This is a genomic window from Anabaenopsis sp. NIES-4685 (genome assembly GCF_059725405.1).
Genome location: NZ_AP043602.1, coordinates 115,343 through 172,819, shown reverse-complemented (window position 1 = coordinate 172,819; position 57,477 = coordinate 115,343). Strand labels below are relative to the sequence as shown.

The 57,477-nt window shown below is 41.1% G+C and carries 58 protein-coding genes, 7 pseudogenes and 1 riboswitch (2 of these 66 only partly in view); of the genes and pseudogenes, 43 read left to right on the top strand and 22 right to left on the bottom strand.

Annotated features, from left to right (window positions below):
• The 9 genes and pseudogenes from AC6IZ0_RS00795 to AC6IZ0_RS00755 form a co-directional block, all read left to right on the top strand.
• Positions 1-230 carry the 3' portion of a DUF362 domain-containing protein gene (locus AC6IZ0_RS00795; protein WP_497724705.1) on the top strand. 124 nt of this gene lie to the left of the window's left edge, so the window shows 230 of its 354 coding nt (coding positions 125-354); the start codon falls outside the window, past its left edge; the stop codon is at positions 228-230.
• Positions 227-1,423, top strand: coding sequence for a cysteine desulfurase NifS (gene nifS / locus AC6IZ0_RS00790; protein ID WP_280801493.1), 1,197 nt, complete (start codon positions 227-229; stop codon positions 1,421-1,423). The genes AC6IZ0_RS00795 and nifS overlap by 4 nt, the downstream gene beginning before the upstream one ends.
• A 92-nt stretch (positions 1,424-1,515) precedes the next feature.
• Positions 1,516-2,418: a Fe-S cluster assembly protein NifU gene (gene nifU, locus AC6IZ0_RS00785; protein ID WP_271731347.1), complete on the top strand. Its 903-nt coding sequence runs from the start codon at positions 1,516-1,518 to the stop codon at positions 2,416-2,418.
• Positions 2,419-2,609: 191 nt separating this feature from the next.
• Entirely contained in the window at positions 2,610-2,966 is a 357-nt protein-coding gene (locus AC6IZ0_RS00780) for a group I truncated hemoglobin (RefSeq protein ID WP_271731348.1), read from the top strand.
• A gap of 148 nt (positions 2,967-3,114) precedes the next feature.
• Positions 3,115-3,288: a hypothetical protein gene (locus tag AC6IZ0_RS00775; protein WP_200987981.1), complete on the top strand. Its 174-nt coding sequence runs from the start codon at positions 3,115-3,117 to the stop codon at positions 3,286-3,288.
• A pseudogene (locus AC6IZ0_RS00770) lies at positions 3,258-3,691 on the top strand (AAA family ATPase); the annotation flags it as partial. The gene AC6IZ0_RS00775 and the pseudogene AC6IZ0_RS00770, both read left to right, overlap by 31 nt.
• Positions 3,692-4,038: 347 nt before the next feature.
• Complete coding sequence (locus tag AC6IZ0_RS00765; RefSeq protein WP_497724702.1) at positions 4,039-5,793, top strand: N-6 DNA methylase; 1,755 nt, start codon at positions 4,039-4,041, stop codon at positions 5,791-5,793.
• A 93-nt stretch (positions 5,794-5,886) separates the two neighbouring features.
• Entirely contained in the window at positions 5,887-7,227 is a 1,341-nt protein-coding gene (locus tag AC6IZ0_RS00760) for a type ISP restriction/modification enzyme (RefSeq protein WP_497724700.1), read from the top strand.
• 43 nt (positions 7,228-7,270) lie between these two features.
• The gene (locus tag AC6IZ0_RS00755) at positions 7,271-7,933 is read left to right on the top strand and encodes a hypothetical protein (RefSeq protein ID WP_497724698.1); all 663 of its coding nucleotides are present in this window, start codon (positions 7,271-7,273) and stop codon (positions 7,931-7,933) included.
• A gap of 299 nt (positions 7,934-8,232) precedes the next feature.
• Here AC6IZ0_RS00755 and AC6IZ0_RS00750 read toward each other — a convergent pair whose 3' ends face one another.
• Entirely contained in the window at positions 8,233-9,642 is a 1,410-nt protein-coding gene (locus tag AC6IZ0_RS00750; protein ID WP_497724697.1) for an integrase, read from the bottom strand.
• A gap of 110 nt (positions 9,643-9,752) precedes the next feature.
• Between AC6IZ0_RS00750 and AC6IZ0_RS00745 the strand changes: the two are divergent.
• Both AC6IZ0_RS00745 and nifD read left to right on the top strand, forming a co-directional pair.
• Positions 9,753-10,214, top strand: a pseudogene (locus AC6IZ0_RS00745) (NifH family ATP-binding protein); the annotation flags it as partial.
• A 126-nt stretch (positions 10,215-10,340) separates the two neighbouring features.
• On the top strand, positions 10,341-11,723 hold the full coding sequence (nifD, locus tag AC6IZ0_RS00740) for a nitrogenase molybdenum-iron protein alpha chain (RefSeq protein ID WP_497724696.1): 1,383 nt from the start codon (positions 10,341-10,343) through the stop codon (positions 11,721-11,723).
• A gap of 477 nt (positions 11,724-12,200) precedes the next feature.
• Here the strand turns inward: nifD and AC6IZ0_RS00735 are convergent.
• Positions 12,201-13,621, bottom strand: a pseudogene (locus AC6IZ0_RS00735) (site-specific integrase).
• A 109-nt stretch (positions 13,622-13,730) separates the two neighbouring features.
• Between AC6IZ0_RS00735 and AC6IZ0_RS00730 the strand changes: the two are divergent.
• The 12 genes and pseudogenes from AC6IZ0_RS00730 to AC6IZ0_RS00675 form a co-directional block, all read left to right on the top strand.
• Positions 13,731-13,889 (top strand): annotated as a pseudogene (locus tag AC6IZ0_RS00730) (nitrogenase molybdenum-iron protein alpha chain); the annotation flags it as partial.
• A 204-nt stretch (positions 13,890-14,093) separates the two neighbouring features.
• Positions 14,094-15,629: a nitrogenase molybdenum-iron protein subunit beta gene (nifK, locus tag AC6IZ0_RS00725; protein ID WP_497724695.1), complete on the top strand. Its 1,536-nt coding sequence runs from the start codon at positions 14,094-14,096 to the stop codon at positions 15,627-15,629.
• A gap of 137 nt (positions 15,630-15,766) precedes the next feature.
• Complete coding sequence (locus AC6IZ0_RS00720; RefSeq protein ID WP_497724693.1) at positions 15,767-16,096, top strand: Mo-dependent nitrogenase C-terminal domain-containing protein; 330 nt, start codon at positions 15,767-15,769, stop codon at positions 16,094-16,096.
• Positions 16,097-16,270: 174 nt separating this feature from the next.
• Positions 16,271-17,649, top strand: a pseudogene (nifE, locus tag AC6IZ0_RS00715) (nitrogenase iron-molybdenum cofactor biosynthesis protein NifE).
• Between the two features lie 136 nt (positions 17,650-17,785).
• Complete coding sequence (gene nifN / locus AC6IZ0_RS00710) at positions 17,786-19,114, top strand: nitrogenase iron-molybdenum cofactor biosynthesis protein NifN (protein WP_497724692.1); 1,329 nt, start codon at positions 17,786-17,788, stop codon at positions 19,112-19,114.
• Between the two features lie 70 nt (positions 19,115-19,184).
• Positions 19,185-19,574, top strand: a complete 390-nt coding sequence (gene nifX, locus AC6IZ0_RS00705) for a nitrogen fixation protein NifX (protein ID WP_497724690.1) — start codon at positions 19,185-19,187, stop codon at positions 19,572-19,574.
• 20 nt (positions 19,575-19,594) lie between these two features.
• Positions 19,595-20,071 (top strand): NifX-associated nitrogen fixation protein, encoded by a 477-nt coding sequence (locus AC6IZ0_RS00700; protein WP_271731989.1) that lies wholly within the window; start codon positions 19,595-19,597, stop codon positions 20,069-20,071.
• Between the two features lie 142 nt (positions 20,072-20,213).
• Positions 20,214-20,423 (top strand): CCE_0567 family metalloprotein, encoded by a 210-nt coding sequence (locus tag AC6IZ0_RS00695; RefSeq protein WP_271731988.1) that lies wholly within the window; start codon positions 20,214-20,216, stop codon positions 20,421-20,423.
• Positions 20,420-20,737 carry a nitrogenase-stabilizing/protective protein NifW gene (nifW, locus tag AC6IZ0_RS00690; protein ID WP_271731987.1) on the top strand — a complete coding sequence of 106 codons (318 nt, stop codon included), beginning with the start codon at positions 20,420-20,422 and terminating at the stop codon, positions 20,735-20,737. Before AC6IZ0_RS00695 ends, nifW begins: the two co-directional genes overlap by 4 nt.
• A 10-nt stretch (positions 20,738-20,747) precedes the next feature.
• Positions 20,748-21,548 carry a HesA/MoeB/ThiF family protein gene (locus AC6IZ0_RS00685; protein ID WP_271731986.1) on the top strand — a complete coding sequence of 267 codons (801 nt, stop codon included), beginning with the start codon at positions 20,748-20,750 and terminating at the stop codon, positions 21,546-21,548.
• A 52-nt stretch (positions 21,549-21,600) separates the two neighbouring features.
• Positions 21,601-21,972 carry a HesB/IscA family protein gene (locus tag AC6IZ0_RS00680; protein WP_271731985.1) on the top strand — a complete coding sequence of 124 codons (372 nt, stop codon included), beginning with the start codon at positions 21,601-21,603 and terminating at the stop codon, positions 21,970-21,972.
• Positions 21,973-22,089: 117 nt separating this feature from the next.
• The gene (locus tag AC6IZ0_RS00675) at positions 22,090-22,389 is read left to right on the top strand and encodes a 2Fe-2S iron-sulfur cluster-binding protein (protein ID WP_200987994.1); all 300 of its coding nucleotides are present in this window, start codon (positions 22,090-22,092) and stop codon (positions 22,387-22,389) included.
• 178 nt (positions 22,390-22,567) lie between these two features.
• Here AC6IZ0_RS00675 and AC6IZ0_RS00670 read toward each other — a convergent pair whose 3' ends face one another.
• Positions 22,568-22,996, bottom strand: coding sequence for a DUF1636 family protein (locus AC6IZ0_RS00670; RefSeq protein WP_271731982.1), 429 nt, complete (start codon positions 22,994-22,996; stop codon positions 22,568-22,570).
• Between the two features lie 22 nt (positions 22,997-23,018).
• Positions 23,019-23,214, bottom strand: a riboswitch (cobalamin riboswitch).
• Positions 23,215-23,688: 474 nt separating this feature from the next.
• Between AC6IZ0_RS00670 and AC6IZ0_RS00665 the strand changes: the two genes are divergently transcribed.
• From AC6IZ0_RS00665 to AC6IZ0_RS00645, 5 genes are all read left to right on the top strand, one after another.
• Positions 23,689-24,153 carry an ankyrin repeat domain-containing protein gene (locus AC6IZ0_RS00665; protein WP_271731980.1) on the top strand — a complete coding sequence of 155 codons (465 nt, stop codon included), beginning with the start codon at positions 23,689-23,691 and terminating at the stop codon, positions 24,151-24,153.
• 107 nt (positions 24,154-24,260) lie between these two features.
• A complete protein-coding gene (locus AC6IZ0_RS00660; RefSeq protein ID WP_497724687.1) occupies positions 24,261-24,473 on the top strand; it encodes a hypothetical protein in 213 nt (70 codons plus the stop codon).
• 132 nt (positions 24,474-24,605) lie between these two features.
• A complete protein-coding gene (locus AC6IZ0_RS00655; RefSeq protein WP_497724685.1) occupies positions 24,606-24,923 on the top strand; it encodes a hypothetical protein in 318 nt (105 codons plus the stop codon).
• A 294-nt stretch (positions 24,924-25,217) separates the two neighbouring features.
• The gene (locus AC6IZ0_RS00650; protein WP_280793087.1) at positions 25,218-25,352 is read left to right on the top strand and encodes a nitroreductase family protein; all 135 of its coding nucleotides are present in this window, start codon (positions 25,218-25,220) and stop codon (positions 25,350-25,352) included.
• Between the two features lie 18 nt (positions 25,353-25,370).
• Positions 25,371-25,745, top strand: a complete 375-nt coding sequence (locus AC6IZ0_RS00645; protein WP_271731978.1) for a hypothetical protein — start codon at positions 25,371-25,373, stop codon at positions 25,743-25,745.
• On the opposite strand, the gene AC6IZ0_RS00640 is transcribed toward AC6IZ0_RS00645, so the two are convergent.
• On the bottom strand, positions 25,746-26,207 hold the full coding sequence (locus AC6IZ0_RS00640; RefSeq protein ID WP_271731976.1) for a hydrogenase maturation protease: 462 nt from the start codon (positions 26,205-26,207) through the stop codon (positions 25,746-25,748).
• Positions 26,208-26,294: 87 nt separating this feature from the next.
• The gene (locus tag AC6IZ0_RS00635) at positions 26,295-26,717 is read right to left on the bottom strand and encodes a hypothetical protein (RefSeq protein WP_271731972.1); all 423 of its coding nucleotides are present in this window, start codon (positions 26,715-26,717) and stop codon (positions 26,295-26,297) included.
• A 153-nt stretch (positions 26,718-26,870) separates the two neighbouring features.
• Between AC6IZ0_RS00635 and AC6IZ0_RS00630 the strand changes: the two genes are divergently transcribed.
• Complete coding sequence (locus AC6IZ0_RS00630; protein ID WP_497724683.1) at positions 26,871-27,704, top strand: Uma2 family endonuclease; 834 nt, start codon at positions 26,871-26,873, stop codon at positions 27,702-27,704.
• Between the two features lie 66 nt (positions 27,705-27,770).
• Here the strand turns inward: AC6IZ0_RS00630 and AC6IZ0_RS00625 are convergent.
• A pseudogene (locus AC6IZ0_RS00625) lies at positions 27,771-29,365 on the bottom strand (nickel-dependent hydrogenase large subunit).
• Positions 29,366-29,413: 48 nt separating this feature from the next.
• Entirely contained in the window at positions 29,414-30,376 is a 963-nt protein-coding gene (locus AC6IZ0_RS00620; RefSeq protein ID WP_280801502.1) for an NADH-quinone oxidoreductase subunit B family protein, read from the bottom strand.
• A 625-nt stretch (positions 30,377-31,001) separates the two neighbouring features.
• On the opposite strand from AC6IZ0_RS00620, the gene AC6IZ0_RS00615 reads away from it, so the two are divergent.
• From AC6IZ0_RS00615 to hypB, 12 genes are all read left to right on the top strand, one after another.
• Positions 31,002-31,979, top strand: a complete 978-nt coding sequence (locus tag AC6IZ0_RS00615; RefSeq protein ID WP_271731964.1) for a tetratricopeptide repeat protein — start codon at positions 31,002-31,004, stop codon at positions 31,977-31,979.
• A 34-nt stretch (positions 31,980-32,013) separates the two neighbouring features.
• Positions 32,014-32,253: an asr0689 family protein gene (locus AC6IZ0_RS00610; protein ID WP_271731962.1), complete on the top strand. Its 240-nt coding sequence runs from the start codon at positions 32,014-32,016 to the stop codon at positions 32,251-32,253.
• 8 nt (positions 32,254-32,261) lie between these two features.
• Entirely contained in the window at positions 32,262-32,483 is a 222-nt protein-coding gene (locus AC6IZ0_RS00605; RefSeq protein WP_271731960.1) for a hypothetical protein, read from the top strand.
• A gap of 201 nt (positions 32,484-32,684) precedes the next feature.
• Complete coding sequence (locus tag AC6IZ0_RS00600; protein ID WP_497724681.1) at positions 32,685-33,521, top strand: NifU family protein; 837 nt, start codon at positions 32,685-32,687, stop codon at positions 33,519-33,521.
• A gap of 135 nt (positions 33,522-33,656) precedes the next feature.
• A complete protein-coding gene (locus AC6IZ0_RS00595) occupies positions 33,657-34,832 on the top strand; it encodes an NHL repeat-containing protein (RefSeq protein WP_497724680.1) in 1,176 nt (391 codons plus the stop codon).
• Between the two features lie 44 nt (positions 34,833-34,876).
• Positions 34,877-37,255 (top strand): carbamoyltransferase HypF, encoded by a 2,379-nt coding sequence (hypF, locus tag AC6IZ0_RS00590; protein ID WP_497726119.1) that lies wholly within the window; start codon positions 34,877-34,879, stop codon positions 37,253-37,255.
• A gap of 74 nt (positions 37,256-37,329) precedes the next feature.
• The gene (locus tag AC6IZ0_RS00585) at positions 37,330-37,581 is read left to right on the top strand and encodes a HypC/HybG/HupF family hydrogenase formation chaperone (RefSeq protein WP_271731954.1); all 252 of its coding nucleotides are present in this window, start codon (positions 37,330-37,332) and stop codon (positions 37,579-37,581) included.
• A gap of 46 nt (positions 37,582-37,627) precedes the next feature.
• Positions 37,628-38,767, top strand: a complete 1,140-nt coding sequence (gene hypD, locus AC6IZ0_RS00580) for a hydrogenase formation protein HypD (RefSeq protein ID WP_497724678.1) — start codon at positions 37,628-37,630, stop codon at positions 38,765-38,767.
• 94 nt (positions 38,768-38,861) lie between these two features.
• Entirely contained in the window at positions 38,862-39,077 is a 216-nt protein-coding gene (locus AC6IZ0_RS00575) for a tautomerase family protein (protein WP_497724677.1), read from the top strand.
• A 72-nt stretch (positions 39,078-39,149) separates the two neighbouring features.
• A complete protein-coding gene (gene hypE, locus AC6IZ0_RS00570; protein ID WP_497724676.1) occupies positions 39,150-40,247 on the top strand; it encodes a hydrogenase expression/formation protein HypE in 1,098 nt (365 codons plus the stop codon).
• Between the two features lie 42 nt (positions 40,248-40,289).
• Positions 40,290-40,631 (top strand): hydrogenase maturation nickel metallochaperone HypA, encoded by a 342-nt coding sequence (gene hypA, locus AC6IZ0_RS00565; RefSeq protein WP_271760892.1) that lies wholly within the window; start codon positions 40,290-40,292, stop codon positions 40,629-40,631.
• Complete coding sequence (hypB, locus tag AC6IZ0_RS00560; RefSeq protein ID WP_497724675.1) at positions 40,622-41,464, top strand: hydrogenase nickel incorporation protein HypB; 843 nt, start codon at positions 40,622-40,624, stop codon at positions 41,462-41,464. The genes hypA and hypB overlap by 10 nt, the downstream gene beginning before the upstream one ends.
• Before the next feature lie 51 nt (positions 41,465-41,515).
• Here the strand turns inward: hypB and AC6IZ0_RS00555 are convergent, their stop codons facing one another.
• From AC6IZ0_RS00555 to AC6IZ0_RS00530, 6 genes and pseudogenes are all read right to left on the bottom strand, one after another.
• A complete protein-coding gene (locus AC6IZ0_RS00555) occupies positions 41,516-41,887 on the bottom strand; it encodes a hypothetical protein (RefSeq protein ID WP_200988012.1) in 372 nt (123 codons plus the stop codon).
• Positions 41,880-42,883: pseudogene (locus AC6IZ0_RS00550) on the bottom strand (LLM class flavin-dependent oxidoreductase). The gene AC6IZ0_RS00555 and the pseudogene AC6IZ0_RS00550 overlap by 8 nt, the downstream one beginning before the upstream one ends.
• Positions 42,884-42,895: 12 nt before the next feature.
• Positions 42,896-43,234: a hypothetical protein gene (locus AC6IZ0_RS00545; protein WP_200988014.1), complete on the bottom strand. Its 339-nt coding sequence runs from the start codon at positions 43,232-43,234 to the stop codon at positions 42,896-42,898.
• A 151-nt stretch (positions 43,235-43,385) separates the two neighbouring features.
• Entirely contained in the window at positions 43,386-43,613 is a 228-nt protein-coding gene (locus AC6IZ0_RS00540) for a DUF5615 family PIN-like protein (RefSeq protein WP_497724674.1), read from the bottom strand.
• 106 nt (positions 43,614-43,719) lie between these two features.
• A complete protein-coding gene (locus tag AC6IZ0_RS00535) occupies positions 43,720-43,944 on the bottom strand; it encodes a DUF433 domain-containing protein (protein WP_497724672.1) in 225 nt (74 codons plus the stop codon).
• Positions 43,945-44,173: 229 nt separating this feature from the next.
• Positions 44,174-44,812: a histidine phosphatase family protein gene (locus AC6IZ0_RS00530; RefSeq protein WP_200988015.1), complete on the bottom strand. Its 639-nt coding sequence runs from the start codon at positions 44,810-44,812 to the stop codon at positions 44,174-44,176.
• 556 nt (positions 44,813-45,368) lie between these two features.
• Here AC6IZ0_RS00530 and AC6IZ0_RS00525 point away from each other — a divergent pair.
• Positions 45,369-48,380 (top strand): type ISP restriction/modification enzyme, encoded by a 3,012-nt coding sequence (locus AC6IZ0_RS00525; protein WP_497724671.1) that lies wholly within the window; start codon positions 45,369-45,371, stop codon positions 48,378-48,380.
• A gap of 717 nt (positions 48,381-49,097) precedes the next feature.
• Here the strand turns inward: AC6IZ0_RS00525 and AC6IZ0_RS00520 are convergent.
• Genes AC6IZ0_RS00520 through AC6IZ0_RS00510 form a run of 3 tightly spaced genes read right to left on the bottom strand, consistent with a single transcriptional unit; the run spans position 49,098 to position 50,168 of the window.
• The gene (locus AC6IZ0_RS00520) at positions 49,098-49,409 is read right to left on the bottom strand and encodes a hypothetical protein (RefSeq protein WP_271730783.1); all 312 of its coding nucleotides are present in this window, start codon (positions 49,407-49,409) and stop codon (positions 49,098-49,100) included.
• Between the two features lie 31 nt (positions 49,410-49,440).
• Complete coding sequence (locus tag AC6IZ0_RS00515) at positions 49,441-49,701, bottom strand: hypothetical protein (RefSeq protein WP_200988027.1); 261 nt, start codon at positions 49,699-49,701, stop codon at positions 49,441-49,443.
• 41 nt (positions 49,702-49,742) lie between these two features.
• A complete protein-coding gene (locus tag AC6IZ0_RS00510) occupies positions 49,743-50,168 on the bottom strand; it encodes a hypothetical protein (RefSeq protein WP_497724669.1) in 426 nt (141 codons plus the stop codon).
• Positions 50,169-51,097: 929 nt separating this feature from the next.
• Here AC6IZ0_RS00510 and cysK point away from each other — a divergent pair.
• Positions 51,098-52,057, top strand: coding sequence for a cysteine synthase A (cysK, locus tag AC6IZ0_RS00505; protein ID WP_497724667.1), 960 nt, complete (start codon positions 51,098-51,100; stop codon positions 52,055-52,057).
• A 210-nt stretch (positions 52,058-52,267) separates the two neighbouring features.
• On the opposite strand, the gene AC6IZ0_RS00500 is transcribed toward cysK, so the two are convergent.
• The 6 genes from AC6IZ0_RS00500 to coxB all read right to left on the bottom strand — a co-directional run.
• Complete coding sequence (locus AC6IZ0_RS00500; protein ID WP_497726118.1) at positions 52,268-52,720, bottom strand: ArsC/Spx/MgsR family protein; 453 nt, start codon at positions 52,718-52,720, stop codon at positions 52,268-52,270.
• A gap of 38 nt (positions 52,721-52,758) precedes the next feature.
• On the bottom strand, positions 52,759-53,370 hold the full coding sequence (locus tag AC6IZ0_RS00495) for a cysteine dioxygenase family protein (RefSeq protein WP_497726117.1): 612 nt from the start codon (positions 53,368-53,370) through the stop codon (positions 52,759-52,761).
• Between the two features lie 198 nt (positions 53,371-53,568).
• Positions 53,569-54,051 (bottom strand): hypothetical protein, encoded by a 483-nt coding sequence (locus AC6IZ0_RS00490; RefSeq protein ID WP_497724665.1) that lies wholly within the window; start codon positions 54,049-54,051, stop codon positions 53,569-53,571.
• A 155-nt stretch (positions 54,052-54,206) separates the two neighbouring features.
• Positions 54,207-54,797, bottom strand: a complete 591-nt coding sequence (locus tag AC6IZ0_RS00485) for a cytochrome c oxidase subunit 3 (RefSeq protein ID WP_271730788.1) — start codon at positions 54,795-54,797, stop codon at positions 54,207-54,209.
• Positions 54,798-55,017: 220 nt separating this feature from the next.
• Entirely contained in the window at positions 55,018-56,679 is a 1,662-nt protein-coding gene (ctaD, locus tag AC6IZ0_RS00480; protein WP_497724663.1) for a cytochrome c oxidase subunit I, read from the bottom strand.
• A gap of 39 nt (positions 56,680-56,718) precedes the next feature.
• Positions 56,719-57,477: the 3' portion of a cytochrome c oxidase subunit II gene (gene coxB / locus AC6IZ0_RS00475; protein WP_497724661.1), read on the bottom strand. 198 nt of this gene lie beyond the right edge of the window; 759 of the gene's 957 nt are visible here — the last part of the coding sequence; the start codon falls outside the window, past its right edge; it ends in the stop codon at positions 56,719-56,721.

The following is a 57,477-nucleotide window of genomic DNA, read 5'->3' as shown; positions in this document are numbered from 1 at the left end:
CCGGTAGTATTTACTCTGTCCCTCAGTGTCAAGCTATTTGTCCTACTTCTAATGGTTGTGTAAAACAACCCCACGATTATTGGGAAAGCTGGTTTGCTAATTACAATCGCTCTTTAGCAAAATTAACCAAAAAACAAGATTATTGGGAGCGTTGGTTTAATTATTACTCCCAAAAATTCTCCGAGCAATTATCTCGACATCAGAGCGAAGTAGTAGGTGTATCAGGATGAGCATCATTTATCTAGACAATAATGCTACAACAAAAGTAGACCCGGAAGTTTTAGAGGTGATGTTGCCTTATCTACGGGACTACTACGGTAATCCTTCTAGTATGCACACCTTTGGTGGACAACTGGGCAAAGCTGTGAAAACAGCACGCCAACAACTAGCCGCCCTGATTGGTGCTGATGAGTCGGAAATTGTCTACACTAGTTGTGGTACAGAGGGAGATAACGCCGCCATTCGGGCTGCATTGTTAGCACAACCCCAAAAGCGACATATCATTACTACCCAGGTTGAACACCCAGCAGTTTTGAATGTCTGCAAACAACTGGAAACTCAAGGTTATACTGTTACCTATCTTTCGGTAAATCCTCAGGGACAGTTAGATTTAGATGAGTTAGAAGCTTCTCTGACTGGGAACACCGCCTTGGTAACAATTATGTATGCCAATAATGAAACAGGTACGGTGTTTCCTATTGAGCAAATTGGGTTAAGAGTGAAACAGTCTGGCGCTATCTTTCATGTGGATGCGGTGCAAGCTGTGGGCAAAATTCCCATGAACATGAAGACTAGTACCATAGATATGTTAACTCTGTCTGGTCACAAGATCCATGCTCCTAAGGGAATTGGGGCTTTGTATGTCCGGCGCGGTGTGCGGTTCCGTCCTTTGCTGATTGGTGGACACCAAGAACGTGGCCGTCGGGCGGGAACAGAAAACGTTCCGGGTATTATTGCTTTAGGTAAGGCCGCAGAGTTAGAATTATTACATTTAGAAGAGGCTACCGCCAGAGAAAGAAAATTGCGCGATCGCTTAGAGCAAACCTTACTGGCCAAAATTCCTGACTGTGAAGTCAATGGCGACGTAACGCAGAGATTACCTAACACCACTAATATTGGTTTCAAATATATTGAAGGTGAAGCAATTCTGCTCTCCCTCAACAAGCATGGTATCTGTGCTTCCTCTGGTTCTGCTTGTACTTCTGGGTCTTTAGAACCTTCCCACGTTTTGCGGGCAATGGGTTTACCCTATACTACTTTACATGGCTCTATTCGTTTTAGTCTGTCTCGCTACACTACAGAGTCTGAAATTGACAGGGTTATAGAGGTAATGCCTGATATTGTCCAACGTTTACGGGCTATGTCCCCTTTCCAGAATGATAATGCCGGTTGGCTGCAAGAACAAGCACTCATTCATAGCTAGGGACTGCTGGGTATGGGGTATGTAGAATTTTTTCTCATCCCTGGTTCCTAGTCCCTCATCTAAAATCCAAAATCTCAAATCCAAAATTGACCATGTGGGACTACACAGATAAAGTATTAGACTTGTTTTACAATCCCAAAAATCAGGGAGCTATTGAAGAAACCAGCGAACCTGGTGTTAAGGTGGCCACCGGTGAGGTTGGGAGTATTGCTTGTGGTGATGCTCTGCGACTACACCTCAAAGTTGAGGTCGAATCTGATAAAATATTAGATGCTCGCTTTCAAACCTTTGGCTGTACTAGTGCGATCGCATCTTCGAGTGCTTTAACTGAAATGGTCAAGGGTTTAACCCTCGATGAAGCTTTGAAAATCTCTAATAAAGAGATTGCAGATTACCTCGGTGGCTTACCAGAAGCCAAGATGCACTGTTCTGTCATGGGACAAGAAGCTTTAGAAGCGGCTATTTATAATTATCGAGGTATAGCCCTCCCTACCCATGATGACGATGAAGAAGGTGCATTGATTTGTAGCTGCTTTGGTATTACTGAAGCCAAAATTCGCCGTGTGATTGTAGAAAATCATCTTACGGAAGCCGAACAAGTAACAAATTATGTAAAAGCTGGTGGCGGATGCGGTTCCTGTTTAGCGAATATTGATGATATTATAAGAGATGTAAAGGAAGAAGCCGCTTTAACCGCTGACAGTAAGCATAAAGTCGCAGTTGCTAACTCTCCCCAGCCATCATCAAAACCTTTAACCAATGTGCAAAGAATTGCACTCATTCAAAAAGTTCTCGATGAAGAGGTTAGACCCGTACTGATTGCTGATGGTGGAGATGTGGAACTCTACGACGTAGAAGGCAATAAAGTCAAGGTACTACTCCAAGGCGCTTGTGGTTCTTGTTCTAGCAGCACAGCTACTCTCAAGATTGCTATTGAAGCTAGGTTAAAAGAACGTGTGAGCCAAAACTTGGTAGTAGAAGCGGTGGAACCATAAATTTGAGACTTACACACAGCGGAAATACAACCTGTTAACCATTGAATATTCGGCAAGTAGGAGTTGAAGCAGATAGATATCGCCACATCAATTCATTCCTACTGAACAAGGAAAGCAACAGCACATAGGTGAAAGTATTTCACACCTCATTGCCGATAGCATTATCCAACTCACACCGAAAGGAGCAGGACATGAGTACATTGTACGACAAAATTGGTGGACAGCCAACAATTGAGAAAGTAGTTGATGCCTTTCACAACAGCATTATGGCAGACAACAGCCTCAAAGGCTTCTTCGCTAAAACCGATATGGCGAAACAACGCGCTCATCAAATTGCTTTCTTCTCTCAAATTCTCGAAGGTCCAAAGCAATACTCTGGCCGTGCTATGGACAAAACCCACTCAGGGATGAAGCTCAGTGAGCAACACTTTGAAGCTGTGAGCAAGCACCTGACTGCAGCCATGACCGCTAGTGGAGTGTCAGCAGAAGACGCTAGCGCTGCAATGGCTAAAGTCTCTAGCCTCAAAGCCGCTATTTTGAACAAGTAAGAAATCTGCATTGATTGGCGTATCACTCCTTCACATCCTACTTGTTTTCTCTACCTATTCTAATGTGTGTAATTTCTCTGTCATTTGTCCAGTCTCCACTGGACAAATGACACGGGAAACTTAAACAAAAACTTAACCCCGAACTATTATGACACCAAAACCCTTCAATTATGCTGTGGAGCGATCGCCCCCGCGACGTTCTACAACACGCGCTCACTGCTGTAGCTCAACAGGCGTGAACGTCAACACACAGATCCACACTAACCAACAAATTGCAGGAGAAAAATCATCATGTCAGTTGACGAAAACATTAGACAGATAGCTTTCTACGGTAAAGGTGGTATCGGTAAATCTACCACTTCTCAAAACACCCTGGCGGCTATGGCAGAAATGGGTCAGCGCATCCTCATCGTTGGTTGTGACCCCAAAGCTGACTCCACCCGTTTGATGCTCCACAGTAAAGCTCAAACCACCGTTCTTCACTTGGTTGCTGAACGTGGTGCAGTTGAAGACTTGGAACTTGAAGAAGTAATGTTAACCGGTTTCCGTGGCGTTCGCTGCGTGGAATCTGGCGGTCAGAACCCGGTGTAGGTTGTGCAGGTCGTGGTATTATCACCGCCATCAACTTCTTAGAAGAAAACGGCGCTTACCAAGACGTTGATTTCGTATCTTACGACGTATTGGGTGACGTTGTATGTGGTGGTTTTGCTATGCCTATCCGTGAAGATTAAGCCCTGATTTCTAGGGTTTCTCCTATTATTTGGAATCAGATGATGATTTAATCTTGCCCTAACTTTGCCCTAATTTCACCGCAGTAAATTTTCTAAAAGAGGTGTTTTGTCGGCTTTTTCTTGGCTTTTTATTGATATTTTTACCCTATTTATTTCTTAGTGTCAAGAGGTATACATAAATTTTGATAAACGGATTACAGACTTTTAAAAAATAATACTTTTGTTTGAGAAGTTTACCACTTTTACAAATACAGTCATTACACTAAAGATTTACAGTATAGTATTTTGACAATCTGGATTTTTTATCTGGATTTTTTAATCATTTAAATATCAGGGTTTATATGCTTACTCTTAATCTCAAGACAACTCACAAACCTGTTAAGCAGTATTATCAAGAATTAGAACAGTTTAAAAAATTGGGCGTTGTCCACGAAACCGCCGTTAAAGCTGCTTTTCAAAAGTTACTCGAATCCTGCGGTCAACAGTTCCAATGGACTCTCATCCAAGAATATGGACTAAAAAGAGAAAAAAAACAACAGCTACGAATAGATGGAGCTTTAGTAGATGACTATAATTTACCCCGTGCTTACTGGGAAGCTAAAGACACGAAAGACGACCTAAAAAAAGAAGTACAGAAAAAATTCGCTAAGGGTTACCCCAAAGATAATATTATTTTTCAGCAACCAGATCGAGCCATTCTCTACCAAGATGGTAAATGTATTCTAGATGAAGACATCACCAAACCCCAAAATTTAGTCGATGTAGTCCGACATTTATTTGAATATCGCCCCCCAGCTATTGAACAATGGGATAAAGCAGTCGAAGAGTTTGGTGTGCGGGTGAAGGAACACGCAACGGCTTTACTAGAATTAATTCGGGAACAAAAAAAGAAGAATAAAAAGTTTATTGATGCTTTTGGTGATTTCTTCCAACTTTGTCGCCAGTCAATTAACCCAAACTTGTCAGAAGCAGCGGTAGAAGAAATGTTAATTCAACATTTATTAACCGAGCGAATTTTTAGAAGTGTCTTTAACAATCCTGACTTTACCCAACGTAATATTATTGCAGCAGAAATTGAAAAAGTAATTAATGCATTAACTTCTAGGTCTTTTAGTAGGAGTCATTTTTTAAGTAGTTTAGATAGATTTTACGGTGCAATTGAAGAAACCGCCGCCACCATTGATGATTTTTCTCGTAAGCAAGACTTTCTCAATAAAATTTATGAGCGATTTTTTCAAGGTTTTTCCGTCAAAGTTGCAGATACCCACGGGATTGTATATACTCCCCAACCCATTGTAAATTTTATGGTCAGGAGTGTAGAAGAGATTTTACAAAAAGAGTTTAATCAGTCCTTAGTTGACCCAGGTGTACATATCCTTGACCCCTTTGTGGGGACTGGTAACTTTATCATCCGGGTAATGCGGGAAATTGTCGAGATCCAAAAGTCCGCTTTACCTCACAAATATGACCATGAGTTACATTGTAATGAGGTGATGTTATTACCTTATTATATTGCCTCCCTCAATATTGAACATGAATATTTTGAGCAGGTGGGAGAATATAAACCTTTTCCAGGAATATGTTTAGTTGATACCTTTGAAGACCAAAATATTACACAGTTAGATTTATTTAGCCCGGAAAATATGCAACGGGTAAAAAGACAAAGACAATCAGATATATTTGTGATTATTGGGAATCCTCCTTATAATGTCGGTCAGATGAATGAAAATGATAATAATAAAAATAGGAAATATACTAATAAAGATAAAACTGGTGTAGATGACCGGGTAGCTGCAACCTACGCCAAAGCCTCAAAGGCGACAAATAAAAATAAACTTTCAGATACCTATGTCAAAGCCATTCGCTGGGCGAGTGATAGAATTGGGGAGGAGGGGATTATTGCTTTTGTCACTAATAACGGTTTTATTGATGCGCTATCTTTTGATGGGATGCGTGAATTTATCGAAAGAGAATTTACTAACATCTATATTTTTGATTTAGGCGGTAATATCAGAAAGCGGACAGATAAACCTGTTTATAATGTCTTTGGTATTCAGGTAGGTGTGAGTGTGAATATCTTTGTGAAGAAAAAGTGATTGCTGACAAACTAGAATTTGAGATGGTGATGAAACTGCCTCAAAAATGCTTGCTCAGATTGCTAAGAAAACCGGATTATAACCAAAGGATTTATGAAAAAAGCCAAAATATACTACGCCGCAATAGATGACACCTGGACAAAAGAACAAAAGTTAGCCTATTTAGAAAAACTTGAGCATACTGGTAATGTAGAATGGCAAGAAATTACACCAGATAAAAATTATAATTGGTTAACCAGTGAGTTAAAACTAGATTATCATGAATTTTTACCTATAGGTAATAAAGAGACAAAATCTACATCTGTAAATACTTCAGCCATTTTTTCACTTTACAGCTTAGGTATTAATACAAATAGGGATAATTGGGTTTATAGTTATCAAGTTGAGGATTTAATTAAAAATATCAATGTTTTAATTGAAACTTATAACGAACAGGTTTTTAAGTGGAAAACCAGCAAGAAATCTGAACAAAATATTGACTCTTTTGTTTTATATGATGACGAAAAAATCAAATGGAGTAGTAAATTAAAACAATTATTAAATGCTGGTGTTTCTACAGAATTTAATTTAGCCAACATCAGAATAGCTCTGTATAGGCCATTTACTTCACAGTATGTTTATTTTGATCAAGTTTTAATTCATAGACGTGGGAAGTTCCCTGTAATATTCCCCAATCCTGAAACTGAGGCAGAAAATCGGGTGATTTGTCTTACTGGTTCTGGGTCTGAAAAGCCGTTTATGATATTTATATGTAACCAGATTTGCGATTTACATCTTGTTGGTGGGGGATGTGGTACTCAATGTTTCCCCTTTTACACCTACAAGGAAGACGGAACAAACCGCCAAGAAAACATCACAGACTGGGCATTGTCAACATATCGCCACCATTACCAAGATACCACAATTACAAAATGGGACATCTTCTACTACATCTATGCAGTCCTCCATCATCCCCACTACCGGGAACGCTACGCAGCCAACCTCAAAAAAGAACTTCCCCGCATTCCCTACGCTCCTGACTTTCACCCCTTTGTCACCGCAGGAAAACGACTCGCAGAAATTCATATCAACTACGAAAAACAGCCCCAATATCGCCTCAAACATCTAGAAAATAAAGACTTACCCATAGATTGGCTTGTGGAGAAAATGCGCCTATCCAAAGATAAAACCCAAATCAAATATAATGATTTTCTCACCCTAACCGGTATACCCCCAGAAGTGTTTAACTACCGTCTGGGTAACCGTTCCGCCCTGGATTGGATTATAGACCAATATCAAGTTAAGACAGATAAACTGAGCGGAATTACCAATGATCCCAACCGCCTTGATGATGAGCAGTATATAGTCAGGTTAGTTAAACAAGTCATTACCGTTAGTTTAGAAACTGTGAAGATTGTAGAAGAATTACCAGATTTAGCTTTACCAAATGATTAAGCATAGTGTTACACTGAAGTTTAGATACTAAGAATACTTGATTATGTCACTTTTAAAGCTACTACAATCACTAGTTACCGGTAGTCATAATCCTGAACTGGAAGCTGCAAGACAACAGCATGATAGTTTACCCCAAAGCGAATACTTTCGGGGGGCGAGAGTTTCAAAAGAGCAATTGGAAAGAGACAAACAAATAAGTTCTCAGAGGGGTTATGAGCTAGGCCAGATTTTGGCAGTGGCCATTAGAGAATACTACCCTCCTGCGGAACAAAAAAAAGTTGCTGATAGCCTCTTGAAAGCCTTAGCACAGCTGGCGACAAAAGCCAGGATATTTCCTGACATGGACTATGAAAATATTTGGTATACAGATTATTATGATCTAATTGAGTTAGCGAAAGACATGGGTTTAGGAGATCCAACCTTACCTCACTGGCCCGAAGAGTCAAACCGCTTCAATCGCTATTTAGAACTGACATCCTCGGATATCGTGCAAATATTTCTAGCTTTTTCGGAAGAGGCTTTACTTGATGAATATAAATTTGGCGCAGATGTAGATAGGTGGGTGCAATATTTGTTAAGGGAAACATTGAAATCTAGATATAGGTTAGCCCGTCAAAGACAAAAACAGGAGGAAGCTTTGCGTTTCTCCCCGGGAATTTTGAAGACAAAGGAGCAGAATAGAGATGGTTATACTTTAAATGAGTAAACCATATTCCTCTGAGATTTAATACCTTGATTGCAGCATAGGGATACAATAACTCTCCCTCTGTCGGTCTGTGCGCCTGTGGGTGCAAAAATCTCCCCCAACTAGAAAACTTAATTAAAAGGTGTGCTGGGCGACAACACACCCTAAAATTTACAGTGCATTTTATCTGAGTGAGGTACAGATGGGCGGGCAGGATGCCCACCCCACAAGATTTATGATATTAAGGTGTGTACTTTATTTACTTGAAAATTGCTGTATTTTAAATTTATTTTCTCCAACCATTTAATTAACCACACCTCTTAAACCTCAACATTCAACCGTAAACGCAAGCGATCATTTTCAAATCTCAACCGTTCATTTTCCTGTTGCAACTGAAAAATCATATCTTGCAACTCTTCCATCTGCGACTTTTTATTAATAGCTTGTGCAATAGCCACCTTGCGATTTTCTAAACTAAACCACCTTTGATAAATAGATGTGTGCATATTTACGGAATGACCCAAATTATCAGCAGCAGCTTTAATAGGAATCCCCATTAAATGGGCGCGAATCGCCCAAGCGTGGCGTAAATCATAAGGTTGAAAAGGGATACCCACAAATCTAAACCACCTGTCCGTACCATGACGAGCCGAGTTAATTTGTTTATTAGTAACTTTACCGTGAATTTTGGCTTTTAATAATTCAATAGCCTCTGTGTCAGTCTTTAAATTAAAGGTTTCTACCCAGTGGGGATATAATGGTAAAGCTTCCCTTTCACCGGTTTTACACTCTTGATTTACTCGCCAAGTATTGACGATATTATCTGAAGATAACCACCAATCTAAATCAGGATTAACAAAAATTTCCCTAGGTCTTAATCCATAGGTGGCTAACATTCCGTATACCCAGCGCCATAGTTTCCAATTATTCCTATCTTCCCTAGTGAGTAATTTACTAGGGCGGTTGATTGAGTAGGTTTCAAATTTAAGATATTCTTGCTCTATATCTACATCCCTGGGTATATCACGCTGACGTTGAGCAGTAGGTTTTATTTTTAAATTACTCAGTTCTGGGACTTCTAAACCAGAAGATTTACACAGCACCCGAATAACTTTAATTAGCTCATTTTTCACACTATCTGAAGAATTACAAAGTTTTACAGCTGTAATAAAGTTAATATCTATTGCTAATTTTTCTTTGGGTAGGTGTTTTTGAGCAATATAAAAATAGCTACTAAATGTATTTTCACTTTTCAGGTTACGTTTTCTAGTTTGAAAATAATTGACCTCGAAATCTGCAATTAAATCACCAATAGTTTTGTTTGTAACTTTATTGCGAGTTTTACCTAAGTATTTTTCAGTCCATTGAAACTGTTTTCTGGCTATTAACTTTCCTAGCTCATAGGCTTCTTCTTCTGCAGTCCGTAAGCCATCAAAATTAAAGGGAATACCCAAAGAAATATCATATTGCTTTGTTCCTATACCGTTTTTGTCAAAATCTCCTGGTTTAATGGGTAGGGTGCTTCTCAGTTGTAGTGACTTACCAGATTTTCTGACGGAAACATTCACCCTAGCAGCTTTGAGTCTATTATTTACAGCTTTTAATTCCGTTTCTAGTTTTGCTATCAGGTGATTTTCTTGATTTGTAACTGCTTGCATTCTACCTATATATCCCCCATCGCTGCTGGCTGTTTGGTGAAAATCGGCAAATGCTTCCTGTGTTCTGTTCATACCCTAGATTTACCCTGATAAAAAAACTGTTCATCATTGACAATGATGACAGCAAACATTGTTAAAAATGAACATTTACAGCTTATAAGGATAATATTACCGCTCTTGATCGTGAAGGTAAAGCACAAGAAATCTACATCGTTACCTCCGGTGAAATGATGGCGATGTATGCTGCTAACAACATCGCTCGTGGTGTTCTTAAATATGCTCACACCGGCGGTGTGCGCTTAGGTGGTTTGATTTGTAACAGCCGTAAGGTTGACCGCGAAATCGAATTGATTGAAACTCTGGTTGCACGTTTGAACACCCAGATGATTCACTTCGTACCCCGCGACAACATCGTTCAACACGCTGAATTGCGTCGGATGACAGTTAACGAGTATGCACCTGACAGCAATCAAGCTAATGAATACCGTGAATTAGCTAGAAAGATCATCAACAACAAAAACCTCACCATCCCCACTCCTATCGAGATGGATGAATTAGAAGCACTGTTGATCGAGTTCGGTATTCTCGAAAGCGACGAAGAAGCAGAAAAACTGTTAGCAGCAGAGAAGGCAGCAGCTAAGTAATAACACACAGGGAAAAAGGAAAAGGTAAGAATTATCTCTGACCTTTTACCTTTGACCTTCCCCCCTATCCTTTAGGGGAATTCCATCTACCTTATCCCCAGATCCTTACTAACTTGAGAGGCTAAAATGACACCTCCAGAAAACAACAAGATTGTCGAAGAAAGAAAAGAACTTATTAAAGAAGTTCTAGAAGCTTACCCTGATAAAGCTAAGAAAAAACGCGAAAAGCACTTAAACGTATTTGAAGAAGGTAAGAGCGATTGCGGCGTTAAGTCTAACATCAAATCTCTTCCTGGTGTAATGACCGCCCGTGGTTGTGCTTATGCAGGTTCTAAGGGTGTGGTTTGGGGTCCTATTAAGGACATGATCCACATCAGCCACGGTCCTGTAGGTTGCGGTTACTGGTCTTGGTCTGGTCGTCGTAACTACTACATTGGTACTACAGGTGTTGATACCTTTGGTACTATGCACTTTACCTCTGACTTCCAAGAACGGGATATCGTTTTCGGTGGTGACAAAAAACTACTGAAATTAATCCAAGAGTTGGAAGAATTATTCCCTCTAAACCGTGGTGTTTCTATTCAGTCTGAATGTCCCATCGGTCTAATTGGGGATGACATCGAAGCTGTAGCTAAGAAAGCAGCAAAAGAGATTGATAAGCCTGTTGTTCCTGTACGTTGCGAAGGTTTCCGCGGTGTTTCCCAGTCCTTGGGTCACCACATCGCTAACGACATGATTCGTGACTGGGTATTCCCCAGAGCCGACAAAGCTAAGGCTGACGGTACACTTAACTTTGAATCTACCCCCTATGACGTAGCCATTATCGGTGACTACAACATCGGTGGTGATGCTTGGACTAGCCGGATCTTACTAGAAGAAATCGGCTTGCGTGTAGTTGCTCAATGGTCTGGTGATGGCACCATCAACGAAATGTTGATGACTCCCAACGTCAAGATGAACCTCATCCACTGTTACCGCTCGATGAACTACATCAGCCGTCACATGGAAGAGAAATATGGTATTCCCTGGTTAGAATACAACTTCTTTGGTCCTACCAAGATTGCTGAGTCCTTACGGGAAATTGCCTCTAAGTTTGACTCCAAGATCCAAGAAAACGCTGAGAAGGTGATCGCTAAGTATCAGCCTACCATGGATGCGATCGTTAACAAGTATCGCCCCCGTTTGGAAGGTAAGACTGTCGCCATGATGGTTGGTGGTCTGCGTCCTCGCCACGTTGTCCCAGCTTTCCAAGACTTGGGTATGAAAATGATTGGTACTGGTTATGAGTTCGCTCATAACGACGACTACAAACGTACCACTCACTACATCGAAAATGGCACCATCGTTTACGACGACGTAACTGCTTACGAGTTTGAAGAGTTTGTTAAGGCTCTTAAACCAGACTTAATTGCTTCCGGTGTGAAAGAGAAGTACGTCTTCCAAAAGATGGGTCTACCTTTCCGTCAAATGCACTCTTGGGATTACTCCGAACCTGGTCACGCTGCTTGAAAGCTGCGTTAAATTAGGGTGATGCAATTATGGATTTAATATAAGTTAATTTTTAGCCTAAATTCAATTAATTATGTTCTACAATAACATTGATTATTGCTGACAGTCAATATTCAATATCTTAATTTATATGTATTCGGGTAATTGTTAAATTTTCCTGATTGGTAAATTTGTCAAATGATAAACATTTTTTCATGTATTTATTTTAGACTAAAATTTTGATTTGATTGGCTAAAAGTGCGATCGCATCAACAGACAATAGATATACAGTAAAACACCCTACGAAATTACCTAAATAGTTTACAGTCATCTCATCCCAGATAAACACAAAAGCGGGTTTTTATGTCAATGATAACACTCAAAGATGTACAACAGGTAAAAACAGCCTTGAGTTAAGCTGGATTAGATGTAGATTTAAAGTTACATATACATTACATACAGGCGATCGCCATACCAGCTTGCGATCGCTTTTGTAAGTCATCGAGTATTGATTATTTGATCAACCAACCTTAACCCTGCATTTTCCGACCTTAAGCTTTCATTCTCTAACCTCAATCTTTCATTCTCCTCCCGCATTAACTCAACCTCATTCCTCCTACTCAAAGCCTGATTAATCGCCAACTTTCGCATATCCAGAGAGAACCAACGCTGATAAGTTTGTGTATGAACTTGCACACTATGACCTAAATTATCCGCAGCGGCTTTAATTGGTATCCCTAAAATATGCGCCCGAATCGCCCAAGCGTGACGTAAATCATAGGGCTTAAAATCTAACCCAATTTTCCGAAACCACCAACTAACTCGTTGAGTTAATGCCGTTATTTCCGCATGACTATTCTGATTTTTCTTACTAATCGCAGTTGCCAACATCTCTAAATACAGAGGATTTCTCAAATCAAATTCCCAAATCCATTCTTGATGTAATGGTAATGCTTGTCTTTCCCCAGTCTTACAATCTTTATGAACTTTCCAAGTAAAATCTATATTTTCTGGACATAACCACCAATCGATATCAGGATTAATAAATAATTCCCGTGGGCGCAACCCAAACACCGCCAACATACCATAAGTCCACCGCCAAAGCTGCCAGCTATTTTTGACATTTTCATTAACTTGATTACCTCTGTGATTTAAGTAATCTTCAAACTTAATAATTCCCGCCAGTATTTCAGCATCCGTGGGTATATTCCGGGAATTATTCTCCGGGATTTTAGAATATGGAGATAAATCTATTTCAATTTTAAAAGTTTGGCAAAATGCAGATATAGCTCTGGTAGCATTATATCTTGCCCATTCCTTATCTATTTTTGTAATTGCACTAATTAAATTTTCAGGTGTTGCTAAATCCTCTAAATTAGTAAACCGCTTGGTTCGGGAAAAATAATAAAAAAAAGTATGTTCACTTTTGGTAGTGCGTTTGTGAGTTTTAAAATACTCCTCCTCAAACTGTGCTAATAACTCACCTATAGTTTTAAATTCTTGTTTAATCGCCTCATTACCTAAATATTTATCATTCCATGTAAAGGTTTTTCTAGCGATTAACTTACCTAATTCATAAGCTTCTTCCTCAGCCGTTTTCAGTCCATCCAAGTTAGCCGGAATATTCAAGCTGAGATTATATTGTTTTTTTCCAGTCCCTCTTGTGTCCTGATCCCCAGGTTTAATTGGTAAGGTCGCCCGCAATTGCAGACTTCCATTTGATTCTCTCACCGTTACCTTCGCCTTTGCAGATTTCAAGCGCAGATTTACTTGTTCTAACTCTACTAATACTTTTGTTCTCATGTGTTCTCTTTGCTGTTGTGCTTGCAGACTGGAGCCGAGAAACTGCCGTCAGTAGATGGAAATGGTTCTAAGTCTGTAAAAGCTTCTTGATACTTGTCTTTACCCTGATGATGCATTGCTATGGTTTAGCCTATATTTAGCCTAAAAATAAATGTGTTATCAGCAAACAATGTTTATCACTACCATTGCTTACCACAAACATTAAGACATTTAGAGCTATTAAACCATAAAAAGAAATACTCCGGTCCTTATCACGGTTATGATGGCTTCGCTATCTTCGCTCGCGATATGGATTTGGCACTCAATAGCCCAACCTGGGGACTAATTGGCGCTCCCTGGAGCAAAAAGGCTGACGCTAAAGCTAAAGCCAAAGCTACCGCCTAAATCAGTGGAAAAAGGATAAATAGGGATGGCCTGGGGTCTTAGCCCCAGGGGAGGAGTTGGGAATTCAAAGTTCAAAATTCAAAAGTTAAAAGTTAATTTTGATTTTTGCATTCTGAATTTTGAGTGACATTCCCACCCCCATCCTTAAATTCCGGTCAAATTTCCCAATTACTAACGAATCATGTAAGCTTGGAGAACCAGCAAATGCCTCAGAATCCAGATAAAATTCAAGACCACGTTGAGTTATTTCACCAACCAGAGTACAAGCAACTCTTCCAAAACAAGAAGGAATTTGAAAACGGTCACAGCCCCGAAGAAATCGAACGGGTTGCAGAATTGAACAAGGGTTGGGAATATCGCGAAAAGAACTTTGCTCGTGAAGCATTAACCATCAACCCTGCTAAAGGTTGCCAACCTTTAGGTGCAATTTTTGCTGCTGTGGGTTTTGAAGGCACTTTACCCTTTGTACAAGGTTCTCAAGGTTGCGTTGCATACTTCCGTACCCACTTAACCCGTCACTACAAAGAACCATTCTCTGGTGTGTCTTCTTCCATGACTGAAGACGCAGCGGTATTCGGTGGTATGCAGAACATGATTGATGGGTTGGCTAACTCTTACCAACTCTACAAGCCCAAGATGATTGCTGTTTGCACCACCTGTATGGCTGAGGTTATTGGTGATGACTTACAAGCTTTCATCAACAACGCTAAGGATGCTGGTTCAGTTCCTAAGAATTTCCCAGTCCCTTACGCTCACACACCTAGCTTTGTTGGTTCCCACATCACTGGTTACGACAACATGATGAAGGGTATTCTTTCTAACCTCACCGCAGGTCAGAAGAAAGCTACCAGCAATGGCAAAATCAACTTTATCCCAGGTTTTGACACCTACGTAGGCAACAACCGTGAAATCAAGCGTATTGCAGGTTTATTCGGTTTTGACTACACCATTCTAGCTGATAACAGTGACTACCTGGATTCACCCAACACAGGTGAATTCGATATGTATCCCGGTGGTACTAAGTTGGAAGATGTCGCAGACTCCATCAACGCTAAGGCTACAGTGTTTCTGCAAGCGCACTCCACAGTTAAGACCCGTGAGTACATTGAAAAAGAATGGAAGCAAGAAGTTGTAGTTTCCCGTCCTTGGGGTATTAAGGCTACTGACGAGTTCTTGATGAAACTCAGTGAATTGAGCGGTAAGCCCATTCCCCAAGAGTTGGAAATCGAACGCGGTCGCGCAGTTGATGCCATGACCGACTCCCACGCTTGGTTACACGGTAAGCGCTTCGCTATCTACGGTGAGCCAGACTTGGTATACAGCGTAGTTGGTTTCATGTTAGAAATGGGTGCTGAACCTGTGCATATCTTGGTTCACAACTCCAATGACGTGTTTGAAAAAGAACTTCAAGCTCTACTAGATTCTAGTCCTTTTGGTCAAGGCGCAACCATCTGGGGTGGTAAAGACCTATGGCATATGCGTTCTTTACTGTTCACTGAACCTGTAGACTTGCTGATTGGTAACTCCTATGGTAAGTACCTGTGGCGTGATTGTAAGGTTCCCCTGGTAAGAATTGGTTATCCTATCATGGACCGCCACCACTTACACCGCTACAGCACTATCGGTTATCAAGGTGTGATCAACTTGCTCAACTGGATTGTCAATACAATCTTTGAAGAAATCGATCGCAACACCAATATTCCTTCTAAAACAGATATTTCTTACGACTTGATTCGCTAAGAATTGCAGAGTGCTAATCAAAGGTAAGGAAGGGGAGTAAGGGCTAGGGGCAAAAAGGGTGATACTCATCCCCAGCGCCCCTAGAGCCACTACTTACCTTTTTCTGGCAAATTACATCTTTACTGGAGGTATCTATTATGGAAACTATACATCATACTCACTCTGATCATCATTACCATCCACCTAACTATCAAAAGTCTGGTTGGTTTCAGAAAATCTTCAATCCTCTGCGTGGTTTAATAGATGGGATTGAAGTGAGAAATTATCATCTTGCTCATATAATCTGCCAGGTCATTCCTTGCTGTTGTCCCTTTGAGCGTAATGTTAATTTATTCGGGCGGACTTTGCATATTCCGGCTTTGTGTAAACTCAATCCTGTATATGATGAGTTGGTGGCTATGCGTTTTCGGGCTTTATCTTTTCTGGCTGATGAACGTGGGGAAGATGTCACCAAGTATATTTGTTAGGCAGTGATATTGATTTTTTAATGCTCTTGCAAAAGTACATTTTATGATAAGTAGTCCACAGATGAACACAGATTATTATTAATGGTTTATCCGGTGTGAATGTGGTCGGGAGAGGAGTTTTGCAAGCAGTCTATTAGTTACTATTTAACACGTCGATCTAGCAAGAGAAGAGACATGAAAATTACCCAAGGCAAAATTAATGAGCTGCTGAGTGAGTCGGGATGTGAACACAATCAGCACAAACAGGGTGAGAAGAAAAATAAGTCTTGTACCCAACAAGCCCAGCCCGGTGCGGCTCAAGGAGGTTGCGCTTTTGATGGTGCAATGATTGCTTTGGTGCCAATCACTGATGCGGCTCATTTGGTCCATGGGCCTATTGCCTGTGCTGGTAATTCTTGGGGTAGTCGTGGTAGTCTTTCCTCTGGTCCCCAACTCTACAAGATGGGTTTTACTACCGATTTGAGTGAGAATGATGTGATTTTCGGGGGTGAAAAGAAGCTCTATCAGGCGATTCTGCAACTTAAAGAACGCTACAATCCCCCAGCCATTTTTGTCTACGCTACTTGTGTCACTGCTTTGATTGGCGATGATATAGATGCTGTTTGCAAGGCGGCGGCTGAGAAAACTGGTACCCCTGTGATTCCTGTGATTGCTCCGGGGTTCATTGGTAGTAAGAACCTGGGTAACCGCTTTGGTGGTGAGGCTTTGCTGGAATATGTAGTTGGTACGGCAGAACCGGAAACAACTACACCTTATGATATTAACTTGATCGGTGAGTATAATATTGCCGGGGAAATGTGGGGAGTCACACCACTGCTGGAAAAGTTAGGCATTCGTGTTTTATCTAAAATAACGGGTGATGCTCGCTATGACGAGGTTCGTTACGCCCACCGGGCCAAGCTCAATGTGATGATCTGTTCCCGTGCGTTGCTGAATATGGCTAGAAAGATGGAGGAACGTTACAACATTCCTTACATTGAAGAGTCTTTCTATGGCATTGATGATATGAATCGCTGTCTGCGAAATATTGCGGCGCAATTGGGCGATGCTGATTTGCAGGAGCGCACGGAAAAGTTAATTGCCCAAGAAACTGAGCTCTTGATTTGGCTTTGGCTCCCTATCGCGCTCGACTTCAAGGTAAGCGGGTTGTATTATATACCGGTGGTGTCAAGAGTTGGTCGATTATCTCCGCAGCTAAGGACTTGGGTATAGAAGTCGTTGCTACTAGTACTAGAAAAAGTACTGAGGAAGATAAAGCCCGGATCAAGAGGTTGATTGGTAATGATGGCATCATGATGGAGAAGGGTAACGCTAAGGAATTGTTAAAGCTGGTGAAGGACACCGGCGCTGATATGTTGATCGCCGGGGGTCGTAATCAATACACGGCGTTAAAAGCTCGGATTCCCTTCCTGGATATCAACCAAGAACGCCACCATCCCTATGCTGGTTATGTGGGTATGGTGGAAATGGCACGGGAATTATATGAGGCTCTGTATAGCCCTATTTGGGAACAAATACGTAAACCCGCCCCTTGGGAAGAGTCTGAGGGATGAGGGGCGAAGGATTGTCATCTCATAACCAACGACTAGCAGTTTCAGATCCCAGACTTGTTTCATCAACTCCAGACTCTTGAGCATCTACACCAGAACTCCGGGATCTCCAATAGACCAACGAATAAGTATAAATGCCATGGCGATTGTTAATCTTCCTCATAAACCACTTACAGTTAATCCCCTGAAACAAAGCCAAGCTTTAGGTGCATCTTTAGCTTTTTTGGGCTTGAAGGGGATGATTCCTTTATTTCACGGTTCCCAAGGTTGTACTGCCTTCGCTAAAGTTGTGCTTGTACGGCATTTTCGGGAAGCTATTCCCCTAGCCACTACAGCCATGACCGAAGTTACTACTATCTTGGGTGGTGAGGAGAATGTGGAACAAGCAATTCTCACTTTGGTGGAGAAGGTCAATCCGGAAATTATTGGTTTATGTAGTACAGGACTGACGGAAACTAGAGGAGATGAGCTAGAGCGGTTTCTCAAGGAAATCCGCGATCGCCATCAGTCCCTAAATTATCTGCCCATTGTATATGCTACTACCCCAGACTTTAAGGGGGCGTTGCAAGATGGATTTGGGGCGGCTGTGGAAAGTATAGTCAGGGAAATCCCCCAAGCTGGTGGTATCAGAACTGAACAAGTTACTATTTTGGCAGGTTCTGCGTTTACACCGGGGGATATACAGGAAATTAAAGAGATGGTAACAGCCTTTGGTTTAGTGCCAATCTTTGTTCCTGACCTGGGGGCTTCTCTTGATGGTCATTTAGAAGATGGTTATACTGCTATTACAGCTAGTGGTACTACCTTAAAACAACTACGAGATGTAGGTAGTTCAGCCTTTACCATCGCTTTGGGCGAGAGTATGCGACCGGCGGCTAAAATCCTGGAGGAGCGGTTTAATATCCCCTACGAGGTGTTTGGTGAACTGACTGGATTGGAACCGGTAGATGAGTTCCTGCAAGCATTATCTATTCTCAGTAGCAATCCCGTACCGGAAAAATACCGCCGTCAACGTCGCCAGCTGCAAGATGCGATGTTAGATAGTCATTTTTACTTTAGTGCCAAGCGAGTGTCTTTGGCGTTAGAACCGGATTTGTTATGGTCAATGGTTAACTTTCTGCAATCCATGGGAAGTCAAATTCATGGGGCGGTGACTACGACGCGATCGCCGCTGTTGGAAAAACTCCCGGTAAAAAGTGTCACCATCGGCGATTTAGATGATTTTGAGCAATTAGCCCTGGGTTCTGATTTATTGATTGGAAATTCTAATCTAGGTGCGATCGCGAAACGTCTCTCAGTTCCTCTCTATCGTCTAGGTATTCCCATTTACGACCGCTTGGGTAATGGATACTTTACTAAAGTGGGCTACCGAGGCACTATAGAGCTGTTATTTGGCATTGGTAATCTATTTTTAGAGGCTGAAGAAGAGAGAGTTAAACACTTATGGAACTTAGGGAATGGGGATTAAGAATCAATTACTTCTCAATCCCCCATACCCTACACGCAATACCCGATCCTTAATTCACAAAAAAAAGAGAATGAAAATTGCCTTTACCACCAGTGACCGAGTTCACATTAATGCTCACTTCGGATGGGTTAGAGAAATTGATGTTTATGAAATCTCTGACGAGGGATATCAATTTCTGGAAACTCTAAAATTTGAGGGTGATCTCAAAGAAGATGGTAACGAGGATAAAATCACCCCTAAACTTGATGCTTTAGTGGATTGTACCATCGTTTATGTTGCTGCCATTGGTGGTAGTGCCGCAGCCCGTTTAATTAAGAAAGGCGTTACCCCAGTCAAAGCCAAATCAGAAGCAGAAGAAATTAGTGAAGTTCTCACAAAACTAGTAAAAACCCTCAAAGGTAATCCTCCCCCTTGGTTGCGTAAAGCATTGAGACAAACCACTCCTAATTTTGCAGATTAACTTGAAGTTTAAGCCACGGTATGAGTACAAATAATAGTGTGAACGGAAGCAGCGATACAGTAGTCTTCAACTCGCCTTTTCTCAAGACATTAGTCCAGCAAATCCGTGGACAAGACACTTATGGGGTTTATCGTAACTGGTCAGATGAATTAATACTCAAACCCTTTGTAGTTACCAAACAGAAGAAACGGGAAATTTCCCTAGAGGGTGAAGTTGATCCGATTACTCAAGCTCGGATTATGGCATTTTTCCGCGCTGTAGCGGCTGGTGTAGAACAGGAAACAGGCTTAATTTCTCAGGTAGTGCTTGACTTAAGTCATGAAGGATTTGGCTGGGCGCTGGTTTTTTCTGGTCGTCTTTTGCTAACTAAAAAAACCTTGCGTGATGCGCACAGATTTGGTTTTGACTCCCTAGAAAAATTAGCCCAGGAGGGAGAAGCCTATGTGCAGAAAGGTATTGAATTAGGTAAAAGATTCGCCGAGGTAGGTAACCTTTAAAACAGCTTTGGAGATCCCGGACTTCTGGTGTAGATGCTCAAGAGTCTGGAGTTTATGAAAGAAGTCCGGGATCTGAAACTGCTAAATAGATACAAAGGTGTTTATGGGGATTTTTCTGCGGTGTTGATCATAAGGAGTACTAGTGAGCGAAACAAGTATTACAGAACTGAAAAACCAAATTAAGCGCCTGAATAGTAAAGCTGGTCAAATGAAGATGGACCTGCATGATTTAGCTGAAGGTTTGCCCACAGATTACAAAACACTTATGGATGTGGCGGCTGCGACTTATAAAATCTATCAACAGCTAGATGAGCTTAAGCAACAACTCAAAATTCTGGAGAATTCTCAATGAGTGGAACTATGAATGAATTCAAAAAGCTGGTAGATGCGGAGGAATTTTTTAATTTTTTTAATTTGCCCTACGACCAAGAAATTGTCAATGTAAATCGGTTACATATTTTGAAGAAATTTTCGCAATATATGGCGGAAGTTGATGATCATGCTCCTGATTTGAGTACAGAAGAAAGACTTGATCAATATTCTTTGGCTTTGCAAAAAGCTTATGATGTTTTCCTGGAATCAACCCCCCATGAACAAAAGCTGTTCAAGGTGTTTAATGAGAAGCCCAAGAATGTAGTTACGCTGACAGAAATCACTTCTGATTAGGAGGTAAAAAGTGATCAACCTAACGCCTACCGAGTTGGAACGCTATAGTCGCCAAATGATGCTCCCAAATTTTGGCGAACTAGCTCAAAAACGCCTGAAGTCTGCAACAGTTCTGGTTACGGGTGTGGGGGGATTAGGCGGTACGGCGGCGCTTTACTTAGCAGTAGCGGGCGTTGGGCGGCTAATCCTAGTCCGGGGTGGTGACTTGCGCTTGGATGATATGAATCGTCAGATTTTAATGACTGATGATTGGGTAGGTAAGCCAAGGGTATTCAAGGCTAAAGAAACTCTGGAAGCAATTAATCCTGATGTCCAGGTGGAAGTAGTTCATGATTACATCACCCCAGAAAATGTAGACTCGTTGGTACAATCGGCTGATATGGCGCTAGATTGCGCGCACAATTTTACAGAACGCAATTTGCTCAATGAAGCTTGTGTACGCTGGCGTAAACCGATGGTGGAAGCAGCAATGGACGGGATGGAGGCTTACTTAACTACCATTATTCCAGGTGTAACTCCTTGTTTATCCTGTTTGTTTCCAGAAAAGCCGGAATGGGACAGACGTGCTTTTTCAGTTCTCGGCGCTGTCTCTGGGACACTAGCTTGTCTAACAGCGTTGGAAGCGATCAAGCTGATTACTGGGTTTAGTCAACCTCTGTTATCGCAATTGCTGACCATTGACTTGAATCGCATGGAATTTGCCAAGCGCCGTTCTCAGCGCGATCGCGCTTGTCCTGTATGTGGTAACACTGCGCCTTGGAGATATGGTCACTCCCCATCAATGGAAGCTACCAGCAATTGTACAACGTAGTTTTAGTCATAATTGACACAAATCCCCACACTAGAAATCGGCAGGAAAGGTAATGGCTGTTAGCTTAACAGAAAAAGCAGAATTTCGTCTGCGGGCATTTTTACGAAGTTCAGCCTCTGATAATAACGAGACTAAAAAAGGTATCCGTGTATCTGTGCAAAATGGTGGTTGCAGTGGCTATGAATATGGTCTTGAGATCACCAGCAAACCAAAACCAGATGACTTGGTAATTCAGCAGGGGAATGTGCTGATTTATGTTGATGCCAAAAGTGCGCCGTTATTAGAAGGGGTAATCATCGACTTTGTAGAAGGGGTAATGGAAAGTGGCTTTAAGTTCACTAACCCTCATGCAAGTGATACCTGCGGTTGCGGAAAATCCTTCAAAACAGATGATGGCACACCTACGGGGATACCTTGCAAATAGTACTTGGAATTGAACCCCATCAATGTGCTGCTGTCTTCCGCGTTGCTACTCGCAGAGTTCACTAGATAAACTTCGAGAAATCCATCTGAGCGTCTAAATTTTGAGGAGAATCGGAAAATGGCTACCTACCAAGTGAGATTAATCAACAAAAAAGAAGGACTGGACACCACAATTGAAGTAGATGAAGATACTAACATTGTGGATGCAGCAGAAGAAAATGGTATTGAATTACCTTTCTCTTGTCACTCAGGTTCTTGCTCGAGTTGTGTAGGAAAAGTTGTAGAAGGTGAAATTGATCAATCTGATCAAAACTTCTTAGATGACGAGCAAGTATCTAAAGGATTCGCTTTACTTTGCGTTACCTATCCTCGCTCTAATTGCACAATTAAGACCCACCAAGAAGCATATCTTGTATAGAATATTGCTTAAACCGCTACTATCAGCAATATTTGCTTACAGCAGTTTTCACCGAGATAAACTCAAGATTTATTGATATTCATCTGTGTTTATCTGTGGTTCATTATCTTTTCATCTACTACACCCACTGCTAAACTGCAATCAAGATGAAGGATGAAGTATATCCTTCATCTTTTTTTTAATTACAGATTTTTGCCTCAGTACAATTTATCTGTAAGGGCGTAGGTACTGCTGGAATACGGGCTAAAATTCCTTTCTTGAGAGGTTCTGGACGTTCACCCCAGGGTAACAAACCTTGTGGGTGTGCATAATATTTACCAGCACACTGGAATATACCCTCTACTTCTGCTGGCGATAGCTCAGGAGACAGATCCCCGAAAAGATAAGTATATTTATCATGTGAAGCAAAGGAAACAACACAAGAGCGATCGCATGCGCTCATACATTCTACCGGTTGAATCCTAAACTCCGTGTTCAATTCCCAATGGGGATAATGTGCTTGTAAGTGCTTGAGAAGTATTTCTCCCCCACTTTCACCCACACGTTTACCACCTTCCCATTTACTCCCACAGGTTGTACAAACAAATATTGTATGTTCTGCTCTCATCTATACCTCGTAGATTGTAGCTTAATTTACTTTTATATCGGCGGGTATTCTGACTTAGGCAATTTTAAATTTTAAATTTGGTGTTTTTGGTGTTTTAAATCTCAAACTAAAAATCTAAAATCGGTTTACAGCTGCGGGACAGCGCCGGACTTACACCGAACTTTCCCCCTTACCTCTAATAGTTAATTTCTATTAGAACCGAATATATAGTAATTTAGCATATTTTCGTCAAATTTATCACACATTAAATCAGAAAGTTCAGACATCCTGTAAGGCATTTACGGCATCAGTAGCAGTAAGTAAGCTACAACATGGCCTAAATACAAACGATACAAAAAAATATCTAGTTTATTAGATTTGTAATTTAGCTGTATATTTAGCTGCATTTTTAGATTTTCTTCAGCCAATTATTCTACAGATGTATGGGGATCTTTATAAATCATTCATAATTCAAACTTATCAGAGTGATAATATATAAATAAGCTAAATTGTTGCTAGTGAACTTAAATCTCAAAAAACCCTGCCAAGATTTATCTCTGAACTTGGGTGCAGCTAAAACTTCAGCATGACCGGAGATAGATGCAACAAAAAAATCATGATAATCTGCGTAAATCTTATTCTGGACTTTTTCTAGTTCGCTATAAACCTCTATTCAAATTGATGAGTCCGTTTAGGGATATCAAGGATTAGTTATGAATCAGATCAAAAAGCAAAAATTGAGTGAAGTTACCCAGCAATGGCTGATAGCAAATGGTTATAATCCCAATAACTTAAATCGACAAGGTAAAAATGGCGACACAGCCTTGATAAAAGCTACTAGAGAAGGAGTATATGCAGTAGTCAAAGAGCTAATTGACTTAGGCGTGAATATTAATGCCAAAAATTATGATCGCAATAATGCTTTATGGTTTGCTTGTTGTGGTAATCATTATGAGCTAATTAGCTTACTCCTAGCTACAGAAATTGATATTAATAACCAAAATGATAACGGTGCAACTGTTTTAATGTATGCAGCATCAGCAGGGAAGACGGGGGTGGCTAAGTTACTTATACAACACAAACCTAACTTAAATTTAAGGAATTTTGATGATTGTAGGGCTATAGATTTAGCTAGCAATATGGAGATATTAAGGTTACTTCAAAACGCCGAAAGGTAATAATTTAGACAGGCTTTACTAATATGCTACTAAGCATTATTACTTATCTATACAGGTGAGTCCAAATTATGTAGATCCTTACACTCATCCCCATTAATTTAAAGTTTATGCCAAATTTTAGGGGGGTGAAATTAAATCTCAATAATCCCCTGCATTCGTTTATCTGGCTAACTAGTGCAGTTACCCAGGAAAGGGCTTTATATCCTAGGGAGGTTTATCTACTTCGTGGGATGTGGGGAATGGTGGATGGTATCTATCATTTGGAAGTTGACAATAATTGTCTCGCACTCACCTATGAATTAATTGATGATGGAGTATAAAATCATATTATACCAGCAAAAAGTATCAAGTGATGCTTTTTTTAAATTAGTTGTGTTTATTATAGGTCTAGTTGGAAATATCAGGATAGGAGACTAAGATATTGCTTTCTGGATAGCGGTCATCATTTAGGGGTGATTGCAGCATCAGCTGATCTCCATAACCAAGATATACAACTTATTTTTGACTTTGATAAACTTGATGTCAATAGGTTGTTAGGCTTGAAAAATAAAGAGCTTATCACTGCTGGGGTAATCTCAGTCCAAATCCAAGACAAGCCAATTAGAGCTTTGGGACTGCGGGTTTCTTTTGTCTGGGGTACACATTATTTTGAAGCTGATCAATTTATTCAATATAGGTATCAAGCAACCGCTTTGCAGCAGAGTCCAGTACAGCCATTACAACAGCCACAGTTTAACTTTGACAGAGATAAGTTTTATCCTATTGTGTGAAATAGACGTTGAGCGAGACGTTTCCGGAAACAGTTTATTTCTCAAGAAGATTATCTATATCTCTGGCGACAAATCGCACAACCAATACCAACAGATGATTTTGAGAAAATCGAAATTTACTCTGTTATCGCGTAGAGGGGATGTTACCTGGATTATATAAAGGTACACATTTGCTCAAAGCGGGTGATTTCAGAGAACAGACGGGTTACTAATGCGTCAATCAGGCCATTCATTGTCAGAGGTGGCGCTGTAACTTGGTTTTTGGTATCTGAATAGACAAATTATCAAACAGCTATGCAATTAGCTGGTTTTGTGGGAAACAAAATTTATTTAGTTAGCAACTATTTGGGAATTAATTGTACTGTAATTGGTGCTTTTTATGATGAGGAAACTCAAGATGTTCTCTATGGAATGGCTATTGGCAAATAACTAGGATCATAACGAGAGATGGCTAAGAATAATTTCTATTTTGATAGTGATGATTCTCATCCTATGCAGCCGACATCGGCAGATATTATACTACGGCAACAACTAGAGTATTCTATTAGTAGGTATTTTTATCACGGGTGCGATCGCACCATTCAAAATCTACTCTCTAATTGTCGCTGGTATGTGACAACCCGCGCTAATGCGATGACACTAGTAATTGAATGTCCGGATCAAGTTACTAACTGGCGGGTTTTACAAAAAATTGTCCCCATGGGAACATTACTTCACTCTATTATCAGCAGTGCTAAAATTCGGGTTTGTCCCCCCGATAGTCAGGGTGTACCTTTTGAAATGAGGGTAGATGAACTTTCAGTTTATCGTGATTGGGCGTAATTAGTGATTCAATTTACTGACTAATTCTTGAAAAACTAAATCAGCAGAATTTTGCACTACCGGACTTAGCTCTAGTCCTAAATTAAGATTGGCAGCTTCAATCAGGTAAACTGTTACTTGTTGGGGAAAGTCTTGATTAAAGATTTTCCTCCCAGCTGCTAAAGCATGATCCCAGCGAAAATCATGTAAGTTATAACTAGGTTCTGGTAATGCTTCTAGTTCTTGTCCGGGGACTTGAAATACAGCACCTGGTTCTGAACCTGTGGAACTAGCATCAATAATTATTAATTCTTGACTACCTCTAGCTTGAAACATTACTTCCATCCCAGCGGTTCCACAGTCATATACTTGCACATGGGGATGGGGATTTTGGGCTAGATATTGTTGTAGGCGTTGAGCAATAATTACGCCTACAGCGTCGTCACTGCGGTTGAGGTTACCGCAACCGATAATAGTTAACAAGAGTTTTTTAATTAGGTCATCATTGGTGGCTAAATCAGAGGCTGCGAGTGATACACGAAACCTCTGAATAATCAGTTATGGAAAAGACTATAATTTCACATCATATTTTTTGGCAATTTCCATAAACTTTTCACACTGCTTTTTTGATGCGTCCGTTAAGATCATTTCTGCTTGTTGTGGAGTATTGCCATCTTTAGGAATTAAATACTTGACATAAAGTGCTATAAAATCGGCTATAACTGCCAATCCAGATAAACCATGTTGGTCAGCTTCTTTCCCGGCGATCGCAGCTACTAAACCAGCTTTAATGGGGTCAGGTTTCACCTTCATAAACTGGTCAATGAGTTGGGTAATATACTCTGTGGGTGGTAAGTTATTTAACTTACTTTGGTCTGGAGTAAAATTACATTCTGCGGCTTTTGCTTGCTCTAAAACACACCATTCTATGAATTCTTGTAGTGCGGCTTCAGGGAGGCGAGGGAGATATCTATGTAGCGGTATATCAGACACAGGCTTACCGTGTAAATTGATTTTTTGTGAGGTGCATCATAGCTAGCCTAACCCATTACCGCTATTACTTTTAGTATGTTAAGCTACGATATGTCCAGAATAGGCATTGTTGAGAAATTAGATTATAATCGTCATAAATAACAGGTAGTGTTTATGGTAACATCCTCCCTAGTTAGTCAAACCAAATCACCCCCAGGGATAGTCATCACTTGGGAACCATTACCGCAGGACTTAGACCTAGAGGATGAACCGGTGGATAATACAGGACAACCACTATTAGCAGGTGCATTAAGAGAAAGTTTAGAAATTGCTGGTTTTATCCAACCACAAATGTTAATCGCCGCTAACTTTGGGCTATGTGCTACCCTTGATGGCCAGTTTATTGCTAAAGCCCCGGATTGGTTATATGTACCGGGAGTTAAGGAAATATTACCAGATAGGAAAAGCTATACACCCCACTTAGAGGGAGATATTCCCGCCATAGTCATGGAGTTTCTTTCAGATAAAGAGGGAGGGGAATATTCAGTCAAACGTACATACCCACCCGGTAAATGGTTTTTTTATGAACAAATTTTACAAGTACCAGTGTATGTAATTTTTGAGCCAGAGGGAGGACTATTAGAATATTATCAGTTAGAAAATGGGCGGTATGAGTTAAAGTCAGCGGATGAAAATGGCCGCCACTGGGTAGAGAGTATGGGGCTATTTTTGGGAACATGGCGGGGGGACAAGGAAGGGCGCAGTGGTTATTGGTTGAGATGGTGGGATAATCAAGGTAACTTGTTACCCTGGGCGGTGGAGAAGATTTTACAAGAAAGCCAACGCGCCGAACAAGAGCGCCAACGTGCCGAACAAGAGCGCCAACGCGCCGAACAAGAAAGCCAACGCGCCGAACAAGAGCGCCAACGCGCCGAACAAGAGCGCCAAGAAAAGGAAAAACTCAGAGCCTATTTACAATCCCGGGGAATTGATCCTGATATTTTGTAGGGTGGGTCAAATAATCATGGATAGCAACAATTAACAACTTGCTGCTACCAAGACATCAAACTACACCTAAGCAGTACGAAAACGTGCCAACTCTGCGCCAGTTTTCGCATCGTGAGCGTGAACAGTACACACTAAACAGGAATCAAACGATCGCGCCACGTGACCAACCTCCACCGGGTCGGTAGAATCTTCTATGGGTGTCCCGATTAAAGCTTCTTCAATCGGACCGCGGTTACCTTCTCCGTCACGGGGCCAATATTCCAAGTACCAGGAGCAATTACTTGGTAATTTTTAATTTTACCCTTTTCTACCTCCACCCAGTGAGACAAAGCTCCCCGCGCTGCTTCCGTTGCGCCCCAACCCTGGCCATCTTTTTCTGTAGGTTTAATATACCAAGGGTCATTTAATTTAAACTCCCGTAAGCAGTGTTCAGCTTGGCGATATAATTTGACAATCTCGTGCAATCGTCCTAACTGGCGTAAGTGAACACTAGCACCACCCATGTGCTTAAATACATCTAGGATAAATCCGTCATGGTGTTGCCAGGATTCGCCGTGATTACCACCAGCTACTAACTGCCGGGCTAGTCGTCCAGCTTCTAAGCGTCCGAAATCTTGGTGACGTACAGCACTAGACCAAGAGTAAGCATTGTCAAAGTCTTTACTGTTATTAACAGTGGGTTTAGTAGTGCGGTTGGTTGGGTGAATATCTGCGATACCTTCATCATACCAGGAATGAGTGGTATTTTCCCGGATTTGGGACTGCTCCATTAAAGTGTGAGTATCGCTGAAGCTGTCATATACACCACTTTTCATAATCATGGCAGCATTGCGCCCAGCAATGGTGGGCTTTTGGTATTTGTCCTCATGGGCTAAATATCCCCAAGTGACATATTTACCAACACCAGCGCCATATCTATCAAGACCGATATCTAAACCCATGCGCCAATAAAAACCCAAGTCAGACTCACGATGATTCAGGTCTTCATCTAGCCAGGCCATAAAATCATCATAGGTGCGGATTTGTTCATAACGTTCTAGGGAACAACCCAACCATACAGGTTCTAACCAATTGGTGCGGAAGTATTCCAGGATGGCCCAAGCGCGGGTAATATCGGTGAGGGTGGGGGCGCACATCACACCACCAGGAACCATGTAACTAGAATGCGGCCATTGACCGCCGAATAAAGCATAGATTTCTACAGGTTTGCCGGAAATTGTCACACCAATTTCGTAAGATTTACCAGTGAAAGCTGCAAAGCGGCGACAAGCTTCTTCATAAAAGCGACTACGACGGTAATTTTTATTGGTGAGGTCAATGGCAAACAATCCATAAAAATACCTAGGTATACTTTGCATTGTTTCCACAATTTGACCCAAATTTCTGGCCAATATGGCATTGCGGGGTACTTCTGTACCCCAAAGTGTATCTAATGCCCAAGATGCACTGGTGAGATGGGAACCACCGCAGATACCGCAGATCCGGGGTGTGACAATTAATCCGGCTTGGGGGTCTTTGCCGCGTAAGATAATTTCAAAGCCGCGAAACAGTTCGGCGTGTGTCCAGGCGTTGACTACCCGCCCATTTTCAATATCAACGCGCACATCTAAATCCCCCTCAACTCTACCAACGGGGGAAATATCTAATGTTTTAATTGCCATTCTCCTCTCCTGTAGTTAATTCAGGAATGGGGTCTCTAGTCCCATTCTCTAAACTGTGAAAAAGTCTTCTTCTGCCCAAGCTGGGGCTGCATCTTTAGCGGCCATGGTCAACACGGCGTAGTCTTTGGGTTTGACTCCGGGGGGTAGTTCTTTAGGTACTCCCATGATTGTTTGGGTTTTAAATACGGTTCCTGGTTGGAGGTCAAAGAAGGGGAATTCTGGTTCTGTACAACCTAAACAAGGCATACCGGCGCGAGTTTTGGAGGAAACACGGTTCCACAAAATGCGGTTACAGGATGAGTGGGTCATCGGACCACGACAACCTAAATCATAAAATAGGCAACCTTTACGTTGACCAAATTCCCCTGTGGATGCTTTGTAAGCAAAGTGAACGTTACGGGTACAGCCTGTTTGGGTGTATGTGTTGAAGAAGGTTTGGGGACGATGCAATTCATCTAGGGCGATGTCGGTTATGCGTCCGGTGGCGATCGCCACTAATATCTGCGTAATCCAATCGGGATGGGCGGGACATCCGGGAATATTAATTACGGGTAGTCCGGCTTTAGAAACAAAATCCTGACCTAAAAAGCCCCCCGGTTGACGCTTGAGAAATTGCAACCCTGTTGATTCGCTGGGGTTGGGTGACATGGCTGGGATTCCCCCCCATGTGGCGCAGTCTCCGACTGCTACAATGTATTTAGCCGCTTGGGATAGGTCGGTTAACCAGTCTTTCATGGGGCGATCGGCGAAACGGTTCCATTCCCCTGTACCATTGGGAGCATTTACAACGCTGCCTTCAAACACTAGGATATCTAGGGGAATTTTGCCTAGGAAGCAGTCCCAGAGGAGGGTTTGTAAGTCGTTACCTAGTTCCAGTCCCAAGGAGGGATGCCAAAGTACCTTAATGCCAAAGTCGGCAATTAAATCGCACACTGTCGGTTCTTCGGCGTTGAGAAATGACATGGTGTTACCTGAGCACGCACCACCTTGCAGCCATAGTACGTTAGTCATTAGCTACACATTTTTGTATTGTTGGTTATGCACTGATGGAGGTGATGAGACTTGTAGAGTATCACCTGTTAATCAATATTCATTATTATAATTTAATTTTTGAATTGATTATTTTTTCTTCATCAAAAGATAATATACTCTTGAAGTTACCAACGTACAAATACCTTTTACAGCAGTTTTTAAGTAAATAAATATCATAAATCTTGTGGGTTGGGCATCGGTGCCCGTCATTTTCTGCTTAAATCAGATCAAAGGGTTTGTAAATTAAATATTTCAGGTGTTTAAAGGTGATATCAATATTGGCAATTTACCGGTTGATTTTGCTCAACAGATGCCTTATGGTAAAAGAATTGATTTTCTAAATTTTCCAGATAGATTAATCTAATCTATAGCTTTTTGATGTGTCTAATGAAGTACACACTAATTCGTTACCTGCTCCCTAAAACTAAAAAACTTTGTACCTCACGAGCATGGGAAATGCTATAGCGCCGATTTCATTCTTACCTACTTGGATTTGATTTTGGGCTTAATTGCCAAGTGTTGATTTATGGGATTTTAAACCTGTGTACATCCGCCGAGTTGATAAATTTACCCACTAATGGGCTTTGACCAAATCACGGCAGTTATGAACCCCACTATTACAGATTCAGCAGTAAAAGCAGCGATCGCAGCTATTGGCTCGGAGTCGGCCACAGTAGCAGAAAAAATCCAGATGCTGATTGAAATGGCTCAAGGCTTTCATAAGCAGCCCAAAACCGCCCAAGATTTACGCAATGCAATGGGTCTATATTACCGAGCCTATCAGATGTGTGGTGAGGAATACCCCCTATTGCAAGCCAGGGCTTTGGTGGGGATGGCAGGGACGTTACAAAGTATACCTGATGGCGGTTCTCAACTGCTGCTAGAAGCCAAAGCAAATTATCAGCAGGCTTTGCCAATTTTACAGCAATTAGCATTACCGGAAGAAGTGGCAGAGGCACAGATGAATCTGGGGCTGGTTTTGCAGTCCTTAGTACCATTCAATCTGGCACGGATGACGGACAGTATCCAAGCTTATCATCAGGCTTTACAGGTGTTTACTTGGGAGGATTACCCACAGGAATACGCAATTTTATACAATAATATTGCGATCGCCTACTTGTCTATGCCCATGGCTTCACAACAAGAATACCTACGCCAAGGGTTAGCAGTACAATCCTTTGAAGTAGCATTAAAGCACATTAACTTAATTGACCATCCTCGTGAATATGCCATGTTGCAAAACAATTTGGGTAATGCTTTGCAATATTTAGTCAGTTCCCATCCTTTAGATAATAACTTACGGGCGATCGCAGCTTATGACGAAGCCCTCAAAGTCCGTAACCCCAGAGACACCCCCCTAGAATACGCCAACACCATATCGAATAAAGCCAACGCCTTATTCAACTTACCCGACGATGTAGAAAAGCCAGAATTGGGGAATCCTCAAAACCTCCTCCAAGCATATAATTACTATCAAGAAGCTTGGGCAATTTTCACCAAACACGAACAGCAAGAACAAGCAGAAATTGTTACCCAAGCTATACAAGATATAGAAGTACAAATGCGCGTAACTATGGATTAGTTGGGAATTTACTTACACCTATCACCGAATCACCATGACAGAAATACTCACCAACTTAGCAGATGGTAACTTAAACCTAACCACAGAAATTACCTGGATATTGATAGCTACAGCATTATCAATGTTTAGTGGTGCTATTAGTGCCATGATATTAGCTGGAAAAGATATTGGCTATCAATTTTCAGCCACTTTAGGGGCATTATTTGCCCCTGCTGGTGTGATTCCCGCCATATTATTAAGTTTTGCTCTACTCAACCTATTCAGCAGTTATTAGGAGGCATAATGTTAGAACTGGGATGGCTATCTGCCAAATTATTTTTCAAAGGTAAACTTCTGCGTGACCCATGGGATTTTTTCCAAAAAATTCTCATGGCTTCAGGTATTAGTTCTCTCATATTGATATTATCTCAAACTGCACTCCCTTTTTACCTAGCAGTGACAGTATCTAGTTTAATTACAGGTGCCATGATGCCATATTTATTGAAAGATTTCAAAATGAAATAAATCTACCATCTGCAATTAATCAAATACAGATGAATCAGGATTTATATGTATTCATCTGTATACCCTGCGCTTAGTAGTTAATTGCAGCAAATTTTATTTAAATGAGAGGGCGGGAAAATACCGAGCCTATAATATTGATAACTTGGCGAATAATTCTATCACCAATTCAGCCAAATACTACCAACTATCGACCAATATCTCATGACCAAGCTGGAAGAATTAGTTACAGAGATTAACCGATTTGAAGCGATTATATCCCAATGGGATGAAAGCCAAAGGTGTGTAGCTGTAGGACTAAAAAGAGCGATTGAAGATTTACATAAAGCAGCACTGACCAGTTTAATTAAAACCGTCAAAAAAGAATCAATATCGGCCTTGCGGCAGGCAGTAGATGATGACATAGTATATTCAGTTCTGCTGTACCACGAACTAATTAAACCGCCACAAGCACCTTTAATAGACAGAATTCAAGCAGCTCTTGCAGAAGTTAGACCAGGCTTAAAAAGCCATAACGGGGATGTAGAATTTTCAGCACTGAAAGCACCTGATACAGTAGAAGTTAAATTAATTGGTACTTGTAGCAGCTGTCCCACTTCCAATTTAACCTTAACTCAAAGTGTGGAACAGGCGATAAAAAATCATTGTCCCGAAATTACTAAAGTTGTTGCTGTTAATCATAGTGCTACCGCTGTCAATAGTGCATTTTATCCGGAGGATACAGCGACTTGGGTGAAAGTGACAACAGTGGATCAAATTCCCCCATCTGGAATATTGACAGGTAAAATAGGCAAGAATTCCCTGATTTTATATCGTCATGGTGAAAATGTTAACTGTTACCTGAATGCTTGCCCACACCTAGCAACTCCTTTAGATAGAGGTAAGTTAGATAATCACATTCTCACTTGTGCATCTCATGGATTTCAGTATAACTTAAAAACTGGTGAATGTTTAACTGTTGCGGATATTCCATTACAGTCTTATCCAGTACACATTAAAACCGATAAAGTGTTTGTAAAATTGCCTAAATATTCTCTTTAATATCAGCAGTTTTTACATTCTCATGAAGTACACACCAATTCCCTATTCCCTATTCCCTATTCCCTATTCCCTATTCCCTATTCCCTGTTCCCTCAAAAAAAATACCCTGTATTTATCAATCTTGATCTGTGGTTAATGGACATACCCATCAATATTAATCCTGCGTCCCAGTTATTACTGTTATCCCCTCATGGTGCTGAGGTGATTTTAGGTGATATAATTACACCAGAAATATTAGCAGTGCCTATAGTACCTAGTGCGGTATCTATGTTTGGCCCTCGTGGTGCTTGTTTATTATCTGCAACCGGTCCATTATGGGTATCCGATACAGGACATCACCGCTTATTGGGATGGCGAAATTTGCCCACTAGAGATAGTCAACCAGCTGACTGGGTAATTGGACAACCGGATTTTCAGCATGAGGGACCAAATGCTAAAGCTTCACCAGGAAGAAATACTTTTAGTGTTCCTACGGGAATTTGTGCTTGTGGTCATGGGTTAGCGGTTGCTGATGCTTGGAATCATCGGGTATTGATTTGGCAAAATGTCCCAGAAGATAGTCATGTACCAGCAGATTTAGTGTTAGGTCAAGCTGATTTTAGCCATTGTGAACCCAATAGAGGTACTCTAGCAGCAGCTGATACTATGCACTGGCCCTATGGTGTTTTCTATCATCAAGGTAAGTTATTTGTGGCTGATACGGGAAATCGGCGGTTATTAATTTGGCATGAATTACCTACAGAAAATGGTCAACCAGCTGATTTAGTTTTGGGACAACCAAATCTGATATCGCGCCATGAAAATGGGGGGGGTGCTCCTACTGCTGCGAGTATGCGCTGGTGTCATGATATGACAATTTGGAATCATAATTTAGTGGTGGCTGATGCGGGGAATCATCGGGTAATGATTTGGGAGGGAATACCTACAGAAAATAATGCGCCTTGTGCGGTGGTTCTAGGACAACAAAGCTTTGATGTTGTGGAAATGAATCAAGGTGTTTATTTTCCTAGTGCTGGTAGTATGAGTATGCCTTATGGTGTAGGTGTTGGTAATGATTGGTTGCTGGTTGCTGATACTGCTAATTCCCGGTTGTTAGGATGGAAAAGACGGGAATCTTTATTATTATTGCAGGGGGCGGTGGCTGATGCGATCGCCGGACAAGCAAATTTTCAGAGTAAAGGTGAAAATCGTAATTTTGGGTTACCCAGGCGAGATAGTTTAAATTGGTGTTATGGGGTGAAGGTTTGCGGTAATACTGCGGTGATTGCTGACTCTGGAAATAATCGGGTTTTGTTGTGGCGGTTACAGTAACAGTTTTTTAAATTCTCAGGCGCAAAAAAAGAACCATGGAAGATGTGGTAACCCAAGAAATTAGAGTTCGTGGTACTGTTCAGGGTGTCGGATTTCGCCCTACTGTTTATCGTCTAGCTAAAGCTGGGGGGTTGCGTGGTGAAGTTTGTAATGATGGTGAGGGGGTTTTGATTCGGGTGTCTGGAAGTGAGGAGGCGATCGCTGAGTTTGTAGAACGACTATATATTGAATGTCCCCCCTTAGCAAAAATTCAGGAGTTGATTCGCACACCTTATCAGGGTAAGTGGAGTTTTCCTGATTTTGTGATTGCTCACAGTGTCAGCAGTTCTATTAAAACTGAAATTGCTCCTGATGCGGCGACTTGTCCCCAATGTCAACAAGAAATTTTTGACCCCTTTAGTCGGTTTTTTCGTTACCCTTTTACTAATTGCACTCACTGCGGCCCCCGGTTCAGTATTATTCGTGGGATTCCTTACGATAGATGCAATACCAGTATGTCTGCATTTCCTATGTGTGCGGAATGTGAGCAGGAGTATAATGATGTGGAAAATCGCCGTTTTCATGCCCAACCTGTAGCTTGTCATACTTGCGGACCCACAGCTTGGTTAGAACGCGCTGATAGTCAACCTGTGACGGCTTCCATGTTTTCTATGCTTGATGATGTGGATGCTGTTTGTACTTTGCTGCAAAAAGGGGAGATTGTGGCTATTAAGGGGTTGGGTGGTATTCACCTAGCTTGTGATGCAACTCAAGAGGGGGTTGTGCAAAAACTCCGTCAACGTAAACACCGTGATTATAAGCCTTTGGCTTTAATGGCGCGGGATATTTCTATTATTGAACAATATTGTATAGTCAACCCCAGGGAAAGGGAATTATTACAGAGTCCCGCTGCGCCGATTGTGTTGTTACATCAGAAACCATGGGAAAATGAAGATGAGCAGATAATTGCTCAGTTTCCCATTGCGCCTGCAGTTGCACCAGGACAAAATACCCTGGGTTTTATGTTACCTTATACGCCTTTACATCATTTAATTCTCCGGCGGTTGAATCGCCCTATTGTGTTAACTAGTGGGAATATTGCTGATGAACCACAATGTATTGATAATGGCGAAGCTAGGGAAAAGTTAGGTAAAATAGCTGATTATTTTCTCTTACACAATCGCGAAATTGTCAACCGAGTTGATGATTCTGTGGCGCGGGTGGTTGATGATCAAGTAAAAATCATTCGCAGAGCTAGGGGATACGCACCAGCACCGATGAAGTTACCCCCAGGATTTGAGCAGGTACCGCCGATTTTAGCAATGGGTAGTCAGTTAAAAAATACTTTTTGTCTGTTGCGGGAAAATGAGGCGATTGTTTCCCAGCATTTGGGAGATTTAGGAAATGCAGGGGCTTTTTATAGCTATCATGATACCCTCAATCTCTATTTAAATTTATTTGAACATCAACCCCAGGCGATCGCTGTTGACAAACATCCTGAATATCTGGCGACAAAACTGGGTAAGGAAGTCGCACCTGTGAATAAAGTTAAACTGCATCACATCCAACATCATCACGCCCATATTGCTGCTTGTATGGCAGAAAATGGTATTCCTTTAAATGCACCCCCAGTTTTAGGTATTGCTTTAGATGGTTTAGGTTATGGCGAAGATGCTACATTTTGGGGGGGTGAATTTCTGTTAGCAGACTATCGCCGATTTCAGCGATTAGCAACTTTTAAGCCTGTAGCTATGATTGGGGGTGAACAGGCTATTTATCAACCTTGGCGTAACACCTACGCCCATTTACTCAGCGCCGATATTTGGGAGACTTGTCAACAAGAATATTCTGACTTGGAAATTATCAAATTTTTACAGCAAAAGCCCTTAAAGCTGATTAATCAAGCTGTAACACAGGGAATTAATTCCCCCCTCGCTTCCTCCGTTGGGAGGTTATTCGATGCGGTAGCAGCTGCTATGGGTATTTATCCCGAAAAATGCAGCTATGAAGGACAAGCGGCGATCGCCATGGAGGCTTTAGTTAATCCTCTGAGTTTAAATAATTATGAAGAAACTCTAATTTATCCTTTTGAGGTGAATTTTTCCGATAGTATTTACTATATAGACTCCAAACCAATGTGGCCAGACTTACTTCGGGACTTACAAAAACAAGTTAAGCCATCAGATATAGCTAGAAAGTTTCATACAAGTTTATCTCAAACTATTGTCAATTTAGTTAAACATCTGTGTCACGAAAATGTAATTAATCAGGTGGCTTTAACAGGGGGTGTATTTCAAAACTGTATCTTATTAGCACAGGTAAAGGCAGGTTTAGAAAACTTAGGTATCCATGTACTGACCCATAATTTATTTCCTGCCAATGATGGCAATATATCATTGGGACAGGGGGTGATTACAGCAGCACAATTAATGAATCTTCCTTAAAATGCTGTTGAGCTTAATTTCCCCCAAAGTAAGGTTGTACGGCTACCCTATGGTTATTCTTACAGAAAAAAACAATGTGTTTAGGAATTCCCGGTCAAATTATCGAAATCAGCGATATTAACCATAAATTAGCGATAGTTAATATCGGTGGAGTTAAACGTCAAGTCAATATTGCTTGTATTGTTAATGAAGAACATCCCCCAGAAAAATGTATTGGTGATTGGGTACTAGTTCATGTTGGTTTTGCTATGAATCGGATTAATGAGGAAGAAGCAAAGGAAACATTACAACTACTAGCAGAACTAGCTCAAGCAGTGAGTAATTAAAGGTCTACGGGTTACGCCACGCTACGCTATCAGCAAAAATACTTTTATGAAATACGTTGATGAATTTCGAGAACCTGAAAAAGCCGCAGCTTTAACCAAGCAAATCACTAAACTTGGTCAGCAGCTAGAAAAACCTATTAAAATCATGGAGGTATGCGGGGGACATACCCATTCTATATTTAAATATGGTATTGAAGATATCCTTCCCCATAACCTAGAACTGATACATGGCCCCGGTTGTCCCGTGTGTGTGATGCCAAAGGGAAGATTAGATGATGCGATCGCCATCTCCCAACATGATAAGGTTATCCTCGCCACATTTGGGGACACTATGCGGGTTCCTGGTTCCCATACTAGCCTCTTGCAAGCCAAAGCTAGGGGCGCAGATATTCGCATGGTATACTCGCCATTAGATAGTCTACAAATCGCCAGAGACAACCCAGATAAAGAGATAGTCTTTTTTGCCCTAGGCTTTGAAACCACCGCCCCTAGTACCGCCCTCACCATTTTACAAGCAGCAGCGGAAAACATCACTAATTTTAGTATGTTTTCTAATCATGTCCTGGTAATTCCCGCCCTCGAAGCCCTACTAGACAACCCCGACTTACAACTAGATGGATTTATTGGCCCTGGTCATGTGAGTATGGTAATTGGGACAGAACCCTATGAATTTATTTCCCAAAAATATCATAAACCTATAGTAGTTTCCGGTTTTGAACCCTTAGATATACTCCAATCAATTTGGATGCTGCTACAGCAACTAGTAGAAAATCGCTGCGAAGTTGAAAATCAATATAACAGATTAGTAGAACCAGCGGGAAACCTAGTAGCATTGCAAGCCATAAACCAAGTTTTTGCAGTCAGAGAAAACTTTGACTGGCGGGGTTTAGGGGACATACCTAAATCAGGCTTAAAAATCCGTCCTGAATATGCCCAATTTGACGCAGAACTAAAATTTACCATTCCTAACTTAAAAGTCAGGGACCACAAAGCCTGTCAATGTGGAGAAATCCTGAAAGGAACCTTAAAACCTTGGCAATGTAAAGTATTTGGTACAGCTTGCACACCAGAAACACCGATAGGAACCTGTATGGTTTCCTCCGAAGGAGCCTGTGCAGCCTATTACAAATATGGCAGACTTGCTGCCATGAATAAAAAAGCCGAAAAAATCGCCTTAACCCCATAACCACCCGATTTATGAACAATTAAATACCCTCTTCCCTCCTCCCCACAGCTACTGACAGTACGTAAATAACCAGCAAAACTTAGAGGACAATTATATGCCATTCATTACCGTTCAACTTGCTAAAGGACACTCAATTGAAAAAAAGCGCCAGCTAGTCAAAGCACTAACTGAAACACTGATTAACACCTTGGGTGCTAAACCAGAATGGATAACCATACATATTGATGAATTTGAGCGAGAAAATTGGGCTGTAGGCGGTCAATTACATATTGATAAACATAGTGGGAGACATCAAGAAAAAGGCATCTAAAATTAATTGGGTTATACTCAGTGGTTCAGCTATCTACCAAATTTTAATTATTTAAAAAAAAATCATTTAAATATGAATATTTCCCCCAACAACCAAACCCGAAATCCTCTATTACAAAAAATCGTAAAACCCCGCAAAAGTAAACTTACAGATACTCATATTACCCTCGCCCACGGTAGCGGGGGTAAAGCCATGCGGGATTTAATAGAGGATATTTTTGTTAGTAGTTTTGATAATCAAATCCTGGCGCAATTAGAAGACCAAGCCAGTTTAAAGTTAACTCATCTCACAGCACAAGGTGATAGACTGGCATTTACTACAGATTCCTATGTGGTAGATCCTTTATTTTTTCCCGGTGGTGACATTGGGGAATTAGCAGTTAATGGTACCATTAACGATTTAGCTGTTAGTGGTGCTACACCTTTATACCTCACTTGTAGCGTGATTCTAGAAGAAGGTCTACCTGTAGAAACCTTGCGCCGGGTGGTTGGGAGTATGAAATTAGCCGCCCAAAAAGCTGGTGTGCAGATTGTCACCGGTGATACTAAAGTTGTGCATCGTGGCGCGGCGGATAAACTATTTATTAATACTACAGGTATTGGGGTAATTCCTGAAGGAATTAACATTTCTGCCCATAATATTCAAGTGGGAGATGTAGTAATTATTAATGGCGAATTGGGAAATCATGGTACGGCGATTTTAATCGCCCGTGGGGAATTAGCATTAGAAACTCATATAGAAAGTGACTGTCAACCATTACACAGTTTAGTAGAAACTATCCTTAATGTTTGTCCTGAAGTTCACGCCATGCGGGATGCTACACGGGGCGGTTTAGCGACGGTTTTAAATGAATTTTCTGTGAGTTCTGATGTCGGTATTCGTCTCGATGAACCATCTATTCCTATACGGGAAGAGGTACAAGGAGTTTGTGAAATCTTAGGTTTAGACCCCTTATATTTAGCCAATGAAGGTAAATTAGTGGTGGTGGTAGGGGGTAATCACGCAGAAACTGTATTATCAGCGATGAAGTCCCACCCCGCTGGGAAAGATGCTTGTATAATTGGTGAGGTTATTGCTTCACCTCCGGGAGTTGTCTTATTACAAACAACTTTTGGGACTCAAAGAATTGTTGATATGTTGGTGGGGGAACAATTACCGAGAATTTGTTAATTTTTATCTGTGTGTATCTATGTTTTAAAATCTGAGCAAAATATGCACGAATTAGGAATTACACAAAATATTGTCGCTATTGTGAGCGAACAGGCCCAAGGGGCAAAAGTTAACCGCGTAGTTTTAGAAATTGGCGCACTTTCGGCGGTTTTACCGGAAGCTATAGAGTTTTGTTTTGACATCTGTACTCAAGGTACAGTATTAGTAGGAGCCATATTAGAAATTAACATAATCCCTGGTTTAGCACGCTGTCGTACTTGCAAAGCGGAAATAAGTTTAAATAAACCATTTGGTATATGTGGCTGTGGTAGCGTGGAATTAGATTTAATAACCGGTGAAGAACTGAAAATTAAAGAAATAGAAATAGAGGAATTATGTGTGTAACCTGCGGTTGCTCTGATAATGCTCACATTACAATCACTAATTTAGCCACAGGTGAGGTGGAACATAATCATCACCACACTCATACTCACAGTTTACCTGATGGTACTGTAATTACCCATTCCCATGATCATCAGGGTGAAGAGTCTCAAATTCATGGCACAACTATATCTTTAGAACAAGATATATTAGCTAAAAATAATCTGTTAGCAGCCCAGAATCGGGGATGGTTTCAAGGACGCAATATTTTAGCTTTAAATTTAATGAGTTCTCCTGGTGCTGGAAAAACCACTCTTCTCACCCGGACGATTCAAGATTTAAAACAGCAGTTACCTATTAGTGTTATTGAAGGCGACCAAGAAACAGCTAATGATGCTCAAAAGATTCAGGAAACAGGCTGTAAGGTTGTGCAGATTAACACGGGTACTGGTTGTCATTTAGAAGCTGCTATGATTGCTAGGGGTTTACAGCAGTTAAACCCCCCTCTCAATTCTGTGGTGATGATTGAAAATGTGGGAAATTTAGTATGTCCAGCTTTATTTGATTTGGGAGAACAAGCTAAGGTAGTGATTCTCTCGGTGACTGAAGGAGAAGATAAGCCGATAAAATATCCCCATATGTTCCGCGCTAGTGAAATTATGATTCTCACTAAGGTTGATTTATTGCCTTATGTACAGTTTGATGTAGAAAAATGTATTGAGTATGCGCGACAAGTTAACCCTAAAATTCAGGTTTTCCAGGTTTCTGCTACTACTGGTATGGGTTTAGAAGGTTGGTATGGGTGGTTATCAGCAACTGTTGCTGATTTTCTCCCAGTTTCTGTTGAACTCAGTTAAATTCCCTTCCCGCGGCCGGGGAAGGGTGAATATGATGGGACAGGTTGGGTATTAGAGCCAATCCCGATAAGCGGAAATCTCATTTACCCTGATTTCAAAGGGTGTACCTTTGCCAAAGGGAGGATAAACGCGAATTTTGGCATCACTGGTAAACCGTTCTAGCCTGTTTCCTAACTGGGGAATATTACTGACTATATGCCAGTAAGATACTATATCAGGGCAGTCAATGATTAGTGTCAGGGTGGTACTATTCTTGGTGAGATACCACTGACATTTAGATAAGAGTACTTGAGTAATGCGATCGCAGGCCTGAAAAAAGCATATACCAGTAGACCGCTCTAACTCTAGATGCAGCATTCCATCTTGTTTTGTGACCTCGGTGGGAGGTAAATCATCAGGAGGAAGCTGGTGTAGTTTAGACATAATTCCGAACCTCTTGGTTGTAACGCTGCAAACTCTCTAAGTTGTTTTGCAAAACAAAGGAGGAGGGTTTGAGCGCTAGTGTGTTGAGATTTAACTCGTCCTGAAATCTGGTGATTTTGTCGCGACAAGTCCTCACATCACCAATAATTGAGTTCTCAATTAAGTAGTCTTCATCAAAACAAATATTTGTGCGGTCAAATGGTTTCTGGTGAGGATTTGAGCTTTTCTGGATGATTTGCGCCGTGTTGGCTTGCATTTTTTGGCTGAATTTACGGATGAATGGTAATGCGGCGCTGATTGCTTCATCGTCTGTTTTACCAACATAAAAGAACCGTGCTAATACTAGTTTCTCAGCGCCACTAGGATTCACAGATCGATATTTAGCGACGGTATTTTTTAATCTCTCTAAGGAGAATGGCGGCCCCCCATTAAACCAAAGGAATTTTCAGCCGCAAATTGTATACCTTGATCATCACCAGTGGCTATGTAAACTGGGATTCTATGCTGCAAGGGTTTGGGGGTAATTGTCAAGCGATCGCATTGATAATACTGTCCGTTAAATGAAACATCAGCATCATACAACAGCTGTTGAATGAGGGCGATGGCCTCTAACATTTTGGCGCGAGATTCCCCCATGGGTGTAGCAAAATGCTTGTTATGTTGGGGAAATGGCCCACCTTTAGCTACGCCAAATAATAATCTACCATTACACAAATTATCTAGAGTAGCAATATCCTCCGCTACTCGGATCGGGTTATGAAATGGTAATAATACTGCTGCTGTACCTAATTGAATAGTTGAGGTTAGTCCCGCAAGGTGTCCCATCAACACCAACATAGATGAGCTGAGATTGAACTCATTAAAATGATGTTCACTTACCCAAGCTGAATCAAAACCTAAACTTTCCGCCTCTTTTACTAGCGCTACCTGTTCCCAGATGCTGTGACTAGTATTTTGATGATGATTTTCGTAATTGCAAAAAATTCCGGTTTTCATTTTTGGCGATCGCTATTTAGTTGTCACCCATTGCAATTCCAACCACAACCGGGGATTGGTCTGCTTGAGCTTGGACATGGGATCGCGTAGCAGTCGCTTCGCGTTCATACAGACTACTTCCACTAGCCCCATATTATGTGCTAGTTCTCTGAGTATATGTTTTTGCGCTTGCACATGAGGGAGTATTTCTTCACAGCAATAAATTCCTATATATTGCAAACGTCTAGCTGGTCGTCCCCAAAAACAGGTGATAACTTTCACATGACACCCGTCTAGTAATTCCCCAAGTGTTGGGTAATATTGAGTTACGACTCTTGTGAATTCTTTAGCCAGGATATGTTCAGCAATCATATCAACTGATATTTATGTAGCGGTCATCACGCTATTTAATATAACATATTATTGTCAATTAAACCTGACAAATTATAGGATTTATTTCTATTTTTACAAAGGAATAAGTACAAATTTCATGATCGGCGATCGCACTGAAGAACCGCAAAAATTATCTAAATGCTTCAATTATATCTAAATAGACATTAACCAATTTATGGTCAATTACCAAAGCTTCAACCTGTGGCCAAGTACGAGCTAAAAACTGATGAAATTCGGGTTTTCGCATATTGCCAAAACGGAGATGTACTACTTTAGGTGGGGCAAAATCAAGCATCAGTCGATCAGAAAAGTCTGCATCTTTCGTAACAATAACCAGTTTTTTCTCCTTTGCTGCCAAATTTCTGTATCACTTGGACTCGTACCTAAAACCGAAACATGAACGATGGGTAAAGATGGAGTGAACAGGATTTTAGCTGGTAAATTTTCATCGAAGAAAAAACCATTCATGCAATTTTTCTTACTTCATAGTGATTCGCCATCAATCTTGCTGCAAATTGGATACACGCATAAATATCTTCTCGATTCAGAGAAGGATATTCTTCAAGGACTTCTTCAATAGAATCTCCTGCTCCCAAAAATTCCATAATTGTTTGCACAGAAATTCGGGTTCCAGTTATAATGGGTCTTCCATTACAAATATCTGGATGGATATGGATAGGACTTTCCATTAAGGTTTTGTTACCTCCGTTATTACCTAAATTGACTCTATCCTTACGTAGAGCAGCAAAAAGCTATTGTTTCCTTAACCCAACCTATCTATCATATCACCGCCAACTCTGCTGGCTGCATCAATAAAAAAATGGCGCGTTACATTTCATTAACGCACCCTACAGGATCGGCGATCGCACTTTGTAATTGAGTATGATTTCAAGGTCAACTTAGACCCAGACCCTAGGATCAAGTTCCTGGACGAGAGCGCAGATGATCGGGTATGTGATGGCGATCGCCTAATATTTCTAACAAGGGACCATTAACATCAAATTTAAGCATACTTACCGATGCAACTAAAATATTGACCCGATAGCGATAGCGTCCTAAATCAATTCCCAGTAAACTGCAAAGCATAATCCGAATTGTAGCTTTATGGGAAACTACTAAAACATTACCTTGAGGATGTTTTTCTTGAATTTCAGCAATTACCGACATAGAACGGTTAGCAATCTCTACCGCCGTTTCTCCACCTAGGGGCGCATTCCAGGCGGGTTCTGTTAACCATTTAACATAGTTTTCTGAGTAATTCTCTTGCACAAAGGATTTACTTTTAGTTTCCCATTCGCCATAACTACCTTCTCTCAATCCGTCACGCAACTGCATATTGACACCCACAGCATCACAAAACGGCTTGGCCGTTGCTATTGTGCGCTTCATGGGGCTAACATAAACCGCTGACCAGTCCAATTTTTGATAAACATTAGCAAAACTCTCCGCCATTTCCATTCCTGCTGTAGTCAAATCTGCATCAGTTTGACCACAAAAATTACCACTTTGGCTAAAAGTAGTTTCTCCATGTCGCAGTAAGTATAAATTAAGTGTCATAGCTGCCGTGGCTTTGGAAATTAAGGAGCTTGTGCAAAAATAAACTACCACACACTTGGCTATTGAATATGTAATACCAGAACAAAGTAATTAAGAGGTTTTTTTAGGGGCGGTATTCCTTTTTGTCTCGTTTGCACATTTTCCTGTCTTCGGCATTTTCCGAGGAAATATTTTGTATGTTTATTGGTTTACCCGCTTCCAGGATAAGTCGCTGTTGACTGGGAAGAGGTATGAGCATCAACAGCCATTATTCCCCGTCTGATAGCGAAAGTCCACTAAAAGTGGACTAGTGGGTTACATATAATACTCTAGGCAATGATTGTTAACTTTATTTAAAATCTTATATTCAATACTCAGTGGGATTGATCCGACTTTAGTCAAACTTAATGAGAGTAAATAAGGGGGTTTATCTCTACCCTAGGGTAGATGACAAACTGACAGTTATTCTAACTTAAAGTTATTTACACTTGTATAAATTTTAATAAACTGTCTGGTGAATCACTGTCAGCTATCCTTTATATTGAAATTTCTGCCCTTGTATATCCCCTAGTTTCCCATGTCCAGACTTTTGATTAGTCAGTACCAAGCACAAGTAGCCAAAATTATCCAGTTTGGCGGTTCCCGTAAAGAAACTTCTATTCGCGTGGCTTTTCAAAATCTTTTGAATGAATATTGCAAACCCAAGGACTTTTTACTAATTCCAGAGTTGGATTTTAAGTTACCTAATGGTAAACTAGTTTACCCCGATGGCACCGTTAAAGATGCCTTGCGTTTAGATTGGGGGTACTGGGAAAGTAAAGACCAATATGATAACTTAGACGAAGAAATAGACAAAAAGTTAAATAAAGGTTATCCTAGTAGTAACATCCTCTTTGAAGATTCCCAAACTGCGGTTTTAATTCAAAACGCCACAGAAACCCAGCGGGTATCGATGAAAGATGCTGAAGCTTTAGACGCACTAATTACCAACTTTATTAATTATGTCAGACCGGAAGTTAGAGATTTTCGGTCAGCTATAGATAATTTTAGGCAAGATTTACCCACTATCTTAGATTATCTCAGAGATTTGAGTGATAGTCAAGGGGAAACTAACAGTAATTTTCAAACAGCAAGGAATAAGTTTTGGTCAATCTGTCAGGAGTCCATTAACCCAGAAATCAGTTTAATTGATATTCGCGAAATGATGATTCAGCACATCCTCACAGAGGATATTTTTCTCAATATTTTTAACGAATCTCAGTTTCACACAGAAAACAATGTCGCACGGGAGTTACAAGGGGTAATTGCTACCTTCTTTACTGGAAGTGTGAAACGTAACGCTTTAGGGAGTATTGAAAGGTATTATGCCGTAATTCGGCGCACAGCGGCTAATATTGCTAATCATCAGGAAAAGCAAAGGTTTCTCAAGTCTTTGTATGAGAACTTTTATAAAGCTTATAACCCCAAAGCAGCGGATAGGTTAGGAATTGTCTATACTCCTAACGAAATTGTCCGGTTTATGATTGAAAGCACAGACTTTTTAGTACATAAACATTTTGGTAAGTTGTTAGCTGATCGGGATGTAGAGATTTTAGACCCAGCGACGGGTACGGGAACCTTTGTGACTGAGTTGATTGATTATTTACCTGCTCATTCCTTGGAATACAAGTATAAGCATGAGATCCACTGTAACGAGGTGGCGATTTTACCTTATTATATTGCCAATTTGAATATTGAGTACACCTATAAGCAGAAAATGGGGGTGTATGAGGAGTTTGAAAATATCTGTTTTGTGGATACTTTAGATAATACCCTGTTTGTGGGTAAGCAGATGGATCTGTTTGCCATGACTGTGGAGAATACAGCGAGGATTAAAAGACAGAATGATAGAACTATTTCGGTGATTATTGGCAATCCTCCTTATAATGCGAAACAGGAGAATTTTAATGATGATAATGCTAATCGGGGTTATGATGCCATAGATAGGTTAATTAAGGGCAGTTACGTTAAACATAGTCAGGCTCAAAATAATATTGTCCTCTATGATATGTATACCCGGTTTATTAGATGGGCTTCTGATAGGTTGGGTAATAATGGGATTATTGCTTTTGTTTCTAACAGTTCTTTTATTGATTCTATTGCTTATGACGGGTTTAGAAAAGTTGTAGCGCAAGAATTTAATGAGATTTATGTAATTGACACTAAAGGTAATGCGCGCACCAGTGGAGAAAGAAGACGTAAAGAGGGCGGTAATGTTTTTAGTGATGAAATTAGGGTAGGGATAGCTGTTTATTTTTTAATCAGGAATGAACACGCCCAAGGGTTTAAGGTTTATTATGATGCGATTGAAGATTATACAAATGCAGAGGATAAGAAAAAATATTTTAGTTCTCAGAAGTTTAAAGATTTAGGCTTTACTCATTTTAAACCAGATAGTAACGGTAACTGGATAAATCAAACTGATAATGATTTTGATAGTCTTTTACCTGTGCTTGATAAGGGTGTGAAAGCAGGTAAAGGACAAGAAGCTGTATTTAAGTTGTTTTCTTCAGGTTTGAAAACACAACGAGATGAGTGGGTTTATGATTTATCTGAACAGGCGTTATCAGAAAAAGTAAATTTTTTAGTCAGTATTTATCAAGCAACGCGTAAAGACCCTGAATATCCCGATAGAAATCAAATTAAATGGGATAGGGAATTAACTAAATATTTAGACGAGAAAATTAATAAAACTTTTGATGCTCAAGAAGTCGTTAAAGGTTTATACCGTCCATACAATCAACGGTATTTATATTTTGATAAACATTTTAATGGAATGACTTATCAATGGTTTAAAATATATAATCAAACGTCAGATAATAAATTTATTGCATTGAATGTGGGTGCAATAAAATTTGCAGTTATAAGTTCTGACACAATTATTGATTTAGGAAGTTTGTTAGTAGGTGGAGGAAGTACGCAATGTATCCCCCTGTACAGATACGACAAAGAAGGAAACCGCACAGATAACATCACCGACTGGGGACTAGAACAAATTCACACCCATTACCAAGACACAACAATTACTAAAATAGATATCTTCCACTACACCTATGGGGTGCTACATAACCCAGAGTACCGCCAAAAATACGAAATCAATCTACAACGGGACTTTCCCCGGTTACCTTTATATGACAACTTTCCCCAATGGGTGGACTGGGGAAAACAACTCATGGATTTACATATCAACTATGAAACCGTCACACCCTACAAACTCAGTCGGGTTGATATTCCCTTAAAGAATAACCAAACCACACCCTGGGTTAAGTTAAAGGCTGATAAAACCAAGGGAATTATTATCTTAGATGATGTCACCACATTACAAGGTGTACCCAGCATAGCATGGGAATATATGCTAGGCAATCGTTGCGCTTTAGAATGGATTTTAGATCAATATAAACAGAAGAAACCCAAAGACCCCACCATTGCGGAAAAATTCAATACTTACCGGTTTGCAGACTACAAGGAACAGGTGATAGATTTATTAATGCGGGTCTGTAGGGTGAGTGTGGAAACCATGAATATTGTTAATCAGATGTCGGGTGGTTAAGATCCCCGACTTCTCACATCATCACAGGTAATCTAGAATAACTTAACTAGAAGTCGGGGATCTGTGTGACTGTGGGAGGGGGTGCAAGATCCCCGACTTCTCTCCCAAATATTCAATAACTCCCTAGGTTATGGAAGAAGTCGGGGATCTGTGGGAGGGGGTGTAAGATCCCCGACTTCTCACATAATTAGAGATAATCTAGGATAATTTAGCTAGAAGTCGGGGATCTGTGTGACTGTGGGAGGGGGTGCAAGATCCCCGACTTCTCACATAATTAGAGATAATCTAGGATAATTTAGCTAGAAGTCCGGGATCTGTGTGACTGTGGGAGGGGGTGTAAGATCCCCGACTTCTCACATAATTAGAGATAATCTAGGATAATTTAGCTAGAAGTCCGGGATCTGTGTGACTGTGGGAGGGGTGTAAGATCCCCGACTTCTCTCCCAAATATTCAATAACTCCCTAGGTTATGGAAGAAGTCGGGGATCTGGGAGGGGTGTAAGATCCCCGACTTCTTAGATCATCAGAGATATTCTAGGATAATTTAGTTTCAGATAAACAGGTTTTTGAACGTTTAATCGGTATAATTCGTTTTATTCTCCACTACCCTACACAGGTGGGTGTGAAGGAAATAGCTCAAGGAATTGTAGCTAATTATGGCGGTTAGGATACAGTAGCTACTTATACAGTTGTCACAAACCCTGATTTAAAACCCGTTTAACGAGCTTTGCGCTCTGCTACCAGAACTTCAGCTAGCATTTCGGGAATATCTGTCAAGTCTGCAAATCCCTCGGAAGCGGGAATCGGTGAAATAAAGGTATAGTTGGGGTCACACATTCCCGTGTCGTAGACTTCAATAAACCAGCGATCGGGAAAACCTTCTACACCTAATTCTACAATGTACCAACTTTCCCCTATGAGGCGAGACCCAAACACAACAAACCACTGTCTATAGTCGTCTGAAATATTCCAGTCAGCCATAAGGAACTCTAGCGCAATTTGTGCAGCATCGGTTTCGGTTAGCAGCATATTTACTCCTTATTTATAACTATCGATAAGGCTAACTTACGCTATCAGAATTTGGAACTTCAGGATATAAGCCTAGTTGCTTTGCTAATTCACGCCCGATAAAGAATAAAAACTTAGCACCATCTTGATTACCTTGATGGGCAAAACTAGTTGCTACTTGCAGTATTGTTTGTACAAAATCAGCATCAATCAATTCTGGTTGCGCTTCTAAAACTTCTGGTTCTTGACCATTAGGACATTTTAGTAACTCGTCAATCAGATTGAAATATTGGATTTGGCGTTCTTCTGTCATGATGTTTTGGTTTTTTGAATGAGTTAGTTTGGGTGTGAGGATTACTCTATACTTTGTTGCCAAAGCTTTTCCAACATTTCAACTTGTTCTTTTAAGATAGCAGCACGATAAACAAGATATCTATCGTAAACAATGATTCCTAATCCCACAAAAATCGGAGTGATTAACACAAACCATTGCAAGATGCTAGCAAGTTTATATTGTTCGGCAACAACTAATAATCGGTTCACAAGATTGTGGTCAAAAGTTGCGTTATTGGTCTGATATTGAGATGGATTTGTATTTGCTTCCTGGAGCAATTGGGCAGAATTACCTGAATAGATTTTATGAATTTCACAGACTAAATTCTGCATTTTAACAAACTCTAGATGTTTGCCCCAAACTATGTGTAAGACTAATAAAGCCGGCGAAATTACTACTAAAGTAAATAAACAAACTGTCAGAAAATTTAGAAGTTTAAATTTCATGGTGGCTTTACTCCCTTAGGTACTCTGCATCCAGAAACCTCTGGGTGACTTTTTACCTAACTAGTCTCTCTCGCACCTTGAGAATATTTTTGTTCCTAAAGATGAAAAATTTACCATTTTTCTGCAAGGGCTATAATTATCAACTTAGGATTAACATCTTCCTCAGCTTCGACAACAGAAGAGTTAAGAAGTCCCCCTGATTCTTTGGGTAAAACCCTCAGAACTTCGGGGGGTAGAGGGGAATCTCTGCGTAAATCCTACAAAATTTATAGCAGTCTCACCTCTAACTGTGAGTTTAAACTAGTGGAATTAAGATTATTAAATTTATTAAAGTTATACTCAAAGGCTATAAGTTGCATCTCATAAGACTTACAGAAATTATTTGAGGTATGGGTGCTAGTATTTCTCATATGGGGTGCTAGTATTTCTCATATGGGGTGCTGGTATTTCTGCACTCAGGCTCAAAGCTATATGGGGGGCTGGTAGAGGAGTGATTTTGTTGGGTTTTTTCCGTCTCAAAGCTTGTACTCAAATAAATAGATTATGTGGGGACTATACCCTAGAAGATCGAAAAAATCTCTTATATTTTCTGGAAATGCAGCTTCCTATACTAAATATAAATCATTCAAAGTGAGGTGACAAAGTTTCTAGATTTAAGGGGTGAGTTTCTATGATTTTGATTGAGCAAATAACAGACAGATAAATTCAGCCTTGAGAAAACCCCTGTAATTCAGCTATTAACCTTGATTGTGGTAGATACAAAACATTATTACTTGAGGAGAGATGAGAAAATTACATCAACTGCATTCCTCAGCCGCATAATTTTGTACTTTGGTTAAAGTGGATAGTCTCTACATTTAGTGACTGTGAATATAAATTAAACACATACAGGAAATTTGCCGTCAACGTGAAATCATAGGAGTGAATTTATGAGAATTGCTAAAGATGTTACAGAACTAATTGGCGGAACTCCTTTAGTTCAGCTGAATAGAATTCCCCAATCTGAGGGAGTGGCAGCTAGAATTGTTGTTAAACTCGAAGGTATGAACCCAGCAGCCTCGGTTAAAGACCGGATTGGGGTTAGTATGGTGATGGCTGCGGAAAGGGAGGGTTTAATTGAGCCGGGGAAAAGTATTTTAGTCGAGCCAACTTCTGGGAATACAGGTATTGCTTTAGCCATGGTAGCAGCGGCCCGGGGCTACAGTTTAATTTTGACCATGCCAGACACCATGAGCCAAGAACGACGCTCTATGCTCAAGGCCTACGGTGCTAAGTTAGAGTTAACACCAGGGGTACAAGGGATGCGAGGAGCAATTAATCAAGCTGAAAGCATTGTGGCTAATACTCCTAACGCTGTGATGCTGCAACAGTTCCGCAACCCGGCTAACCCCAAAATTCACAGAGAAACTACTGCGGCGGAAATTTGGGCGGATACGGATGGGGAAGTAGATATTATCATTGCTGGGGTGGGGACTGGTGGAACAATCACCGGGATTGCAGAAGTGCTTAAACAATATAAGCCAACTGTGCAAGCGATCGCAGTGGAACCTAGTAACAGTCCGGTGCTTTCTGGCGGTACTGCAGGCCCCCATAAAATTCAAGGTATTGGCGCTGGGTTTATCCCAGATGTGTTGCGTCTGGAATTGATTGATGAGGTAATTAGAGTTAGTGATGAACAGGTTATGGCTTATGGGCGACGTTTAGCCAAAGAAGAGGGACTATTGTCTGGTATATCCTCCGGTGCGGCTTTATGTGCGGCCATTCGAGTCGGTCAACGTCCAGAAAATACCGGTAAATTAATTGTGATGATTCAGCCTTCCTTTGGGGAACGTTACCTGAGTACCCCCATGTTTCAAGAGTTGTCTATAGACACTGCTCATCTGGGTTAAAAAAACCTAATTAGCAGATATAGCATTTCCCATGCTCGTGAGGTACAAAGTTGTTTAGTTTCAGGGAACAGGGAACAGGGAACAGGGAATTGATGTGTACTTCATTAGCCTGAAAAAGGCTTTATTGGACTTCTTAACCTGGTTAAGAAGTCCGATGTATATCGGGGATACGGTCAAAGCAAATTCAATCAGGTTTTCCCCCGGTGAAATTTAATGCTTACAACCACCTTGATGATGATGGTCATGGTTATGACCGTGGGCGCAACCTTGTAAGTTCTGGGTAGTCAGGGTTTCAATTACTACTTTTAAGGAATCATCCACCGGTTTTAAGCCAATCCAACCATCTATTGTTTCTACGTCAAAACCTACCTCACGGCGATCGCCTACTTCTAGTAAGGGACGACGAATTAATAAAGGATCTTGCAGCATTAACACTAAGGCTGTTTGTGCATCGATTTTTTCTGGAACTACTTCACCAGATTTAATCTTGGGAGCGGAAGCATTAAACCATTGGGACACCGGGCGATCGCCAAAAAATGATCGCAAGCGTTCAACTGTCCAAGGTTCTGTGAGGATGTCGTATGCTAGCACCTCATGACCAGCAGCAGTCAACACAACCTTTTGCTTAATACCACCCTTACAACCGGGTTTGCTGTAGAAAATTACTCTAGACCATTGTCATTACTCCCTGATGATTCTGATTAAAACTTCCTAGCTTTATGGGTAACTAAATCAAACTCAAACCTTGCTTGAGGGTCTGTTTCTCCATAAACATTAAAAGTTACAGTTGCTTCGTCACCCACTGCTTCTACACTGTGAATTGCATCGGGGGTCAAGCTAACAATATCTCCAGGAAATAAAGTTATCTCTCCGGTAGGTGCAATTTTCTCGGCAAAATCAGGGGTAGGAGTACGTCGCCAAAAGGTATTTTTTTCTTGACCTTTTAACACTGCTATTACTCCCCAAGTCCCATGATTATGAATAGTTGAACGGGTTCCCGGTGCAAATGTCACGGTTTGTACAGTCAATGGGAACCCCAATTCATCATAGAGAAGTAACACTGAGTGACCCGTTTTAGGGTGAGGTTGTAAATACTGACTTTGTACCCAGTAGGAATTGACAATCAATCTCCTGACAAGCATTCGGATTTCTGGGAGACGAATAGATTCATCTTCTACCCCATTGAGAACATCTTCTACTTCAGTCAAAAACCGATATAGGCGATAATTCTCCCGCAATAGATCCCATGGTCTGGCTGATTTACAACAATGATATTGGCCGTCTGCAGTTACTAGCCAATCTTTACCTTCCACCATCATTCATTAAATCTTGGGTTGAGAAGGAGAAGGGAAAAATATTCTAGGCGGAATCAAATTCAGAGGACTGGGAAGAGGACGCAAAGGATCTATGGAAACCACAGGAATGAAAGGTGCTGCGGAAGTTTCAGATGTCTGTAGAGGTTGGTAGAAGGGATAATTATTCATGTCTGTTGATGGGTGAAGGTTTACTAATTAATCGTCTTCTTCATCTGGACGATTTAAAATGTCCAGTAGGATTCCTGCACCGAAATCATTACTTTTGTCAATCTGTTTGACGCGAGTACTGATTTCTTTAGCCCGCTCGATTTCCCCTAATTTTGCTAACACTAAACCAGATGCAGCATAAGCGTTTAAGTACAATCTGATTTGGGGTTCATCCTGCCGTTTTACTAATATGGGCAGGAGTTGTTGCCAATGGTCTGGTAAGTTCTCTGTTGCTTTAATCTTATCTAAAACTTTAACTGCAATTTGTAGCGCTAGGGGATAATTATTTTTATAATAAAAGAATCTATATGCTGATACTAAAATATCTGTATTTTCCCCGGACTTAGCTAAGGCTTGATGAATATATTTTTCGGATTCTGAGGTATTTTCCCAGGTTTGTGCGGCCAAGAGTAATAATTTTTTGACATCTTCGGGTACTTGAAACCACGAGTATTGATTACCATCAAGCATAATCATCTCCTTTGATGGGGAAGAGGGAGTCAGAATTTTACCGCTCCCTATAGGTACTATTTCTTTGTGAGTCTGGGCTGAGGTTTGCTTCTTCTTTCTTGAAGGGAAGATGCTCCCCTCGGCTTTCATGTTGGGTACACAGATGAATACCAATGCTAGGCAGGGTTGTATGTGAGGATGTACACTAATGTGAACAGAACAATCCAAATAATATCTACGAAGTGCCAGTAAATTTCTGCCATTTCGATGCCAGTATGTTTGGTAGCAGAGTAATGACCAGGACGACGCGATCGCCACACAACACCTAATATCAATAATATGCCTATCAACACGTGCAAACCGTGAAAGCCTGTCATGATATAAAAGCAGTTGGCGAAAACGTTGGTAGTCAGTCCATAGCCTAAACTCATGTACTCATAAACCTGACCAGCTAAGAAAATCGCCCCCATGAGTGCGGTGACAAGATACCAAAACCGCATTCCCCAAACATTATTCTTTTTAATCGCTACATCACCTAAATGAATGACGAAACTACTAGATATCAGAATAATGGTGTTAATGGCGGGTAAAAATAGTTCTACCTCTGTTCCCTCTGGAGGCCAAACTTCTGTAATACCTCTAAAGAATAAATAAGTGGCAAAAAAACCGCCAAACATCAGGGATTCAGAAATCAGAAAGGTTAAAAGTCCCCAGACTCGTAAATCTGGATGATGCTCCTCATGGTGTTCAGTTGTCGCTATGGTCATGTTGTTTACCCTCTAAATCTCTAAAGTTTTATAGCAACCGCCAAGGTGTTTAGGACATAAACAGAAGATAAAACCATTGAAATTCAAGCGTTTCAAGGCTTCCCCCTGCCCGGTGCCCCCTGCTATAAGTGGCGGGACAATAATCATGTTTTTGTGAAGGGCGGGCTAGAAGCCCACCTTACTTAGTGTGGTCACGCCGCTAGTAAGTTAAAGCCAATACTTAGGCGCTAACTTCTGGTGTACCCATAGGTTGGGATTCACTATGGCCATAGTCGTAAGGGCCATGAGTCACAACGGGTAATTCTTCCCAGTTTTCAATTATGGGCGGTGAACTGGTTGTCCACTCTAAACTCAAAGCTTGCCAAGGATTATCACCCGCTAATTCCCCTTGACTCCAACTGTGAATAATGTTAATAGTGAAGGGTATAACTGAGATGCCTAAGACAAATGCACCAAAGGTGCAAAGTTGATTCAGGTTAATAAATTGGGGGTCGTACATGGCTACCCGGCGGGGCATACCTTGCAAGCCCAATTCATGCATGGGTAAGAAGGTTAAGTTAGTGCCGATGAAGGTGAGGGCAAAGTGAATGCGTCCCCAGGTTTCATTCAGCTTACGTCCGGTCATTTTGGGGAACCAGTGATAAATACCGGCATAAATGCCAAATACGGAACCACCAAAGAGGACGTAGTGGAAATGTCCCACTACATAATAGGTATCGTGGACGTGAATATCAAAGGGGGCGGTTCCCATTGTCACACCGCTTAAGCCACCCATGACAAACATGGATAATAGGCCAATGGCGAAAAGCATGGCACTGGTAAAGCGAATTTTACCACCCCACAGGGTGGCAACCCAGGCGAAAATCTTCACGCCAGTGGGTACGGCGACGATGAGGGTGGAGATGGTGAAGAATATCCGCATCCAACCGGGTGTACCACTGGTAAACATATGGTGTACCCAAACGAACAAACCCACGACGCAAATGGCTAGGCTAGAGTAGGCGATCGCTTTATAACCAAAAATCGGCTTGCGGGCATGAACTGGTACTACTTCGGACATGATACCGAAGATGGGCAGAATCATTAAGTATACTGCTGGGTGGGAATAGAACCAGAATAAATGTTGGTAAATAACAACGTTACCGCCTGCATCGGGTTTAAAGAAGGATGTGCCAAAGTTGAGGTCAAATAATAACAGCACTAAACCCGCCGCTAATACAGGGGTGGAAAGTAAGGCTAAGACAGAAGTTGCTAGGATAGCCCAGCAAAACAAGGGTAGTTGATCCCATTTCATGGTGGGAACTTTCATCATCAGGATGGTAATGACAAAGTTCACCGAACCCAAAATTGAGGAGGTTCCTACTAAAACAATGGCCAGGATCCACAGAGTCTGGGCCATGGGTGCTGTTACTAGGCTCAATGGTGGGTAAGCTGTCCAACCAGATTGGGAACCACCGAAGATAAAACTAGCTACAACTAGTAATCCCGCTACTGGGTTCAACCAAAAGGCGATCGCGTTCAGCTTGGGGAAGGCCATATCTCTAGCACCCAGCATTAGGGGAATGAGATAATTTCCAAATCCCCCAATGGCGCTCGGAACAATCCACAGGAAGATCATGATTGTCCCGTGGTTGGTCATGAAGGCGTTATACAGATTGGGATCGAGAAAGTCTGATTGTGGGGTTGCTAGTTCTACACGCAGCGCCACCGCCATCAGTCCACCAATTAGATAGAATACAAATGCTGTCACTAGGTATTGGATACCAATCACTTTGTGGTCAACATTAAATGTAAAGTAGTCTTGCCATTTCCACGCCTGGGGATGGTTATTTGCTTTATTTCCTGCGGTTGGCGTGTTCCGGGGAAGTTCTGCCTGTGTCATAAGTTATTTTGCGACAATTTATGTTTGTCTTGAGAATGACTATTTCTGATCGCGATAGGGTGGCGTTAGCCATAGTTGCGCCGTGGTGGTTGCACTCATCCCTAAGTTATGAACATGGGGAGCTAGAAATTCTGATGTTGATAACTCCGCTGGATTGACTGCAACGGCTTGGTTGAGGTTTTCCTTTTGCGCTATCTGGCTTTGTGCTAACCAGCTATCAAATTCTTCTGGTGTATGGACTATGACTTGTGTCCGCATGGAACCGTGATAACCACCACACAATTCTGCACAAACTACCGGATAGGTTCCTGGTTTGGTGGCGACGAATCGCAGTTGGGTGGCGATACCTGGAAGCGCATCTTGTTTTAACCGGAATTGTGGTACCCAAAATGAGTGAATGACATCTATTGCGGATAGGTTCAGTTGTACATCAGCACCCACGGGAACGTGTAACTCTCCGGCGCTAATTCCACTGTTGGGATAGTTAAATATCCAGGCGTACTGCATCCCCTGGACATCAACCACTAAATCTGCTTGTTTCCCCTGGGAGTGGGGTGACGCACCAATCCCAATGTTTCCGCTGGTTGTCTCATCAAGGGTGGCTGCTATGGCTACGCCATGGGTATGACTCCCTGGCTCAAATCCACCCATTTGATTGTAAACATCTACACTGTAAATGCCTAAACCAATGACAATGACTGCGGGGATGGCTGTCCAAAAAATTTCTAAGGGAACGTTTCCTTCTATGGCTAGACCATCGCTATCATCACCCGGACGGCGACGATACTTGACTAAAAA

Excerpts from the sequence above, each read along its gene's own strand:
- AC6IZ0_RS00485 (WP_271730788.1), bottom strand. The coding sequence starts at position 54,797 with ATGACCATAGCGACAACTGAACACCATGAGGAGCATCATCCAGATTTA.
- AC6IZ0_RS00530 (WP_200988015.1), bottom strand. The coding sequence starts at position 44,812 with ATGACACTTAATTTATACTTACTGCGACATGGAGAAACTACTTTTAGC.
- AC6IZ0_RS00765 (WP_497724702.1), top strand. The coding sequence starts at position 4,039 with ATGCTTACTCTTAATCTCAAGACAACTCACAAACCTGTTAAGCAGTAT.
- AC6IZ0_RS00555 (WP_200988012.1), bottom strand. The coding sequence starts at position 41,887 with ATGTCTAAACTACACCAGCTTCCTCCTGATGATTTACCTCCCACCGAG.
- nifX (WP_497724690.1), top strand. The coding sequence starts at position 19,185 with ATGAAAATTGCCTTTACCACCAGTGACCGAGTTCACATTAATGCTCAC.
- AC6IZ0_RS00595 (WP_497724680.1), top strand. The coding sequence starts at position 33,657 with ATGGACATACCCATCAATATTAATCCTGCGTCCCAGTTATTACTGTTA.
- nifK (WP_497724695.1), top strand. The coding sequence starts at position 14,094 with ATGCCTCAGAATCCAGATAAAATTCAAGACCACGTTGAGTTATTTCAC.
- AC6IZ0_RS00760 (WP_497724700.1), top strand. The coding sequence starts at position 5,887 with ATGAAAAAAGCCAAAATATACTACGCCGCAATAGATGACACCTGGACA.
- AC6IZ0_RS00510 (WP_497724669.1), bottom strand. The coding sequence starts at position 50,168 with ATGAAATTTAAACTTCTAAATTTTCTGACAGTTTGTTTATTTACTTTA.
- AC6IZ0_RS00545 (WP_200988014.1), bottom strand. The coding sequence starts at position 43,234 with ATGATTGCTGAACATATCCTGGCTAAAGAATTCACAAGAGTCGTAACT.
- cysK (WP_497724667.1), top strand. The coding sequence starts at position 51,098 with ATGAGAATTGCTAAAGATGTTACAGAACTAATTGGCGGAACTCCTTTA.
- AC6IZ0_RS00520 (WP_271730783.1), bottom strand. The coding sequence starts at position 49,409 with ATGCTGCTAACCGAAACCGATGCTGCACAAATTGCGCTAGAGTTCCTT.
- ctaD (WP_497724663.1), bottom strand. The coding sequence starts at position 56,679 with ATGACACAGGCAGAACTTCCCCGGAACACGCCAACCGCAGGAAATAAA.
- nifS (WP_280801493.1), top strand. The coding sequence starts at position 227 with ATGAGCATCATTTATCTAGACAATAATGCTACAACAAAAGTAGACCCG.
- AC6IZ0_RS00515 (WP_200988027.1), bottom strand. The coding sequence starts at position 49,701 with ATGACAGAAGAACGCCAAATCCAATATTTCAATCTGATTGACGAGTTA.
- AC6IZ0_RS00750 (WP_497724697.1), bottom strand. The coding sequence starts at position 9,642 with ATGAACAGAACACAGGAAGCATTTGCCGATTTTCACCAAACAGCCAGC.
- AC6IZ0_RS00630 (WP_497724683.1), top strand. The coding sequence starts at position 26,871 with ATGGTAACATCCTCCCTAGTTAGTCAAACCAAATCACCCCCAGGGATA.
- AC6IZ0_RS00615 (WP_271731964.1), top strand. The coding sequence starts at position 31,002 with ATGAACCCCACTATTACAGATTCAGCAGTAAAAGCAGCGATCGCAGCT.
- AC6IZ0_RS00575 (WP_497724677.1), top strand. The coding sequence starts at position 38,862 with ATGCCATTCATTACCGTTCAACTTGCTAAAGGACACTCAATTGAAAAA.
- AC6IZ0_RS00775 (WP_200987981.1), top strand. The coding sequence starts at position 3,115 with ATGACACCAAAACCCTTCAATTATGCTGTGGAGCGATCGCCCCCGCGA.
- AC6IZ0_RS00650 (WP_280793087.1), top strand. The coding sequence starts at position 25,218 with ATGCAATTAGCTGGTTTTGTGGGAAACAAAATTTATTTAGTTAGCAAC.
- nifD (WP_497724696.1), top strand. The coding sequence starts at position 10,341 with ATGACACCTCCAGAAAACAACAAGATTGTCGAAGAAAGAAAAGAACTT.
- nifU (WP_271731347.1), top strand. The coding sequence starts at position 1,516 with ATGTGGGACTACACAGATAAAGTATTAGACTTGTTTTACAATCCCAAA.
- AC6IZ0_RS00780 (WP_271731348.1), top strand. The coding sequence starts at position 2,610 with ATGAGTACATTGTACGACAAAATTGGTGGACAGCCAACAATTGAGAAA.
- AC6IZ0_RS00720 (WP_497724693.1), top strand. The coding sequence starts at position 15,767 with ATGGAAACTATACATCATACTCACTCTGATCATCATTACCATCCACCT.
- AC6IZ0_RS00665 (WP_271731980.1), top strand. The coding sequence starts at position 23,689 with ATGAATCAGATCAAAAAGCAAAAATTGAGTGAAGTTACCCAGCAATGG.
- AC6IZ0_RS00585 (WP_271731954.1), top strand. The coding sequence starts at position 37,330 with ATGTGTTTAGGAATTCCCGGTCAAATTATCGAAATCAGCGATATTAAC.
- AC6IZ0_RS00490 (WP_497724665.1), bottom strand. The coding sequence starts at position 54,051 with ATGCTTGATGGTAATCAATACTCGTGGTTTCAAGTACCCGAAGATGTC.
- AC6IZ0_RS00610 (WP_271731962.1), top strand. The coding sequence starts at position 32,014 with ATGACAGAAATACTCACCAACTTAGCAGATGGTAACTTAAACCTAACC.
- hypE (WP_497724676.1), top strand. The coding sequence starts at position 39,150 with ATGAATATTTCCCCCAACAACCAAACCCGAAATCCTCTATTACAAAAA.
- hypD (WP_497724678.1), top strand. The coding sequence starts at position 37,628 with ATGAAATACGTTGATGAATTTCGAGAACCTGAAAAAGCCGCAGCTTTA.
- AC6IZ0_RS00605 (WP_271731960.1), top strand. The coding sequence starts at position 32,262 with ATGTTAGAACTGGGATGGCTATCTGCCAAATTATTTTTCAAAGGTAAA.
- AC6IZ0_RS00600 (WP_497724681.1), top strand. The coding sequence starts at position 32,685 with ATGACCAAGCTGGAAGAATTAGTTACAGAGATTAACCGATTTGAAGCG.
- AC6IZ0_RS00660 (WP_497724687.1), top strand. The coding sequence starts at position 24,261 with ATGCCAAATTTTAGGGGGGTGAAATTAAATCTCAATAATCCCCTGCAT.
- AC6IZ0_RS00645 (WP_271731978.1), top strand. The coding sequence starts at position 25,371 with ATGGCTAAGAATAATTTCTATTTTGATAGTGATGATTCTCATCCTATG.
- hypB (WP_497724675.1), top strand. The coding sequence starts at position 40,622 with ATGTGTGTAACCTGCGGTTGCTCTGATAATGCTCACATTACAATCACT.
- AC6IZ0_RS00620 (WP_280801502.1), bottom strand. The coding sequence starts at position 30,376 with ATGACTAACGTACTATGGCTGCAAGGTGGTGCGTGCTCAGGTAACACC.
- nifW (WP_271731987.1), top strand. The coding sequence starts at position 20,420 with ATGAGTGGAACTATGAATGAATTCAAAAAGCTGGTAGATGCGGAGGAA.
- AC6IZ0_RS00675 (WP_200987994.1), top strand. The coding sequence starts at position 22,090 with ATGGCTACCTACCAAGTGAGATTAATCAACAAAAAAGAAGGACTGGAC.
- hypA (WP_271760892.1), top strand. The coding sequence starts at position 40,290 with ATGCACGAATTAGGAATTACACAAAATATTGTCGCTATTGTGAGCGAA.
- AC6IZ0_RS00680 (WP_271731985.1), top strand. The coding sequence starts at position 21,601 with ATGGCTGTTAGCTTAACAGAAAAAGCAGAATTTCGTCTGCGGGCATTT.
- AC6IZ0_RS00700 (WP_271731989.1), top strand. The coding sequence starts at position 19,595 with ATGAGTACAAATAATAGTGTGAACGGAAGCAGCGATACAGTAGTCTTC.
- AC6IZ0_RS00525 (WP_497724671.1), top strand. The coding sequence starts at position 45,369 with ATGTCCAGACTTTTGATTAGTCAGTACCAAGCACAAGTAGCCAAAATT.
- nifN (WP_497724692.1), top strand. The coding sequence starts at position 17,786 with ATGGCGATTGTTAATCTTCCTCATAAACCACTTACAGTTAATCCCCTG.
- AC6IZ0_RS00670 (WP_271731982.1), bottom strand. The coding sequence starts at position 22,996 with ATGAGAGCAGAACATACAATATTTGTTTGTACAACCTGTGGGAGTAAA.
- AC6IZ0_RS00755 (WP_497724698.1), top strand. The coding sequence starts at position 7,271 with ATGTCACTTTTAAAGCTACTACAATCACTAGTTACCGGTAGTCATAAT.
- AC6IZ0_RS00535 (WP_497724672.1), bottom strand. The coding sequence starts at position 43,944 with ATGGAAAGTCCTATCCATATCCATCCAGATATTTGTAATGGAAGACCC.